At 71.0% G+C, this 56,155-nt stretch carries 52 protein-coding genes and 3 pseudogenes (2 of these 55 only partly in view); 27 read left to right on the forward strand and 28 right to left on the reverse strand.

Annotated elements, in window-relative coordinates; genetic code table 11:
- A protein-coding gene (locus OG975_RS05460) for a SpoIIE family protein phosphatase (RefSeq protein ID WP_406327830.1) crosses the window boundary here: on the reverse strand, nt 1–833 show its 5' end (the start). It extends 1,588 nt beyond the left edge of the window; the window shows 833 of its 2,421 coding nt (coding positions 1–833); the start codon lies at nt 831–833; the stop codon falls past the left edge of the window.
- 233 nt (nt 834–1,066) lie between these two features.
- Nucleotides 1,067–1,396, reverse strand: coding sequence for a helix-turn-helix domain-containing protein (locus tag OG975_RS05465; RefSeq protein WP_406327831.1), 330 nt, complete (start codon nt 1,394–1,396; stop codon nt 1,067–1,069).
- A gap of 311 nt (nt 1,397–1,707) precedes the next feature.
- On the opposite strand from OG975_RS05465, the pseudogene OG975_RS05470 reads away from it, so the two are divergent.
- Nucleotides 1,708–2,288 (forward strand): annotated as a pseudogene (locus tag OG975_RS05470) (SDR family NAD(P)-dependent oxidoreductase); the annotation flags it as partial.
- 128 nt (nt 2,289–2,416) lie between these two features.
- Here OG975_RS05470 and OG975_RS05475 read toward each other — a convergent pair.
- Genes OG975_RS05475 through OG975_RS05495 form a run of 5 tightly spaced genes read right to left on the reverse strand, consistent with a single transcriptional unit; the run spans nt 2,417 to nt 7,311 of the window.
- Nucleotides 2,417–3,694, reverse strand: a complete 1,278-nt coding sequence (locus OG975_RS05475; RefSeq protein ID WP_406327833.1) for an ABC transporter substrate-binding protein — start codon at nt 3,692–3,694, stop codon at nt 2,417–2,419.
- Between the two features lie 5 nt (nt 3,695–3,699).
- Nucleotides 3,700–4,866 (reverse strand): branched-chain amino acid ABC transporter permease, encoded by a 1,167-nt coding sequence (locus tag OG975_RS05480; RefSeq protein ID WP_406327834.1) that lies wholly within the window; start codon nt 4,864–4,866, stop codon nt 3,700–3,702.
- Nucleotides 4,863–5,744 (reverse strand): branched-chain amino acid ABC transporter permease, encoded by an 882-nt coding sequence (locus OG975_RS05485; RefSeq protein WP_406327836.1) that lies wholly within the window; start codon nt 5,742–5,744, stop codon nt 4,863–4,865. Before OG975_RS05485 ends, OG975_RS05480 begins: the two co-directional genes overlap by 4 nt.
- Nucleotides 5,745–5,749: 5 nt before the next feature.
- A complete protein-coding gene (locus OG975_RS05490; protein WP_406327838.1) occupies nt 5,750–6,556 on the reverse strand; it encodes an ABC transporter ATP-binding protein in 807 nt (268 codons plus the stop codon).
- On the reverse strand, nt 6,553–7,311 hold the full coding sequence (locus OG975_RS05495) for an ABC transporter ATP-binding protein (protein ID WP_406327839.1): 759 nt from the start codon (nt 7,309–7,311) through the stop codon (nt 6,553–6,555). Before OG975_RS05495 ends, OG975_RS05490 begins: the two co-directional genes overlap by 4 nt.
- A gap of 188 nt (nt 7,312–7,499) precedes the next feature.
- Between OG975_RS05495 and OG975_RS05500 the strand changes: the two genes are divergently transcribed.
- Together OG975_RS05500 and OG975_RS05505 are read left to right on the forward strand one after the other, a co-directional pair.
- Nucleotides 7,500–8,795: a PucR family transcriptional regulator gene (locus OG975_RS05500; protein ID WP_406327841.1), complete on the forward strand. Its 1,296-nt coding sequence runs from the start codon at nt 7,500–7,502 to the stop codon at nt 8,793–8,795.
- Nucleotides 8,792–9,457, forward strand: coding sequence for a TetR/AcrR family transcriptional regulator (locus OG975_RS05505; RefSeq protein ID WP_406327842.1), 666 nt, complete (start codon nt 8,792–8,794; stop codon nt 9,455–9,457). Before OG975_RS05500 ends, OG975_RS05505 begins: the two co-directional genes overlap by 4 nt.
- Before the next feature lie 223 nt (nt 9,458–9,680).
- Here OG975_RS05505 and OG975_RS05510 read toward each other — a convergent pair whose 3' ends face one another.
- Genes OG975_RS05510 through OG975_RS05520 form a run of 3 tightly spaced genes read right to left on the reverse strand, consistent with a single transcriptional unit; the run spans nt 9,681 to nt 12,409 of the window.
- Complete coding sequence (locus OG975_RS05510) at nt 9,681–10,373, reverse strand: TetR/AcrR family transcriptional regulator (protein ID WP_406327843.1); 693 nt, start codon at nt 10,371–10,373, stop codon at nt 9,681–9,683.
- Nucleotides 10,374–10,405: 32 nt separating this feature from the next.
- A complete protein-coding gene (locus OG975_RS05515; protein ID WP_406327845.1) occupies nt 10,406–11,158 on the reverse strand; it encodes an HAD family hydrolase in 753 nt (250 codons plus the stop codon).
- Between the two features lie 51 nt (nt 11,159–11,209).
- Complete coding sequence (locus OG975_RS05520; protein ID WP_406327847.1) at nt 11,210–12,409, reverse strand: acetyl-CoA C-acyltransferase; 1,200 nt, start codon at nt 12,407–12,409, stop codon at nt 11,210–11,212.
- 574 nt (nt 12,410–12,983) lie between these two features.
- Between OG975_RS05520 and OG975_RS05525 the strand changes: the two are divergent.
- The 3 genes and pseudogenes from OG975_RS05525 to OG975_RS05535 all read left to right on the forward strand — a co-directional run.
- Nucleotides 12,984–13,031 (forward strand): annotated as a pseudogene (locus tag OG975_RS05525) (hypothetical protein); the annotation flags it as partial.
- 247 nt (nt 13,032–13,278) lie between these two features.
- Nucleotides 13,279–14,664, forward strand: coding sequence for an MFS transporter (locus OG975_RS05530; protein WP_406327849.1), 1,386 nt, complete (start codon nt 13,279–13,281; stop codon nt 14,662–14,664).
- A 266-nt stretch (nt 14,665–14,930) separates the two neighbouring features.
- Nucleotides 14,931–16,562, forward strand: a pseudogene (locus OG975_RS05535) (IS200/IS605 family accessory protein TnpB-related protein).
- Nucleotides 16,563–16,568: 6 nt separating this feature from the next.
- On the opposite strand, the gene OG975_RS05540 reads toward OG975_RS05535, so the two are convergent.
- The 4 genes from OG975_RS05540 to lnt all read right to left on the reverse strand — a co-directional run bounded on the left by OG975_RS05540 (nt 16,569) and on the right by lnt (nt 21,577).
- Nucleotides 16,569–18,494 (reverse strand): helix-turn-helix domain-containing protein, encoded by a 1,926-nt coding sequence (locus OG975_RS05540; RefSeq protein WP_406327850.1) that lies wholly within the window; start codon nt 18,492–18,494, stop codon nt 16,569–16,571.
- A 79-nt stretch (nt 18,495–18,573) separates the two neighbouring features.
- On the reverse strand, nt 18,574–19,374 hold the full coding sequence (locus tag OG975_RS05545) for a 3-hydroxybutyrate dehydrogenase (protein WP_406327851.1): 801 nt from the start codon (nt 19,372–19,374) through the stop codon (nt 18,574–18,576).
- A 60-nt stretch (nt 19,375–19,434) separates the two neighbouring features.
- Nucleotides 19,435–19,908: an NUDIX domain-containing protein gene (locus OG975_RS05550; protein WP_381248818.1), complete on the reverse strand. Its 474-nt coding sequence runs from the start codon at nt 19,906–19,908 to the stop codon at nt 19,435–19,437.
- A 55-nt stretch (nt 19,909–19,963) separates the two neighbouring features.
- Complete coding sequence (gene lnt, locus OG975_RS05555; RefSeq protein ID WP_406327852.1) at nt 19,964–21,577, reverse strand: apolipoprotein N-acyltransferase; 1,614 nt, start codon at nt 21,575–21,577, stop codon at nt 19,964–19,966.
- 239 nt (nt 21,578–21,816) lie between these two features.
- On the opposite strand from lnt, the gene OG975_RS05560 reads away from it, so the two are divergent.
- On the forward strand, nt 21,817–22,875 hold the full coding sequence (locus OG975_RS05560) for an O-antigen ligase family protein (RefSeq protein ID WP_406336158.1): 1,059 nt from the start codon (nt 21,817–21,819) through the stop codon (nt 22,873–22,875).
- Between the two features lie 30 nt (nt 22,876–22,905).
- Here OG975_RS05560 and OG975_RS05565 read toward each other — a convergent pair whose 3' ends face one another.
- Together OG975_RS05565 and OG975_RS05570 are read right to left on the reverse strand one after the other, a co-directional pair.
- Complete coding sequence (locus tag OG975_RS05565; RefSeq protein ID WP_406327854.1) at nt 22,906–23,451, reverse strand: hypothetical protein; 546 nt, start codon at nt 23,449–23,451, stop codon at nt 22,906–22,908.
- Nucleotides 23,452–23,582: 131 nt separating this feature from the next.
- Nucleotides 23,583–24,368, reverse strand: coding sequence for a glutamate racemase (locus OG975_RS05570; protein ID WP_406327856.1), 786 nt, complete (start codon nt 24,366–24,368; stop codon nt 23,583–23,585).
- Between the two features lie 57 nt (nt 24,369–24,425).
- On the opposite strand from OG975_RS05570, the gene OG975_RS05575 reads away from it, so the two are divergent.
- Nucleotides 24,426–25,601, forward strand: a complete 1,176-nt coding sequence (locus OG975_RS05575) for a glycosyltransferase (RefSeq protein ID WP_406327858.1) — start codon at nt 24,426–24,428, stop codon at nt 25,599–25,601.
- A gap of 4 nt (nt 25,602–25,605) precedes the next feature.
- Here the strand turns inward: OG975_RS05575 and OG975_RS05580 are convergent, their stop codons facing one another.
- The gene (locus OG975_RS05580) at nt 25,606–26,949 is read right to left on the reverse strand and encodes a TerD family protein (protein ID WP_406336160.1); all 1,344 of its coding nucleotides are present in this window, start codon (nt 26,947–26,949) and stop codon (nt 25,606–25,608) included.
- Nucleotides 26,950–27,248: 299 nt separating this feature from the next.
- On the opposite strand from OG975_RS05580, the gene OG975_RS05585 reads away from it, so the two are divergent.
- From OG975_RS05585 to OG975_RS05600, 4 genes are all read left to right on the forward strand, one after another.
- Nucleotides 27,249–27,677, forward strand: a complete 429-nt coding sequence (locus OG975_RS05585; protein ID WP_406327859.1) for a DUF6643 family protein — start codon at nt 27,249–27,251, stop codon at nt 27,675–27,677.
- Between the two features lie 45 nt (nt 27,678–27,722).
- Nucleotides 27,723–28,547, forward strand: a complete 825-nt coding sequence (locus OG975_RS05590; protein ID WP_406327860.1) for an MOSC domain-containing protein — start codon at nt 27,723–27,725, stop codon at nt 28,545–28,547.
- 187 nt (nt 28,548–28,734) lie between these two features.
- Complete coding sequence (locus tag OG975_RS05595) at nt 28,735–29,340, forward strand: hypothetical protein (RefSeq protein WP_406327861.1); 606 nt, start codon at nt 28,735–28,737, stop codon at nt 29,338–29,340.
- Nucleotides 29,341–29,498: 158 nt separating this feature from the next.
- Complete coding sequence (locus tag OG975_RS05600; protein ID WP_406327863.1) at nt 29,499–31,931, forward strand: right-handed parallel beta-helix repeat-containing protein; 2,433 nt, start codon at nt 29,499–29,501, stop codon at nt 31,929–31,931.
- Here the strand turns inward: OG975_RS05600 and OG975_RS05605 are convergent.
- Nucleotides 31,901–34,258, reverse strand: a complete 2,358-nt coding sequence (locus OG975_RS05605; protein ID WP_406327865.1) for a hypothetical protein — start codon at nt 34,256–34,258, stop codon at nt 31,901–31,903. The two genes, OG975_RS05600 and OG975_RS05605, sit on opposite strands and share 31 nt — an antisense overlap.
- A 279-nt stretch (nt 34,259–34,537) precedes the next feature.
- Between OG975_RS05605 and OG975_RS05610 the strand changes: the two genes are divergently transcribed.
- On the forward strand, nt 34,538–35,368 hold the full coding sequence (locus tag OG975_RS05610; RefSeq protein WP_330302699.1) for a DeoR/GlpR family DNA-binding transcription regulator: 831 nt from the start codon (nt 34,538–34,540) through the stop codon (nt 35,366–35,368).
- A gap of 142 nt (nt 35,369–35,510) precedes the next feature.
- Nucleotides 35,511–35,990, forward strand: coding sequence for an SRPBCC family protein (locus OG975_RS05615; RefSeq protein ID WP_406327867.1), 480 nt, complete (start codon nt 35,511–35,513; stop codon nt 35,988–35,990).
- 122 nt (nt 35,991–36,112) lie between these two features.
- Here OG975_RS05615 and OG975_RS05620 read toward each other — a convergent pair whose 3' ends face one another.
- Nucleotides 36,113–37,237 (reverse strand): PLP-dependent cysteine synthase family protein, encoded by a 1,125-nt coding sequence (locus OG975_RS05620; RefSeq protein WP_369255809.1) that lies wholly within the window; start codon nt 37,235–37,237, stop codon nt 36,113–36,115.
- 359 nt (nt 37,238–37,596) lie between these two features.
- On the opposite strand from OG975_RS05620, the gene OG975_RS05625 reads away from it, so the two are divergent.
- Together OG975_RS05625 and OG975_RS05630 are read left to right on the forward strand one after the other, a co-directional pair.
- Nucleotides 37,597–37,920: a hypothetical protein gene (locus tag OG975_RS05625; protein ID WP_330302702.1), complete on the forward strand. Its 324-nt coding sequence runs from the start codon at nt 37,597–37,599 to the stop codon at nt 37,918–37,920.
- A gap of 273 nt (nt 37,921–38,193) precedes the next feature.
- Nucleotides 38,194–38,709: an ATP-binding protein gene (locus OG975_RS05630; protein ID WP_406327869.1), complete on the forward strand. Its 516-nt coding sequence runs from the start codon at nt 38,194–38,196 to the stop codon at nt 38,707–38,709.
- Between the two features lie 53 nt (nt 38,710–38,762).
- Here OG975_RS05630 and OG975_RS05635 read toward each other — a convergent pair whose 3' ends face one another.
- From OG975_RS05635 to OG975_RS05645, 3 genes are read right to left on the reverse strand one after another with little or no spacing between them, the layout of a single operon-like run.
- Nucleotides 38,763–41,324, reverse strand: a complete 2,562-nt coding sequence (locus OG975_RS05635; protein ID WP_406327870.1) for an ABC transporter permease — start codon at nt 41,322–41,324, stop codon at nt 38,763–38,765.
- Nucleotides 41,321–42,079 (reverse strand): ABC transporter ATP-binding protein, encoded by a 759-nt coding sequence (locus OG975_RS05640; RefSeq protein WP_406327871.1) that lies wholly within the window; start codon nt 42,077–42,079, stop codon nt 41,321–41,323. Before OG975_RS05640 ends, OG975_RS05635 begins: the two co-directional genes overlap by 4 nt.
- Nucleotides 42,076–42,384 (reverse strand): SHOCT domain-containing protein, encoded by a 309-nt coding sequence (locus tag OG975_RS05645; protein WP_406327872.1) that lies wholly within the window; start codon nt 42,382–42,384, stop codon nt 42,076–42,078. Before OG975_RS05645 ends, OG975_RS05640 begins: the two co-directional genes overlap by 4 nt.
- Before the next feature lie 162 nt (nt 42,385–42,546).
- Between OG975_RS05645 and OG975_RS05650 the strand changes: the two genes are divergently transcribed.
- From OG975_RS05650 to OG975_RS05665, 4 genes are read left to right on the forward strand one after another with little or no spacing between them, the layout of a single operon-like run.
- Nucleotides 42,547–43,122 carry a TetR/AcrR family transcriptional regulator gene (locus OG975_RS05650; RefSeq protein WP_406327874.1) on the forward strand — a complete coding sequence of 192 codons (576 nt, stop codon included), beginning with the start codon at nt 42,547–42,549 and terminating at the stop codon, nt 43,120–43,122.
- Nucleotides 43,123–43,136: 14 nt separating this feature from the next.
- Nucleotides 43,137–43,532, forward strand: coding sequence for a cupin domain-containing protein (locus OG975_RS05655; protein WP_369255819.1), 396 nt, complete (start codon nt 43,137–43,139; stop codon nt 43,530–43,532).
- An 11-nt stretch (nt 43,533–43,543) separates the two neighbouring features.
- Nucleotides 43,544–44,128 carry a DUF4865 family protein gene (locus OG975_RS05660; protein WP_406327875.1) on the forward strand — a complete coding sequence of 195 codons (585 nt, stop codon included), beginning with the start codon at nt 43,544–43,546 and terminating at the stop codon, nt 44,126–44,128.
- Entirely contained in the window at nt 44,125–45,057 is a 933-nt protein-coding gene (locus tag OG975_RS05665; protein ID WP_406327877.1) for a phosphotriesterase, read from the forward strand. Before OG975_RS05660 ends, OG975_RS05665 begins: the two co-directional genes overlap by 4 nt.
- 20 nt (nt 45,058–45,077) lie before the next feature.
- Here OG975_RS05665 and OG975_RS05670 read toward each other — a convergent pair whose 3' ends face one another.
- On the reverse strand, nt 45,078–46,319 hold the full coding sequence (locus tag OG975_RS05670) for an ROK family protein (protein WP_406327878.1): 1,242 nt from the start codon (nt 46,317–46,319) through the stop codon (nt 45,078–45,080).
- A gap of 72 nt (nt 46,320–46,391) precedes the next feature.
- Complete coding sequence (locus OG975_RS05675) at nt 46,392–47,045, reverse strand: alpha-ketoglutarate-dependent dioxygenase AlkB family protein (RefSeq protein WP_406336162.1); 654 nt, start codon at nt 47,043–47,045, stop codon at nt 46,392–46,394.
- Nucleotides 47,046–47,122: 77 nt separating this feature from the next.
- Between OG975_RS05675 and OG975_RS05680 the strand changes: the two genes are divergently transcribed.
- Entirely contained in the window at nt 47,123–48,265 is a 1,143-nt protein-coding gene (locus tag OG975_RS05680) for a methyltransferase (protein WP_406327880.1), read from the forward strand.
- On the opposite strand, the gene OG975_RS05685 is transcribed toward OG975_RS05680, so the two are convergent.
- Nucleotides 48,255–49,028 (reverse strand): helix-turn-helix domain-containing protein, encoded by a 774-nt coding sequence (locus tag OG975_RS05685; protein ID WP_406327881.1) that lies wholly within the window; start codon nt 49,026–49,028, stop codon nt 48,255–48,257. The genes OG975_RS05680 and OG975_RS05685 overlap by 11 nt on opposite strands.
- Before the next feature lie 71 nt (nt 49,029–49,099).
- Between OG975_RS05685 and OG975_RS05690 the strand changes: the two genes are divergently transcribed.
- The gene (locus tag OG975_RS05690; protein WP_406327883.1) at nt 49,100–49,933 is read left to right on the forward strand and encodes a phytanoyl-CoA dioxygenase family protein; all 834 of its coding nucleotides are present in this window, start codon (nt 49,100–49,102) and stop codon (nt 49,931–49,933) included.
- Nucleotides 49,934–49,935: 2 nt separating this feature from the next.
- A complete protein-coding gene (locus tag OG975_RS05695) occupies nt 49,936–50,211 on the forward strand; it encodes a hypothetical protein (RefSeq protein WP_406336163.1) in 276 nt (91 codons plus the stop codon).
- A 5-nt stretch (nt 50,212–50,216) separates the two neighbouring features.
- Here the strand turns inward: OG975_RS05695 and OG975_RS05700 are convergent, their stop codons facing one another.
- On the reverse strand, nt 50,217–51,074 hold the full coding sequence (locus OG975_RS05700; protein ID WP_406327884.1) for a ketose-bisphosphate aldolase: 858 nt from the start codon (nt 51,072–51,074) through the stop codon (nt 50,217–50,219).
- A 34-nt stretch (nt 51,075–51,108) separates the two neighbouring features.
- Entirely contained in the window at nt 51,109–51,999 is an 891-nt protein-coding gene (locus OG975_RS05705; protein ID WP_406327885.1) for an SIS domain-containing protein, read from the reverse strand.
- 122 nt (nt 52,000–52,121) lie between these two features.
- Here OG975_RS05705 and OG975_RS05710 point away from each other — a divergent pair, with 122 nt between their 5' ends.
- From OG975_RS05710 to OG975_RS05725, 4 genes are all read left to right on the forward strand, one after another.
- Nucleotides 52,122–52,901 carry a DeoR/GlpR family DNA-binding transcription regulator gene (locus OG975_RS05710; RefSeq protein ID WP_406327886.1) on the forward strand — a complete coding sequence of 260 codons (780 nt, stop codon included), beginning with the start codon at nt 52,122–52,124 and terminating at the stop codon, nt 52,899–52,901.
- A gap of 152 nt (nt 52,902–53,053) precedes the next feature.
- Nucleotides 53,054–54,283: a PP2C family protein-serine/threonine phosphatase gene (locus tag OG975_RS05715; RefSeq protein ID WP_406327887.1), complete on the forward strand. Its 1,230-nt coding sequence runs from the start codon at nt 53,054–53,056 to the stop codon at nt 54,281–54,283.
- A 135-nt stretch (nt 54,284–54,418) separates the two neighbouring features.
- A complete protein-coding gene (locus tag OG975_RS05720) occupies nt 54,419–55,300 on the forward strand; it encodes a hypothetical protein (RefSeq protein WP_406327888.1) in 882 nt (293 codons plus the stop codon).
- A gap of 50 nt (nt 55,301–55,350) precedes the next feature.
- Nucleotides 55,351–55,614, forward strand: a complete 264-nt coding sequence (locus tag OG975_RS05725) for a hypothetical protein (protein WP_406327889.1) — start codon at nt 55,351–55,353, stop codon at nt 55,612–55,614.
- Between the two features lie 131 nt (nt 55,615–55,745).
- Here the strand turns inward: OG975_RS05725 and OG975_RS05730 are convergent, their stop codons facing one another.
- Nucleotides 55,746–56,155 carry the 3' portion of an alpha/beta fold hydrolase gene (locus tag OG975_RS05730; RefSeq protein ID WP_406327890.1) on the reverse strand. Its footprint extends 409 nt past the window's final position, so only the last 410 of its 819 coding nucleotides appear in the window; its start codon lies beyond the right edge, outside the window — the gene reads right to left on this strand; it ends in the stop codon at nt 55,746–55,748.

The raw sequence follows: 56,155 nt of genomic DNA on the forward strand, positions 1-56,155 counted from the left end.
ATCACCTCGGCGAGTTCCCGAGCGGTCTCTCCCACATCGAGGGTGGTTCCGATACGGCTGCCGGCCTGGTCGAGAAGCGCGAGCCGATGCTGGGCCCGATGGCGTTCGGTGATGTCTTCGATCATCTCGGCCACACCCAGGATGCGGCCGGAGGGGTCCTCCATCCGGAAGGAGGAGACCATCGCGACCCGCTCTCGTGCCGGATCCCGCTCCAGGCGAACGAACTGCTCCGAGTAGACCAACGGTCTTCCGGTCTCCATCACCTGACGCACACGGTCCACGGCCTTGCGTGCGTCGTCGGCGACGAGGAAACAGCCCGTGGGCAGCCCCCGGAAGTCTGCTGCCGGGACGCCGGTGACGCGTTCGATGGCCCGGTTGACCCGGAGAAGGCTCAGGTCGGGACCGTGGACGACCAGGCCGACCGGGGACCGGCGGTACAACCCGTCGAGAACCGCCCGGTCCCTTTGCCACTCCAGGACGTCAACCGCGGGCGCCCCGGCAAGAAACCACTCACGGACCCCGGCATCGCGTGAGAGGTCGTGGGCCCTGAGCCCCATCTCCACGAGCCGCCCGTCGCGGTGCCGCAGTGTGAGCACGCCGAACCATCCGCCGGCTCTCCTGCAGTTCGCCGCGGCCTCAGTGACAGCCGGCAGGTCGCGAGGATCGACAAGGACCTCGAATGCCCGGCGACCGATCACGGCTGTGTCCGGATAGCCGAGCAGTTCCTGCGCCCGACGGTTCCATCCGACCACGACTCCCCGGTCGTCGAGCACCGCCAAGGCGGCGAGGTGCAGGGCAAACGGATCGTCATGGCCTTCGCTGAGCTCGGTCATCCGCTTCTCCACCGCTGGACACCGCCTTGCACTCGGTCACCGATGTTCTGCCGCGGGTCCTGACCGCGACCGGTGACCGGTGCGACGGCGTCCGGGGCGTGGCTCGGCGTTCCCGCATGCGTGCTGGCCCTGCTGATGCCATGTAAGCCTATGGACCCGTGAGGCCGCGGCCTCGCCCGCCGCATGGCTCGGCGTGGCGAACACGGGAAGATCACGGCGCGCACGATGGCCCCTCATGACAAGTCTCCTCCACGAACAGGTCCTGCCGGGCCTCGCGGCGGTGTCTCCAGCTCGCGTGCCGCCAAGGCCCAGTTGAGCTCCACCGCGGTGTCCGGTGGGCCGCGGCTGGTGCCGGTCAGCTCCTCGAAACGGCGCAATCGGTAGCGGACGGTGTTGACATGGACGTGTGCACTGCGGGCGACTTCGCGGATGTGCCGCCCCCTGTCCAGGTGGCCCCGCACCGACTCCTCAATGAGCGCACCGAACTCCCCCTTGGCCTCCAGTGGGCGCAGACAGCGGTCGAGCAGCAACTCGGCGAGTTCCGGTTCGGCGACGACCGCCACCCGGGGACAGGTCGCTCAGGTCGTACACACCGCGCAGACCGTACGCACGGGCGGCTTCCAGCAGCCTGCCGGCGGCACGCAAGGAGCCGTGCGCCGCGGCCAGGTCCGTCGGCGGGCCGAGCCCCGCCGTCACCTCCAGGTCACGCGGCGATGCCTGAGCCCCGGCACACCGCAACCCACCCGGCTGGCCTCCTGACCGGCCGGAGCGTACTGGTCATCGGCTCGCGGGCACCCGCCCCAGCGAGGAACCGAAGGCCCCGGTGGGCGACGGACAGGCGGTGGCCGTGCTCGCCGCCCGCGAAAGAGCCTCCGTGGCCTGCGCCGACGTCTCCCCCTCCGCCGCGGCGGCCACCGCCGCCCTGGTCGGTGAGGAGGGCGCCCGTGGCCTCCCCGTGGTGGGTGACGCCACGGATCCCGGCCAATCCTCAGCCATGGTTGCCGAAGCCCTACGCGAACTCGGCGCGCTCGACGCGATGGTGGTCAACGCCGGCATCGGCCTCGGCGCGGGCCTGGCGGACACCTCACCGCAGCAGTGGGAACGCGTGCTCTCGCTCAATCTGAGCACCCCCTTCCTCGCCGCCAGGTACGGGTTGCCCGCGATCGCCGAGAGAGGACCGATCGTCTTCGTCGGTTCCGTGGCCGGGCTGCGCACGGCCACGGACTCGCCCGCCTACGACAGTTCCAAGGCAGGCTTGTTCGGTCTCACCCGTATTGCGCCATGGAGGGTGCGCCGCGCGGGATCCGCGCCAACCTGGTCGTCCCGGGCCTGATCGACACCCGGATGGGCCGTGAAGCCTCGGCCCGGCGGAGGTCGCGTTCCACCTCGCTCACCCGCATACCGCTCGTACGCCAGGGCCCCGCTTGGGACGTGGCCGGAGCCGTCGCCTTCCTGCTCTCCGATCGCGCCTCCTGCATCACCGGGCAGAGCCTGGTGGTGGACAGCGGGTTGAGCGCCGTCTCAGCGGGCGGGCGGGGCGGTCCCCAGGGGCCAGGGCATCGACCGAGACCGCCCCAGCCGGCTCACTTCGCCAGCGGGCCGAACTCCTTGCGGGTGTCTACCGGCTTGCCGAACAGCTGCCACCGCTCGCCCTTGAACCGCATCAGCTGCATCGTCTCGAGCGGGAAGGCGTCGCCGTGGCCCGTGGACATGGTGACCCCGGGCAGCAGCAGGCCCACCTTCACGTTCTTCAGGTTGCGCACCGCGTCCCGCAGTCCTTCCCTGGTCGGGCACTTCATCGAGTCCAGGGCCTTGTGGAGGCTGGAGGCGACGGCCCAGCCGTAGGCGTTGAACTGATTGGCCGGGTCGGCGTCGGCGGCGTACTTGTGCAGCGCGTCCTTGTACGTCTTCATCTCGGCGTCGTCGGCCCACTGCGGGTCGGCGGGGTCCTTGAAGTAGGTCGCCGAGACCACGCCCTGCACGTTCTTGAAGCCGACGGGCTGGAGTACGGCGGCCGACGAGGCCACGTTGTTCACGATGTGCAGCGGGTTCCACCTGGTGTTCTTGGCATCGGCGGCAAGGGCCTGGCTGCCGAACTTCGGCGTGGTGACATCGAGCAGTACATCCGCCTTGGACCGGGCGAGAGTTGTCATCTGCGCCGACACGGAGGGGTCCGTGACCTCGTAGCTCTCCTCGGCGACCACCTTGATGCCGCTGCCGGCGACGGCCTTCTTGAACCCGCCGAGCAGGTCCTTGCCGAAGTCGTCGTTCTGGTAGAGGACCGCGACCTTGGCCTTCGGTTTCTCGTCCTTGAGGTACTTGGCGTACACGCGTGCCTCGGCCACGTAGTTGGGCTGCCAACCGATGGTCCAGGGGTGCTTGTCGCCCGTGCCCCAGGCGGAGGCGCCCGTGGCGACGAAGGGCTGCGGCACCTTCTGCTTGTTGAGGTAGTCCCACACGGCTGCCGTGGACGGGGTGCCCAAGGTCTGGAACACCGCGAAGACCTTCTCCTGCTCGACGAGTCTGCGGGCCTCCTCGACCGCCTTGGGCGGCTGGTAGCCGTCGTCGCGGACGACGAACTCGACCTTGCGGCCCTCTATGCCGCCCTTGTCGTTGACGTACTTGAAGTAGGCGGCCACGCCCTTGCTGATCGTGCCGTACGCGGAGGCAGGTCCCGAGAGCGGATAAATCCCGCCCAGCTTGATGGTCTTGTCGGTGATGCCGGTGGTCTGCTGGCCCTTGCACGCGCCACCGGCGGCGGCGTCCTGGGCGTCCTGTCCTCGCTGGCTGCTGCAGGCGGTCGCGGTGAGCAGAGCGGCGGTCGCGGCCGCGGCCGCCCGCAGAGCGGTTGTCTTGCGCATGTGATTCATTCCTTTTCCGTGCGGGGCGGTGCGCCCACGGGTTCGGCGTCGACAACTGCGGGGTCCGCAGGAGTGAGGGTCGCGGAGGGGCCGGATTCGGCCGGGGACTTGGGTTCCGTATCGCGCGCGGATGCGGCCTCGGGGGCGGATTCGGCCGCGGGCGTCCGGTCGAGGGGGGCGGTGGTGCGGGGCAGGCGACTGGTGACTGCGCCCAGGACACGGCCCGGCAGACCGGCCAGTCCCGTCGGGGCCACGAACATCACTGTGATGATCAGCAGGCCGAACACCACGCCCGGTGCCGCCTCGCTGAGGTCCTGGGACACGCTCGGCACGTACATCACGAACGCCGCGCCCAGCAGGGGCCCGTACAGCGAGGCGAGCCCCCCGACCACCAGGCCGGCCAGCAGGGTGATGGACAGCACGAAGCTGAAGGAGTCGGGCGAGACGAAGCCGATCACCCAGGTGTACAGACATCCGGCGACACCCGCGAACATCGCGCTCCACGCGAAGGCGAGGGTCTTGTGCAGCGACAGCCGCACGCCCATGACCTCGGCGGCGCTCTCGTTGTCCCGTACGGCCAGCAGTGCCCGGCCGACCCGGGACCGCAGCAGGTTGCGGGCGAGCAGCAGGGCCGACGCGGTGACGGCGAGGACGACGAAGTACGTCCACTGGTCCTCGGCCAGCCCGCTCCACGCGGGCGGCTGCAGTTTGTCCACGGTCAGGCCCATGGAGCCGCCCGTCACCGGTTCGAGCCGCTTGAGCAGGGGCGGCAGGAACACCGCGAACGAGAGGGTGACCAGGGCCAGGTACAGCCCGCGCAGCCGCAACGCGGGCACTCCGAACCCCAGGCCCAGCAGGAAGGATCCGGCGGCCGCGGCCGGCAGAGTGGCCAGGTGGCCGGTGTCGTACCGGTCGAGCATGACCGCCGCCGTGTAGGCCCCCGCCGCGAAGAACGCGCCGTGCCCGAGCGAGATCTGGCCGCCGAAGCCGACCAGCAGGTTCAGGCCGGCCAGCGCCACGGCATACAGGAGCACCATGGTCAGCTGGAAGACCTGGAAGGGGGCGAAGTAGAACGGTGCGCCGACGGCGACCGCCGCCGCGACGAGCACGGTGAGCGTGGCCCGCAGCCACCGGACCCGGTCGGTGCCGAGTGCCGTTGTGATGGTGCTCATGCGCGCTCCACCGCCGCCCGTCCGAACAGGCCTTGGGGCCGCACCAGCAACACCGCCAGAATGATCACCAGGGGGACTCCCACCTTCAGATCGGCACCGATCACGTCCACGTACGCCCCGGTCAGCGTCTCGGCGACGCCCACGAACAGGCCGCCGACAACCGCACCGACCGGGCTGTCGAAGCCCCCGAGGGTCGCCGCGGCGAACGCGTAGATCAGCACCCCGCCCATCATGTTGGGCTCCAGGAACAGCACCGGGGCGACGAGCACACCCGACACCGCGCCGACCGTCGCGGCCAGCCCCCAGCCGAACATCAGCACTCGGCCCACCCGGATGCCGGACAGCCGGGCGGAGGCCGGGTTGCAGGCGACCGCCCGCATGACCAGACCGACAGCGGTGTGCTGGAACAGCAGGTACAGCAGGCCCATCACGAGGGCCACCACCCCGATGATCCCGAGCGTCGACCAGTCCACGCGCACCCCGGCCAGGTCGAGCCCGCCGTCGGGGAAGGGTTGCGGAAAGTCCTTCACGGTGAACGACCAGACCAGGCCGGCCAGCGCGTTGACGAAGATGAACAGGCCGACCGTGACGATGACCACCGTCAGCTCGGGCGCGCCCTGCACGGGGCGGATGACGATCCGCTCGACCACCATGCCGCCGGCGAAGGACACCACGAGGGTGACCGGCAGAGCCAGCCAGAACGGCATCCCGGACGCCACCAGCTGCCAGGCGACGTACGTCGACAGCATGGCCAACTCGCCCTGCGCGAAGTTGACGATCCCCGTGAACCGGTGAATCAGCACGAGGGCCAGCGCCAGGCTGGCGTATACCGCGCCGGAGCCCAGTCCTTCCACCAGCTGCTGGAGAAGATCGGTCACGGCGCTCACCCGGCCTTCCGGGAGCCGACGGAGACACCGAGGTACACCTCGGCGACCTGCGCGTCCTCGCGGATCTGTGCGGCCGGTCCGGACAGCACCAGGCGGCCGACCTCCAGTACGTGGGCCCGGTGCGCGATGTCCAGCGCGAGCTGGGCGTTCTGCTCGACTACGACCACAGTGGTGCGTTGCTCCTCGTTGACGGCACGGACGATCTCGAACAGTTCGCGGGTCACCAGCGGCGCAAGGCCCAGGGACGGCTCGTCCAGGAGCAGCAGCGAGGGCCGCAGCATCAGTGCCCTGCCGATGGCGAGCATCTGCTGCTCGCCGCCGCTGAGGCTGCCGGCGGCCTGTCGCCGCCGCTGGCGCAGCTTGGGGAAGTAGCCGTAGATCCGTTCCAGGTCGGCCACCACGGCCGCTCGCTCGGCGCGGCCCCGCCGGCGGGGGCCGGTGCGCAGATGGGCGCCGATGCGCAGGTTCTCCTCGACGGTCAGGTCGTTGAAGGTGCCCCGGCCCTCGGGCACATGCGCCACGCCGAGCCTGGCGGCCTGCTCGGGCGAGCGGCCCAGCAGTTCCGTGCCGTTCAACGTGACCGAGCCGCGGCCGCGGACCATGCCGCACAACGCCCGCAGCGTCGTGGTCTTGCCCGCGCCGTTGGGTCCGAGGATCGCGCACACCTCACCGCGTGCGGCGGAGAAGTCGAGGCCCTGCAGCACGCGGGCCTGGCCGTATCCGGCGTGCAGGTCGGAGACCTTCAGGAAGTCCGGCTCCGTACTCGCCGCGGCCTCGGTACGGTCGGTGGTGGGCTCGCTCATGCGGCCACCCCCAGGTACGCCTCGACGACCGCCGGGTCGCGCTGGATCTCCTCTGGCGAGCCCTCGGCGATCTTTCGGCCGAAGTCGAGGCAGACCACCTTGTCGCACAGGCCCATCACGAACCCCATGTGGTGTTCGACCACCACGAGCGTGAGATCGAACTCCTGGCGCACCGACCGGACCAGATCCGCGAATTGGCCGACCTCGCCGTGGCTGAGCCCGTTGACGGGTTCGTCGAGCAACAGCAGCCGGGGCCGTACCGCGAGCGCCCGGGCGAGTTCGACGCGTTTGAGTGTGCCGAACGGCAACCCGGAGGCGGGGTGGTCGGCGGCATCCGCCAGCCCGAGCCGCCGTAGCAAGTCGTCCGCCTGGTCACGTAGTTCCCTCTCCTCCCGCCGGACGCGGGGCAGCCGGAGCGCCGCGGCGAGATGTCCGGTGCGCCCCCGGCTGTGGGCGCCGACCATGACGTTCTCCCGGACCGTGAGCCGCGGGAACAGGCCCAGGTTCTGGAAGGTGCGGGCGATGCCGCGCCCGGCCACGGCGTGCGGAGGAAGGGCCAGCAGGTCCTCGTCCTCGAACCGCACGTCTCCCTCGTCAGGAGTGCAGCGCCGGGTGAGGCAGTTGAACAAAGTGGTCTTGCCGGCTCCGTTCGGCCCGATGAGCCCTACGGCGGTGCCCGGCTCGACGGTGAAAGCGACACCGTCCAGTGCCGTGATCCCGCCGAAGCGCACGGTGATGCCTTCGACCGCGAGCATGAATGACGCCCTTTCCGACGTGCTGGGGGGTGGGCGAGCGTCACAGTAGGTGGGGGTGTTCCAGGCGCACATTGGGCGTGAGCACCCAACTTCCCGGTCACCGAACTGTGCGCCGCGCACAAGTGCCGGGAGATGTCTCACTCAGAGCCTGTTGACGGAGCACGAGTCGGACGGCGACGATCGGCCCCATGCCTCGCGGCCCTGCACTGGGCACTCCCCGACTCTCCGAACCGCTCCGCCAGGAGCGGCGGCGGATCCTGCACGCCGTCCACGACCGGGTCGAGGAGGTGGCGGAGACCGCCGTCGCTGTGATGCGCGCGGAGATCCCGTCGTACGCGTTGCAGGACCGACGGTTCTTCGACGACGTACGGGACCAGGTGCTCGAGCACTACCGGATGCAGTTGGCTGCGCTGGCCGGCGACCAGGACATCGCCCCCGAGGACCTGGTCTTCAGCCGCGCGGCAGCACTGCGCAGAGCACGCGCGGGGTTCGCGCTGGAGGACTGGATCAGTGCCTTCCGGGTCGGCCGGCAGGTGCTGTGGGACGCGCTGCTGGACTGCGCGGGCGCGTCCGCCGAGGCCCAGCAGGCCGCGCTGTCCCTCGTCACCCCGCTGATGCGGTACGTCGACTACGCCAGCACCCATGCCGCGCAGGCATACGTCGAGTACCAGCAGCACGTGGTGGCGGACGCGGACCGGGAGCGCCGGGATCTCCTGGACCAGCTCCTGGCCGGCGTGGCGCCGACGCGCGGTCCGCTGTTCGCCGCGGCGCAGGCGTACGGCATCGGACCGCGCTCGCCGATGATGGCGGTCGTGGCGGTGTGCGTCGACGACACCCGCGCCGGGGACCCCACCTCGGCCGCGAACGGGTATGCCGCCAGCGCGTCGATCAGCGTCGCCGGGCCCTGGGCCGGCAGAACCCTGGTCGTCGTGCGCCACGGCGAGGTGGTGGCCGTGCCCGTGGTCCGGGGCGGCATGAACGCAGAGGACATATGCGCCCACTTCGAGGCCGTGCAGCAGCGGCTCGCGCGGGCCGGAACCATCCTCTCCATGGGGATCAGTACGGTCGCACAGGGCGCGTCGGAACTGCCGCGCGCCTACCAGGAGGCGCGAGCCGCCCTCGACCTGGTGCCGAGCGAGGGCGGGGTGGCGGCGCTGCCGCGGCTGTCCCCGTTCGACTATCTGGCGCTGCGCGCCGACGACGTCGCCCGCCAGCTGGTCGATCCCCGGGTGCGTGCGCTGCTGGACGAGGACCGCAGACGTGGCGACACGCTGGCCACCACGATACGGGCCTTCGCGGAGGCGGACCTCAACCTGCGGCTGGCCGCCGACCGCTTGCGTGTGCACCACAACACGGCGCACTACAGGTTGCGCCGGATCGAGGAACGCACCGGCCGCAATCCGCGCCGGATCGCCGACCTCCTGGAACTACTGGTCGCCCTCGCCATCCGCGACGGGGCCGGGGAAGGTGGGGATTATCAGTGAGCGGCATCGTGGAGTCTTCCGGGACCGAGGCGGCACGTCAGCTGCCGGGCGGGCAGGAAGGCATGGGCCCGGCGGAGGGAAACGTCGACCAGAACCGAACGGTTCGGCCCACGCTGCTGGACGCCGCGCTGGAGGTGTTCACCGAGCGCGGATACACCGACGCCGGTCTCACCGAGATCGCGGCGCGCTCCGGCATCCCAGTGGGCAGCCTCTTCCAGCACTACGGCGGAAAGCGAGGGCTTTACCTCGCCCTTTGGGAGGAGTTCCGGGAGGAGCAGCAGCGCCGCACCGCGGCCACGCTGACCGCCGAGCGCAGCCGTGGTGTGGCGGACCCCATCGCCCTCTTCGTGGCGGGAGCCAGGGCATACCTGGAGGGCGCCTGGGACAACCGGCGGCTCGGCAGACTCCTCGTGGAGGACGACGCCCCGGCCGGCTTCGACGCGCTGCGCCGCCAGTGGGACCGCGCATGGGTACGGCGCAACGCCCGGCTCCTGGAGGTGGACGAGCGGCGACGCGCCGGCCGGGTCCGGGTCAGCGTACTGACCACTGTCATCGGAGGCGCGGCGCGCGAGCTGGGCGACTGCGGGGACGAGACGGAGGCCCGGGAGATAGTGGACGAGGTGTGCGGCATCCTGATCCACCTGTCGGCACCGCCCGGCTGAAACGCCGGCGCAGGGCGAGGCGACAGGACCCGGCCACAGCCCGACGCGCTCGAGCCATCGCGGAAAGTGTTGGGTAAACGACATCCCACGAGTCAGCTCCAGGAAACGGGCATGCGCCTGGCGTGGTCACGATATCCGCAGCCCGGACGCGCAGGAAAGATGCAGCGCCAGGGTTGTCGAGCGGTCGCCGCCGGCAGGCTTCGTCCCCGGCCAGGCTGCCGGATCAGCGGTGGCCGGGGAACCGCAGGGCGTTCGCCCAGAGCCGGGTGACCGTGGACACGAGGTCCTCGAAGCCCACCGGCGCACCCTTCTCTCGCCGTTCGCCCAGCACGAAGGCGTTGTAGGCCATGACGCTGACCATGCCCGACAGTGCACGGGAGGCCATCATCGGATCGACCTCACTGTCTGCGACACCCCGCGCCTGCAGGTCGGCGATGCCGCGGGCATTGCGACGGATGAACGCGTCAGCGCGCCGGCTTCGGAACTCACGGAACTCCGGCTCCACTTGGGCAACCTGCTCGAGCAGGGCCATCAGCTTCGCATTCCGTTTGTATGCCTCGAGATACGCGCGATTACTCGCCTCGAGTACCGCATAGGGATCGTCGGCACCCTGCACCCGGCCCATGCCGGGGTGCATCATGTCCTCCTGCGCCTCCAGGAGGACGGCGGCAAGTACCTCTTCCTTGTTGGCGAAGTAGGTGTAAAAGGATCCCGCCGCGCACTGAGCCTCTCTGGTGATGTCGGTCAGGCGGGTGTCGAGGTAGCCGTCTCGTTCGAACACCTTCCGTGCGGCCTTCACCAAAGCGGCCCGTGTCCGCGCTCCGCGCTTCGTCGCCGGCGGCTCGCGAAGGTGCGAGTGGGGCGCCATAGGCGGTGCCTGCTCGCTGTCGATCTCCTCCGGCACGGTGGTGTCCATCCCGGAAACTGTACTTGAATCCGACGCCATAGTCACAAAGCTGCAGGGCGCCGTGAGCGGGTCATGGCGCGGATCTCACCTCGCCGATCAGTTGATTCGACCCCACCTCGACAGGGTCCCAACGCTGCGGCCGATCGGTCAGGGGTGATCCCGAAGCGTTCGGCGAGTTGGCGGCGGGTGTCGGCGGCGCTGGTGTGCAGTACGCCCCCGATACCGATCCGTGCCGCTCCGTCGAGGTTCTGCTGCAGATCGTCGATCATGACTGCCCCCTCGGGGCCGACGCCGAGGCGTTCGCATGCGATCGCGTAAATCCGCCGGGAGGGCTTGCGGATCCCGACCACCGCGGAGATGACGACCACATCGGCGACAGCGGCGAGATCGACGCCGTCGTAGGTTCCGGTGCCGAACGAATTGGACACGAGCGCAACGGGATGACCGGCGGCTCGAAGCTCACGGAGCAGTGCGAGCATGTCCTGGTCGATCGACATTCCCGCTTGTATCCGGGCCGTGAGCCCCTCGGCCGATACGTCCGCGCCATGCACCCGGAGGCGTTCGGCGAATCCTCGCTCGAAGGCTTCGGTGTCGATACGGCCGCACTCGTGGTCGGCCAGGAGAGTGCGTGCGCACTGGTCCCGGCCGAGGAGGTCCAGCGGCAGGCGCGGGTCGCCGCCCAGCGAGGCGCCGAAATCGGTGAAAGCCTGCAGCACACTTGAGGTGATAACACCGCCGAAGTCCACCAGGACCGCGGTTTGGGTATTTTCCACCACGTTCGACATGGTATCCATGCCTCTCTCTCACGGTCGGCTTACTGCCCGTATCCAGCAGGGACGCCGAGCTCAGGCGACCTCGAACAGTCCGGCTGCGCCCATTCCGCCGCCGACGCACATCGATATCACCACATATCGAACACCCCGGCGCTTACCCTCGATGAGGGCATGGCCCACCAGCCGGGCACCGGTCATTCCGTACGGATGACCGACCGAGATCGCGCCGCCATCGACGTTGAACCGCTCGGGGTCGATGTGCAGTTCATCCCGGCAGTACAGCGCCTGGGAAGCGAACGCCTCGTTGAGTTCCCACAGGCCGATGTCGTCAATGGCGAGGTTGTGCTGCTTCAGCAGTTTCGGGATGGCGAACACCGGGCCGATGCCCATCTCGTCCGGCCCGCAACCGACAACGGTCATGCCCCGGTAGACGCCCAGCGGTTGCAGTCCGCGGCGCTCGGCCTCCTTCGACTCCATCAACACCGACACCGAAGCCCCGTCCGACAACTGGGAGGAGTTGCCCGCCGTGACGCTGGAATGCGCGCTCACCTGACCGTCGGGCAGCACCGGCGCCAACCCCGCCAGGCCTTCGAGCGTCGTCGACGCGCGGTTGCCCTCGTCCCGGGTCAAAATGACCTCCTCGTCCCGCACCTCCCCGGACTGCTTGTCGAGAACCTTCTTGACGCTGGGAAGCGCGACGATCTCCCGGTCGAACCGGCCGGCCTCCTGCGCCGCCGCGGTGCGCTGCTGTGAAACCAGCGCGAATTCGTCCTGGCGTTCCCGGCTCACGCCATAACGTTCGGCGACGATCTCCGCCGTGTGCAGCATCGGCATGTAGATACTCGGCTTGTGCTCGACCAGCCAGGGGTCCGCCATGCGGTGGGTGTTCATGTGGCCGTTCTGCACCAAGGAGATCGACTCGACACCGCCACCGACGGCGACCTGCATGCCGTCCGTGACAATCTGCTTGGCGGCCGTCGCAATGGCCATCAGGCCCGACGAACACTGCCGGTCGATTGTCATCCCCGACACGGTGTCTGGAAGTCCGGCACGAAGAATGGCCTGACGCGCGACATTGCCACCGGAGGACCCCTGCTGCACGGCGCAGCCGAAGATCACATCCTCGACCTCACCTGCCTCGACCCCGGCGCGCTGTACCGCGTGCGAAAGGGCATGGGCGGCAAGTTCCTGCGCCTGGATGTCGTTGAACGCGCCGCGGTAGGCCTTTCCGATCGGCGTCCGTGCCGTCGAAACGATGACTGCTTCCCTCATATCGCCTCACTGCTTCCTGTTGGCCCGGTTCGTCCGGGAGCTTCGAGGTCGGGTATCCGAGCTCCGTGAGCCGGGATCGATGCCCGTGGGCGGTGCCGCACGCCAACTGAGAAGTCGGCCTCCCGATCGGTTATAGTTGAATCCGGCGTCATGTTCAACCAAGCCCTTGGACGATCAGGGGAGCGGGGCTGGTGTGGCAACGGCAGATCGAGGCTTTGGCCGCACTCGGCTGCCGGGTGGCTGCACCCGACCAGGGCGGGTACTCTCCGGGCGCCCGCCCCCAGCGGCCCGAGGACTATCGCATCGGCCTTCTCGTCGACGACGTGGTCGCGATCAGCGAGGAACTGGACTGGGCGGCGTTCGACCGGTCGGCCATGACTGCCTGCGAACACGCGCAGGGCCGCCCGCTGTTCGCCGCGCTGCCGCACTGCCCTGGCCGGAGGAACCGGTGCCGCAGCTGTGACACGCCCAGACGCTGCTCCGGGAGTTCCCTGGAGACGGCCATGTCGCGTGCCTGCTGAGTCTCCTCGACGGCGGCTCCCTCAGCCCGGAAGGCGTACTCCTGCGCCGGCACATCGAGAACCGCATCGACCGCCTGGCCCTTCGCGCTTACGCCGCCCTGGGTGACGCCGACTGTGAGCGTCTCGCCGAACTCGTGAGCCCCTTCGGCCGGCGCCGTCGTCAAAGCCGGCCTTCTCAGTCTCGGCTGACCGGGCGTCCCATGGATCACGTTGCGCAGGGCAGTCATAGGCGTCGGCCGCACACTTCACGTCAGAAGTATGTAGTCCCACCACATGTGCGCCTGACCTTGGCCTTCCTACCGTGTGCCACACGTACCCGTCCCCACCGCACACGAGGAAGTGGCGCACATGGCCTCCGCAGCAACCGCTCCACCAACGCCCGCCAGTCTCCGGCGCATCGTCGCCGCCAGCCTCATCGGCACCACCATCGAGTGGTACGACTTCTTCCTCTACGGCTCGGCCGCCGCCCTCGTCTTCAACAAGCTGTTCTTCCCGGACTCCGACCCGCTCGTCGGCACGCTGCTGTCGTTCCTGACCTACGCGGTCGGGTTCGCTGCCCGGCCGCTCGGCGCGCTCGTGTTCGGGCACTACGGCGACCGGCTCGGCCGCAAGAAGCTGCTGGTGCTGAGCCTGCTGCTGATGGGCGGGGCGACGTTCGCCATCGGTCTGCTGCCCACGCACGCGACCGTCGGCGCCGCCGCCCCCGTGCTGCTCACCACGCTGCGTCTGGTGCAGGGTTTCGCCCTGGGCGGCGAGTGGGGCGGCGCCGTCCTGCTGGTGTCCGAGCACGGGGACGCCAAGCGGCGCGGGTTCTGGGCCTCGTGGCCGCAGACCGGGGCGCCCGCGGGGCAGCTCCTGGCCACCGGTGTGCTCTCACTGCTGACCGCAACGCTGTCGGACGACGCCTTCGGCTCCTGGGGCTGGCGCATCCCGTTCCTGCTCTCCGGCGTCCTGGTGGCCGTCGGTTTGTGGATACGTCTGTCTGTCGATGAATCGCCGGTCTTCAAGCAGGCGTTGGCGCAGGCCGAGGCCCGTAAGGGGGCGCGGGCCGAAGAGCCCGAGAAGCTGCCGCTGGTCTCCGTACTGCGCGACCACTGGCGCGACGTGCTGGTCGCGATGGGCGCCCGGATGGCGGAGAACATCAGCTACTACGTGATCACCGCCTTCATCCTCGTGTACGCCACCACGTCGGCCGGGGTCTCCAAGCAGACGGCGCTCAACGCGGTACTCATCGCGTCCGCCGTGCACTTCGCCGTCATTCCGGCGTGGGGCGCGCTCTCGGACCGGATCGGCCGCCGGCCCGTCTATCTGCTGGGCGCCGCCGGAGTCGGCCTGTGGATGTTCCCCTTCTTCTCCCTCATCGACACCGGGGGCTTCGGGAACCTGGTCCTCGCCGTCACCGTCGGCCTGGTGCTGCACGGCGCCATGTACGCGCCCCAGGCCGCCTTCTTCTCCGAGATGTTCGCGACCCGGATGCGTTATTCGGGTGCCTCGATCGGCGCCCAGTTCGCCTCGGTCGCGGCGGGCGCGCCCGCACCGCTCATCGCGACCGCCCTGCTGTCCGACTACGGCAGCTCCACACCGATCTCCCTGTATGTGATCGCGGCGGCCGTCGTCACGCTCATCGCGGTGGGAGCCGCCAAGGAGACACGGCACCGCGACCTGGCCGAGGTCGACGCCCCGACCGAAGATCGGCCCGCGGCGACCCCGACGGCGGACGCCCGCACCGCTTGAACCCCCGCCCCCACGTCCGCACCGCCCCCGTACGCGGCTGACGTGTACGGGGGTTGGAGCTCCTGCCACTGGAGTGCGTTCAAGAGTGGTCTGGTGAGCAGGAGTGAGTGCCGGTGGTCTCTGTCGTGTTGCGTCTTGCGTGGTGTGGCCGTGGCGTCTTTTTCTGGGGAACTGACGTTCTTGTGTCGAATGCGTGACCTTCTCGGGTGGTGCTCGTTGGATGCGGTGACGGGATCTTCGGGTGGCGTCGGGGCGGGGGTGACGGGGTGGGTGGGCTGAGGGTTGTGGCGGAGTCGTTCGTCGCGTCCGGTCCGGGTGGTGCGGCCATCCGTACCCGTCTCAAGCATCTGACGCCCGTGGACGAGAAGCTGCTGCGTCTGGTAGGCGCGCATCTGGGGGCGCTGGCTTCGAAGGATCTCAAGGCGCGGTGCCGGGAAGGTCTGGAGCACTCCAGTGGCGCGTGGGCGGTGCGCAAGCGGGAGCTGACGCCGCTGTCGTCGTCGCGGTGGGCCGGGGCGATCACGAAGGCGTCGCACGATCAGTGGGCACTGGCCCGGCGTAGCCAGTTGACGCACATCCAGTCCCTGGAAGCGGGCGTCCGCACCCTCACGCACCGGCTGTCCCTGCCGATCGGGCAGAAGGGAACCAAGCAGGCTCCGGGCGGTTACCGGTCGCGGCGGGAGTGGCATGCGAAGTCGCGGCGGCTGCGGGTGCTTGAGGACCGGCTGGCCGCCGCGCGGGCCGACCACGAGGCGGGGCTCGTGCACGTCGTGCGTGGCGGCAAGCGGCTGGCCCGTGCCCGCCACCACCTGGAATCCGCCGGGCTCACCGAGTCCGCATGGCGCGGGCACTGGGAGGCCGAGCGCTGGTTCTGCCAGGCGGACGGAGAGTCCGGCAAACGCTACGGCAACGAGACGATCCGCATCAGCCCCGACGGCGAGGTCAGCGTCAAACTCCCCGCACCCCTCACGCAGCTGGCCAACGCCCCGCGCGGACGATACGTCCTGGCCTGCCGGGTCACGTTCGCGCACCGGGGCACCGAGTGGGCTGACCGCGTCGCGGCCGACCGGGCCGTCGCCTACCGCATCCACCTGGATGCGGACCGCAACCGCTGGTATGTGACCGCCTCCTGGCAGATCCCGCCCACCCCCACCATCCCGCTCGAGGCCGCGCTCGCCCGAGGCGTGATCGGCGTCGACATGAACGCCGATCACCTTGCCGCCTGGCGTCTGGATGTCCACGGCAACCCGACCGGCAGCCCGCGCCGCTTCTTCTACGACCTGTCCGGAACCCGCGATCACCGCGACGCACAGATCCGCCACGCCCTCACCCGCCTCCTGCACTGGGCGAAGACCTGTGGCGTGGGAGCCATCGCCGTCGAGGACCTGGACTTCGGCGCGGACAAGACCCGCGAGAAACACGGCCGTCGGAAGCGGTTTCGGCAGCTGATCTCCGGCATGCCCACGGGCAAGCTCCGCGCCCGTCTCACCTCGATGGCCGACCAGACCGGTATCACGGTCATCGCCGTGGACCCGGCCTACACCAGTCGCTGGGGCGCCCAGCACTGGCAGAAACCCCTCACCAGCATCACCCGCAGGACCACCCGCCACGACGCAGCCGCCGTGGCGATCGGAAGGCGCGCCCAGGGACACCCGATCCGGCGACGGACGGCACCGCCCCCTGCTCACCGGAGCGATGAGCAGGGGCATCGGACCGTCCAGGCCCGACCGGGCATCCCCGGGCGTGAGGGAACCCGCCCCCGCATCCCCGGACCACGGACACGATCCGTGCACGCCGGACGCGGAGCGAACGCGGGCAACCAGAACACCCAACACCGTTCGGGGCGTTCGACTGAGCATGGGTCCTGGCAACAGGACTCACTCCCGCTCAGTCTTTAGGAACGGTCAGTGCGGAGCTGCCGACGACAACCGGTGCAGTCGCAGGGCGAGTTGGATCTCCAGCACGCGGGCCGGGCTCTGCCAGTCGTCCCCGAGCAGCCGCCCCACCCGCTCCAGCCGCTGGGCGACCGTGTTCACATGCACATGCAGGTCGTCCTTCGTGCGCGCCGGACTCATGCCGCACGCGAAGTACGCTTCGAGGGTGCGCAGCAGATCGGTGCCCCGTCGCTCGTCGTACGTCACCACCCGGCCGATGGTGCGGTCGACGAAGCCGGAGATGTCCCGGTCGCCGGCGAGCAGGAGCCCCAGAAACCCGAAGTCCTCGGCGGCGGCGCCGTCTCCGGCCCGGCCGAGCAGACGCAGGGCTTCCAGGCAGCGCTGCCCCTCCGCGTACGCCGCGACCACGGCGTCCGGGCGGGCGGCGAGCTGCTCGACGGGCGCGGAGGCGCCGACGGTTACCCCCTCACGCACGGCGGTGCCGAGGTCCCTGGCCGTACGGCGGGCCAGGGTCGTCGCGGTGTCGCCGGGGCCCAGGGGGAGCAGCAGGACGGTGCCGCCCTCGCGGGCCGCGGCCAGCCCGTGCCGGGTGGCGGCGAGATGGGAGGCGGCGGACCACAGACGTCTGCGGGCGGCGGCCTCCTGGTCGGCATCGGCGGCTGTGGCGTCGAGCCGGGCGGCCAGCACCACATGGGGGCCGTCGAGATCGGCGTGCAGGCGGGCGGCCCGCTCGCGCAGCAGACGCGGATCGCGGTCGCGGGCGTCCAGCAGGTCGTCCAACAGCTCGCCGCGGACGCGCTGTTCGGCCTCGGAGGCGGAGCGTCTGGCGAGCAGGAGCAGTGACGTGACCATCGCGGCGCGCTCCAGGGTGCGCTGGTCGACGGGGTCGAGGCCCGGATGCCCGCGCAGCATCAGTGTGCCGAGCAGTTCGCCGCCGGCCGCCACGGCGGCGACCCAGTCGTCCCCGTGCCGCACGGCGTGGCCCTCGGCGCGGGATGCCTCCAGAGCGGCGGTCGGTGCGTCGCCCGGCTCGGCGAACTCGACGGTGCCGTCGAGGACTTCGGACACGGCGGCGGCCACGTCGTGGACCCCGCCGCCGCGCAGCACGAGTTCGGCGAGCCGGTCGTGGACGTCCGACGCGCGCTCGATCACTGAGCTGCGGTCCCGGATGATCTCGTTGGCGCGGCCCAGACGGTCGAGGGCGGAACGGGTCTCCGTGAGCCAGTTCGCCGTGTCGATGGCCGCCGCTGCCAGGGCCGCGAACGAGCCGAGGAGGGCGATCTGCTCCCGCTCGAAGACCCGCGCGCGCCGGTCCGCCGCGAACAGCACCCCGATGACCTGCGGCCCGATCATCAACGGCACGCCGAGAATCGCGACGAGCCCTTCGTCCCGTACGCCCGCGTCGATGGCCCCGGTGTGCTGGAAACGCTCGTCCTTGAAGTAGTCGTCGGTGACATACGGTCGGGCGGTCTGCGCGACGAGTCCGCCCAGCCCCTCCCCCATGCCGAGCCGCAGCTGCTGGAAACGTGCGGCCACCGAACCCTCGGTGACCCTCATATAGGTGTCGCCCCTGGCCGCGTCGTTCAGGCTCAGATACGCGACGTCCGTGCCCAGCAGTGACCGGGCCCGCTGCACGATCGCCCGCAGTACGGCATCGAGGTCGCGCAGGCCCGCCAGGTCGTGCGCGGTCTCGAACAGCGCGGAGAGCTCGGCCTCACGGCGGCGCCGGCCCTCTATCTCCGAGCGCACCCGCAGGGCCAGCAGCTTGGCCTGTTCGAGCGCGGCGATGCGCTCGGGCGGACGGCCCTCGGCGCGGGCGAGCAGCACCGGCTGCTCGTACGCGTCGGCGGACGCGCCTCTGGCCAGGAGTTCCAGAAACGGCGCCTCGGCGCTGTCGACGGTGCGCTCGGCGGACTGCACGTGATCGCGGGACATGCTCACAGGATTACGCATCGGCGGCCCGGCACCAGAGCCCCTGTGGACAACTCATGTCGTGCTCCTGACCGGCTCCGGCTCAGTGCGCGGTCCAGCCGCCGTCCAGCGCCAGCGACGTACCGGTGATGAAGGCCGCCTGCGGACCGCACAGATAGGCCACCGCCTCCGCGACCTCCGCCGGCTCGATGAGCCGCTTGACCGCGCTGTCCTGCAGCAGCACCTCGGCCAGTACACGCTCCACCGGAATCCCGTGCGCCTGCGCCTGGTCGGCGAGCTGCTTCTCGACCAGTGGGGTGCGCACATAGGCGGGGTTCACACAGTTCGAGGTGACTCCATGGGGTGCGCCTTCCAGGGCGGCGGTTTTCGAGAGCCCCTCAAGACCATGTTTTGCGGCCACATACGCCGACTTGAACGCCGAGGCGCGCAGCCCATGGACCGACGACACATTGACGATACGGCCCCAGCCCTGCCCGTACATATGGGGCAGCGCTCCGCGGATGAGCCGGAACGGTGCCTCCAGCATCACGGTCAGCACGGTGTGGAAGACGTCGGGCGGGAACTCCTCGATGGGGCGCACCAGTTGCAGCCCGGCGTTGTTCACGAGGACATCGGTGCCCGCGGCGGCCTGTTCCGCCGCGTCGAGGTCGGTGAGGTCGAGGACATGCGGCTCGACGGTGCCCGCGAGGCCATGGGCCGGTTCGGCCAGCGCGTCCAGGCCTGCGGCGTCCCGGTCGACCGCTCTCACCTTGGCTCCGGCGGCGGCGAGCCGTAGCGCGCACGCGCGGCCGATGCCGCCCGCGGCGCCGGTGACGAGGGCGGTTCGGCCGCCGAGGTCGAGTGCGGAGGCGTGGGGGCCCGAGAGGGCGCTGGGCGCGGTCATGTCTCGACCCTAGGCAGCGCCCTCGCCCCGGCCGATATGGTCACCACACACACTTCAGCCTCAGGTCATAGGGTCGAACCATGTGGGTGCGTCGGTCAGTGCCTGCTTGATCCGGAAGAGTGCGTGCTCGTTGAGCTCCGGCAGGGCGTCCACGTCGAACCAGCCGACTTCCAGCGACTCGTCGTCGTTGACACGGGCTTCGCCGCCGACGGCCCGGCAACGGATCGTGATGTCCATGAACTGACAGATGTCGCCGTTCTCGTACGTGATCTGCTTCAGGGCCTGCACGAGGACGACGCGCTCGGGAACACACCGTACGGCCGTCTCCTCGTACACCTCGCGGACGGCGCAGGCCGCGGGCTGCTCTCCTGGGTCCGGCATTCCGGCGATGACCGCCCACTTGCCGGTGTCGGCCCTGCGCCCGAGGAGCACCCTGCCCTCGTCGTCGAAGACGAGGGCGGTGACGCCGGGCAGCCAGAGCAGCTGCTGCCCGGCGGTGGCACGGATCGTGCGGATGAAATCAGGAGTAGCCATGCACCGACCCTAATGGGCCGGTGCCATGAGCCAGTTGTGCTCCGGGACCCGGTCCTCAGACGCCGGTGCTCCGCCGTCCGCGGACCGCCGTCGCCACGCCCCAGCCGAGCCCGCCCGCCGCGACGAGCACCAGGAGCATCTCGGGGAGGATCCCGAGCTTCGTGGCCGGGGTCTCGGAGGAGCGCAGCGGCACCTTCTGGACCAGCGAGTCGGCCACGAACATCCCGGTCTTCTGGGTGATCTTCCCGTCCGGCATGATCACGGCGCTGACGCCGCTCGTCACCGGCACCGTGACGGTGCGGCTGTGTTCCACGGCGCGGACGCGGGACATGGCGAGCTGCTGGTAGGTCATCTCGCTGCGGTCGAAGGTCGCGTTGTTGCTGGGCACCGAGATCAGCTGGGCGCCGTCGGTGACCTCGGAGCGCACCGCCCAGTCGAAGGCGGCCTCGTAGCAGGTGACCAGGCCGACCTTGGTGCCGTCCATCGTGAACACGCCCGGCTTGGTGCCCCGGCTGAAGTCCTGACGGACCATGGTGGTCCAGTTCTTGTTGATCGCCCCGAGCAGCGACCGCATCGGGAGGTATTCGCCGAAGGGCTGAACCTGCCGCTTGTCGTACGTGTCGACGGCGCCCTTCTCCGGATCCCACAGGATCTGCTCGTTGTAGAGCTTGCCGTCCCGCTCCACGACGCCGCCCACCGAGATGGGGGCGCCGATCGCCTTGGCCGCCCGGTCGATCACGGCGCGCGCGTCGGAGTTGGCGAACGGGTCGATGTCGGAGGAGTTCTCCGGCCACAGCACGAAGTCGGGCTGTGCGACCTTGCCCGCCTTGACCTTGGCGGCCAGCCGCTCGGTCTCTCGCGCGTGGTAGTCGAGGACCGCGCGCCGCTGGGCGTTGAACTCGAGCCCCGCACGCGGCACGTTGCCCTGGATGACCGCGACGGTCGCCGTCCCGTTCTCGGCCTTGTCGCTCACCAGCGTCCGTGCGGCGAGCGCCCCGGCCACGGGGACGGCGACGCTGAGCAGCGCCACCGCGGCGGCGCCTCGCTGGACGGCACGGGTGCGGCGGCCTTCGACGGCCAGGCGCACGATCTCGTAGAGACCGAAGCCGCTGAGCGCGACCGCGAAGCCGAGCACCGGGGTGCCGCCCGCCGCGGCGAGCGGCAGGAACACTCCGTCGGCCTGCCCGAAGGCGATCTTTCCCCAGGGGAAGCCGCCGAACGGCGCACGCGCGCGTGCCGCCTCGCCCGCGATCCACACCGCGGCCGCCCACACCGGCCACGCGGGCAGCCGGGAGACGACCGTGATGCCCGCGCCGACGAGCGCGATGTACACCGCCTCCACCGCCGCAAGGGCCAGCCACGGACCGGGGCCGACCTCGACACCGGTCCACACGAGCAGCGGCAGCAGGAACCCGAGGCCGAACAGATAGCCGAGCCCGAGACCCGCCTTCCAGGTGCGGCCGCGCAGGGTCCAGGCGAAGACCGCGAAGGCCGGCAGGGCGAGCCACCACAGGGTCCGTGGAGGAAAACTGACGTACAGCAGCACTCCGGAGAGCGTCGCGGCGGCGGCCGGAACGAGACGCCGCACCAGTCCGGCACCGCGCGAGGCGGGTGCGGCCTGGGGTTCGAGCTGTTCCGGCTCGTCTACGGTGGTTGCGGTGGCGGTCACTCGGGGAGTGTACGGCGCGTGACCTGGGCGCCGACAGCACGGTCTCGTCGGCCCCGGTGGGAAAGCGGCTGTCCGGCAGGACGCTCCGCACGCGTCTGCAACAACGTTCCTGCGCAACTTGTCCACAAACCGGCGCATCACCCGTTACGGTGTGCCCGAGCCTCTGACCTGCGGCCGGATGCGGCCACGGCGGCCGGGGCTCAGCATAGTCGGGGGGCGACGGGGTGGGGTCCACGGGGATCACATCCGCGGCCGATTCAGCGGCCGCGGGAGAAAGACGCAATGCTTCGGACGCCACGGGCGTGATCGTGCTCGCGGCATGCGCCGTCTGGTCGCTGATCACAGCGGCCGCGCACGACGGCAGGCCCGAGGGCGTACTGCTGGCGGTGCTCGCGGTGGCCGCCGGTTACGCCTCGGGGCGGATCCTCGGGGCACTCCTGCCGGTCGCCGCCCCCTGCGCCGGGGCGCTCGCCGGACTCGGCCTCGCGATCGTCACTCCCGGCCCGCAGATCAGCTTGCCGCTCGGACACACGGGCGCCACGGCCGCGCTGCTGACGCTCTCCGCCGGAGCCGCGTGCTGCGCGGCCTGGGCGGCACGCCCGCCGGCGCTGCGGCTGGCCTTGAGGCTGCTGGCCGCCGGGATCGCGGTGACCGCGGCGCTGCTGGGGTCGACCACCGGGTTCGTCACCTGTACCGGGGTCCTGCTGTGTTCGCTCGCCGCCGCCCGTATGCGCCGCCGCGCCCTGGGGCTCGCGGGCCTCGCGCTCACCGCGGCGCTCGTGACGGGAGCGACCTGGGCGATCGCCGAGAACGCGCTGCCCGACGGCCTGACCGCCTCCCTGGAGGGGCAGCTCACCCAGCACCGGGTCCTGCTCTGGCACGACGCGCTCCGCCTGGCCCGCCAGGATCCGGCGCTGGGTGTGGGGCCCGGGCGCTATGGAGAACTCAGCCCGACGGTCACGCAGTCGCTGCTGCCCGACGGCAAACCCCACTCGGCGCCTCTGCAGCAGGCGGCCGAGCAGGGCGTGATCGGTGTGGCACTGCTCGCGGCGGTGTTCTGCTGGGTCCTGTACGCGCTGTGGCGCACCCCGCGCCCCACGCCGATCGCCCTGACGGCGGGCGCGGCCCTGACGGCACTGGCCGCCATCGCGTCGATCGGCAACGCTCTGAGCTTCACCACGGTGACGGCCGGCGCGGGCCTGCTCGCGGGGCTCGCCACGGCACGGCCGCTGGTCGACGAGGGGCAGCACCTGATGGAGGGCGCGGACCGTCCGCGGGGCGACCGTCTGGAGCCGTGAGCGTGTTACGCCACGGCAGCCCGGTCCGGGTCAGAGCACAGTGCCGGGGGTGGCCGGCCGCAGCCGGTCACGGATGATCCGTACCGCCGCCTCCGCGTTGTCCACCGTGATCGTGAACGTATGGCCGTCGCCGAGCCGCAGCACCACACCCTCGCCACGCCGGACGATGACGGCGGTCCCCAGCTCGGGCCGCCAGCGGTAGCCCCAGCCGCCCCACTGGCGCGGGGTGACCTGGGGCGCGAAGTCGGCGCCGACGACCTGTGAGAGAGGGATGCGGCGGCGCGGCAGACCGATGTGGCCGCAGCGCACTTCCACGCAGTCCTTGTCGACCTTCACGGCCACGTGCACGAACGCGAGCGTGCCGAAGAGGATGAGCAGTCCGGCCGCGATGCACCCGACCACGGACATGGCGAGCGGGGCCGTGCCCGATGTCCAAACGGAGTCGACGGCGAGCTCGATACCGAGCGCCAGGCAGGCCGCGCCGGCGAGCGCGGGCAGCCACTGGACGCGGTTGGTCGCACGACCGGTCCAGATCTCCGGGTTCGGGGTGTCTTCGCCGTGGGGGTGGTCCCTCATGTCAATGAGGGTACTCAGGTTCCGCACCGCGGGCACCGTGTTGCTGAGCGTTACTACTCCGGGTGGACGGTCGCCGTACGGAGGGCGTTCACGCGGTGGCCGACCATGGCCGTACGCAGAGTGACCGTCGGTCAGCGCGCCGGGCTGACCGCCGACAGGAGGCGACCTTCCGCGTACGCGAGCGCCGTCGCGGGCAGCACGCCCTCCTGGCCGCTGAGCATGACCGTGAGGCGGGACTCGGCGGCTGCCCCGGGGTCCGGGAGCTCGCCGATCCTGCGCAGCGCCTGGGCGGCGACCGCTCCGGCCGTGCCATGCAGGATGAGGGGCGCGTGTCCGGGCTTCTGCACGGCCGCGCGGATGCGCTCGCCGACCAGTTCGTAGTTGGTGCAGCCCAGTACGACCGTCGTCACGTCGTCGGGGGTGAGTGCGGCGGCCGCGGCGATCGCGGCGTCGGTGGCCGCCTCGTCGGCGTGGTGCACGGCGTCCGCGAGCCCCGGGCAGGGCACTTCGGTGACCGCCACGCCATCGGCGAACTCACGGATGAGACCGCGCTGGTAAGGGCTCCCGGTGGTGGCGGGTGTCGCCCAGATCGCGACGGGCCCGCCTCCCGCGGCGGCCGGTTTGATCGCCGGGACCGTGCCGATGATCGGCAGATCCGGTTCGAACCGTGCACGCAGCTCGGGCAGGGAATGGACGGAGGCCGTGTTGCAGGCGACGATCAGGACATCGGGACCGTGCGCGGCAGCGGCCTCGGCGACCGCCAGGGCTCGCCGTGTGATGTCCTGTGGCGTGCGCGGCCCCCAGGGCATCCCGTCCGGGTCCCAGGAGAGTACGAGATCCGCGTCGGGACGCAGACGGCGTACCGCGGCCGCGGCGGGAAGCAGGCCGATTCCGGAGTCCATGAGCGCGATCTTCACCCGGTCACGATAGACGATGCGCTCCGACGAGTCGGTCCGGTGGGGCAGACTGCGCCCGTGAGCGCCATCGTGTGGATCGCCGCCGGATCACTCGCCGCCTGGTTGTGGCTGCTGCTCTGCCAGGGCTTCTTCTGGCGCACGGACATCAGGCTGCCGGCCCGCACGGACCCGGACGACTGGCCCTCCGTCTGCGTCGTCGTCCCCGCGCGCGACGAGGCCGCCGTGCTGTCCGCGAGCCTGCCGTCGCTCCTCGCCCAGGACTATCCCGGGCGGGTGGAGGTCTTCCTCGTCGACGACGGCAGCTCGGACGGCACCGGGGAACTCGCCCGTGAGCTCGCCCGCACGCACGGGGGGCTGCCGCTCACCGTCGACTCACCGGGAGAGCCGCCGGAGGGCTGGACGGGCAAGCTCTGGGCCGTGCGCCACGGCATCGGCCTGGCACGCGCGCGTGCACCCGAATTCCTGCTGCTCACGGACGCGGACATCGCCCATGCCCCGGACAGCCTGCGCGAGTTGGTCGCGGCAGCGCGTACCGGTGGCTTCGACGTCGTCTCGCAGATGGCCCGGCTGCGCGTGGAGAGCGTGTGGGAGCGGCTCGTCGTGCCCGCCTTCGTCTACTTCTTCGCACAGCTCTACCCCTTCCGCCGGATCGCGGTGAAGGGCTCGCGGACGGCGGCCGCGGCGGGCGGATGTGTCCTGCTGCGCACGGATGCCGCCGAGCGGGCGCGGATTCCGGACGCGATCCGGCATGCCGTGATCGACGATGTGGCGCTCGCCCGGGCGGTCAAGGGATCCGGCGGCCATATCTGGCTGGGGCTCGCCGACCGGGTGGACAGCGTGCGGCCGTATCCGCGACTGCACGACCTGTGGCGGATGGTCTCGCGCAGCGCGTACGCCCAGCTGCGGCACAACCCGCTGCTGCTCGCCGGGACGGTCGCCGGTCTTGCCGTGGTCTACCTGGTGCCACCGGTGGCGCTCGCGGTGGGCCTCGCCGCGGGAAACGCGTGGGCGGCGACGGCCGGGGGGCTCGCGTGGCTGCTGATGACGGTCACCTATGTGCCGATGCTCCGCTACTACCGGCAGCCCCTGTGGCTCGCGCCGCTGCTGCCGGTCACCGCGTTCCTGTACCTCCTCATGACCGTCGATTCCGCGGTGCAGCACTACAGGGGGCGCGGCGCGGCCTGGAAGGGCCGCACCTACGCGCGCCCCGACACCGCGCTCGAAGAGAGCTGATCGCTCACTTCCTGCCGGGGGTCCAGTTCATGCCCCACCCGTAGGCGTAGTCCACGGTGCGCTGCGGGCTCACGCCGCGCTCGGGGACCAGGTAGCGGGCCTCGCGCTGGACGACCAGGTCGCCGCCGTTGTTGGTGATGAGGGCGAGGGCGCAGACGGTCGAGGGCACCGTGCACTCGTCGAGCGAGAAGTCGACCGGGGCGCCGCCCAGCGGTTGCAGGGTGACCGTGGCGTGCAGGTCGGCGAAGGAACGCGCTCCTTCGTAGATGGTCACGAAGATGAGGATGCGCCGGAAGCTCTGCCTGTGGTCGAGGTTGATGGACAGGTTCTCGCCACTGTCCACGGCGCCGGTGCGGTCGTCGCCGTCCAGAAAGATGTACGGCGGCTGGTGCAGCGCCCCGAAGGCGTTGCCGAGTGCCTGGACGACTCCCTTGCGGCCGTCCGAGAGCTCGTACAGGGCGCACAGGTCGAGGTCGAGGTCCGCGTGCATCGCGACGGCACGGCCCCGTTTGCTGCCCCATCCCGAGAACTGCTTGCGCACCTGCCAGTTGAGGTTCACGCGCATGGCACCGGACGTGCCGCCCTGCTTGGCGAGCGAGACCGAGGGGGCCTCCTTGGTGAGCGTGACCTTGGACAGGCGCACCGGAGCCGAAGGAGCCGTGGGCGGGGCGGTCGGCGGAGCCATCGGGGGCGGGGGCATCGTCACGGGCGGGGCGACCGGCGGAGGCGTCGTCCCCGGCGCGGGCATGGTCACCGGTGGAGCCACGGGCGGCGGACCCTGCACGCGGGTGCCGGGCGCGGGCGGCGCGGCGGCGGGTGCCACGTGCTGCGGCTCGTCCACGGTGATTCCGTAGTCCGTGGCCAGTCCTTCGAGTCCGCTGCTGTAGCCCTGTCCGACCGCGCGGAACTTCCAGGCGCCCTGGCGCCGGTAGAGCTCGCCGAGCACGAAGGCGGTCTCGATGGTCGCGTCGGCGCTGTCGAAACGTGCGACCTCCGTGCCCTGCTGCGCGTCGATCACCCGGATGTAGAGGCCCGGCACCCGTCCGAAGGTGCCGCCGTCGGCGGAGGCGGCCAGCACCACCGTCTCGATCGCGGGCTCGACGCGCGTGAGGTCGACGAGCAGGGCGTCGGTCACCTGGCCGCCGGTGTCCCGTTTGCCCTCGTGCCGCACGGCGCCGGAGGAGTGCGACGGCTGGTTGTAGAAGACGAAGTCGCCGTCCGAACGGACCTTTCCGGAGACCAGCAACAGCGCGGAGGCATCCGCGTCGGGTACTCCGGGTCCTGAACGCCATCCCAATTCCACGCGCAGCGCGGTCGTCGGGACAGGAACATTCGATCCCTTAGGCATTGACATGTACGCCCCCATCACGTGTCTCCGCGCCGGGCCACGCCTCGAGCAGTCCGCGGGCCCCCTCCGAGCCAAACCTAATCCCCCGACCCATCGAACTCCCATGACCCGCACAGGAAGATCCATGGTCAACCGCCGGTAACCCGCCAGGAACTCGGCCTTTACACGATCTGAACCCTCTTTGGCGTCCTTTTTTGCCGAGTTCGCTCGCATTGGGGATCCCGCGTCACTGCCGACACGGAAAACAACCCTCTTATCGGTCTCCCCAACCAGCACATCGTGGGCTTAACTTATGTGCCATGACCTCCCCCCGCTCCACCTATGGCGGCGGTTACTACTCCGCCTTCCAGGACACCCCGATCTACGACTCCCTCGTCGCCGAGCGGGGCACCCCTCAGATCGCTCCGATCCGGGTTCCCGCCGCCTACGACACGGGCAGCCATTTGCCCGCCCTTCCGTCGGCGCTTCCCGCTCTGCCGGCCGGCCCTTCCCATCAGGCCTCGTACGGCTACCCGCAGGCCCAGCAGCCCTCACCGCTCCAGCAGGCCCCCGCGCCGTACATCCCGCAGCAGGCGGGGGGACCGCGCGGTTACCCGGGCGCCCAGCCGCAGCAGCAGCGCCCGATGGCGGCCGGCACCGGCTACGAGGCGATGCGCCCCGCGGCTCCCCGCCCGGCTCCGGCTCCCTACCAGGATCCGTACAACAGCCAGCAGTATCGCGGCTACTGACTCATTCGCACCGGATTGTCGGTGCTTGCTGGCACCATGGGTGTCATGGGGAACGCGGAGCTGCACTCGATCCATGTCCATCCGGTCAAGGCGTTCCGGGGCCAGTCACTCCGGGAAGCCGTCGTGGAGCCCTGGGGGCTGGCCGGGGACCGACGCTGGACACTGATCGACGACGGGGGAAAGGTCGTCACGCAGCGCCAGCAGCCACGTCTGGCACTGGCCGCCGCCGAGCTGCTGCCCGGCGGCGGCATACGGCTGTCCGCGGAGGGCCGTGAGCCGGTGGACGTCCCCGTGCCCGAGCCGGTCGGCACGACGACGCTGGACATCTTCGGCGACAAGGTGGAGGCCGTCCTCGCCGACGCCACCGCGCATGCCTGGTGCAGCGACTATCTGGGCGCAGAGGTGCGCCTCGTCCACATGGACGATCCGGCCACGCGCCGGCCCGTCGACCCGGATTTCGCGCTCCCGGGCGAGACCGTCAGCTTCGCCGACGGCTATCCGCTGCTGGTCACCACACTCGCCTCGCTGAAGGCCCTCAACTCCTTGATCGCGCAAGGCGATCACGCCCATGAGGGCCCACTCCCGATGAACCGTTTCCGGCCGAGCGCGGTCGTGTCCGGCACCGCCGCCTGGGCCGAGGACGACTGGTCCCGGATCGCCATCGGCGAGGTCACCTTCCGGGTCGCCAGGATGTGCGGCCGATGCGTCGTGACCACCACCGACCAGGACTCCGCCGAGCGCGGCAAGGAACCCCTGCGCACCCTCGGACGCCACCGCCGCTTCGGCGGCCAGTTGGTCTTCGGACAGAACCTGGTCCCCGAGTCCCCCGGCACGGTGCGCGTCGGCGATCCGGTCACGGTCCTCGAATAGCCCGTGCGATCCAGTTCCGCGAATGGGCGTTCACGGAGGGAACCCGGGCCGCGGGCACGATCGTTGAGACTTCGTGAGGAGTTCATGAGAGGCCCATGGGGAGGGTGATTTCGCTCTCTCTTCCCTGGGCTCTCGCGTGAACGGCTCCGCTGCGGGTTATCACGGACGCGGAAGGGGGTGCGGGACGGTGCGAGCTATCAGCGGACTCTGGCGCTGGCGGCACAATCCGCTGCGCCGCACGACCGATCTGGCCGAGGCCTGGCTGGCCCTGGCGGCCGTCCTGTTCGTCCTCGTCGCCGCGCCCCTCCTCGGCGCCTTCGTCGGGGCCGCGGCCCAGGACGCCTTGCAGCGGTCCGTGCGGGAGCAGCGTCAGACCCGCCACGAGGTGGCGGCCACCGTTCTCAAGAAGCTGTCCCGCAGCCCTCTGGAGCCCGACCCCGAGACGTCGTCGGTACGGGACGCCCACAGCCGCGTAGTGGCCGACTGGACGGCACCGGACGGCACCGCGCGGCACGGCACGGTGACAGCCCCCCTGAAGTCCCCCCACCACGGGGACCACTTCACGATCTGGACCGACCTGCACGGCCGAATAGTGGGCCGCCCGCTGGACAGTGCCACCGCGACGACGCACGCCGTGCTGGCCGGGTTCGGCGCGGCCCTGATGTGCGCGGGACTCGTCGAGGGCGGCAGGCGGCTGATCCTCTGGCGCATGGTCCTTCGCCGGTATGCCCGTTGGGACCAGGCGTGGGACAGGGCCGGCCCCGACTGGGGCAGGACCGGCACCGGCAGCTGACAGCCTTTCCGCTCCGGTCAACCGGGCGTCCCCGCGCACGCTACGGTGGACCGGCCGAACTGTTCGGCACCGTCGTGAGAGGCTGTCCTTGATCCCGACGGGGTTTCAGTACGGCCTCGCAGGACCCGCGTACGACGAGGTGGGGGCACAACAGCGCCATGGCACAGGGCACGGTCCAGGTGACGCACACCGGCACCTCGCGGTGGCGGCGCCGCACGGGAGAGTACGCATCGCTGGCCGCCGCCCTGGAGGCCGCCGCAGACGGCGATGTGCTCACCGTCGCTCCCGGCACCTACCGGGAAAACCTGGTGGTGCAGCGCGCGGTGACGCTGCGCGGCCCCGAGGGCTTCCCCGGCTCCGTGCGCATCGCGCCGGTGGACGGGGTGCCGCTGACCGTGCGCGCCTCCGCCGTGGTCCAGGACCTGCATGTGGAGGGCCAGGACTCGGCCGCGCCCGCACTGCTCGTCGAGGAGGGCACGCCGGAGCTCCTGGACGTGCGGATCGTCACACGGTCCGCGGCCGGGATCGAGGTACGTGGAGGCGCCCGTCCGACCGTGCGGCGTTGCACGGTCGACAATCCGGCCGGTATCGGCATCGCCGTACTGGACGGCGGCGGTGGGGTGTTCGAGGAGTGCGAGGTCGTCGCGGCCGGTCAGTCGGGCGTCGCGGTCCGCGGGGGCGCCCATCCGCGCCTGGAGCGCTGCCGGGTGCACCACGCCTCCGGCGCGGGCCTGTCGGTGACCGGTGAGAACTCGTCGCTGGAGGCCGTCGGCTGCGAGGTGTATGAGGTCAAGGGTTCCGGGGTGCAGATCACCGGGCGGGCCACGGCTCATCTCACCGACTGCGATGTGCACCGTACGACCGCGGACGGCGTCACCCTCGACACGGACGCGGTGCTCACGCTCGCCGACTGCCGTATCCACGACATCCCGGAGAACGCGGTCGATCTGCGCTCGCGCTCGGTCCTCACCCTGACCCGCACCAGCGTGCGGCAGTTCGGGCGCAACGGCCTGTCGGTCTGGGACCCGGGCACACGCGTGGACGCCAACCAGTGCGAGATCTTCGACAGCACGGGCGACTACCCCGCGGTGTGGGTCAGCGACGGCGCGACCGCGGTGCTCGAGTCGTGCCGGGTGCACGACGTCCCGGACGCCCTGTTCGTGCTCGACCGGGGTTCGCGCGCGGACGTCGTCGACAGTGATCTCTCCCAAGTGCGCAACACCGCCGTCTCGGTGAGCGACGGCGCCACCGCACAGCTGGACGACTGCCGTATCCGGGACGCCGCGACGGGCGCCTGGTTCCGCGACCACGGCAGCGGCGGCACACTGTCCGGCTGCACCGTGGACGGCACACAGACCGGCGTGATCGTCACCAAGGGCGCCGATCCCACCATCGAGCGCTGCACGGTCACCTCACCGGCCGAGGCGGGCTTCTACGTATCGGCGGGCGGCCGGGGCAGCTTCCTCAACTGCCGGGTGACGGACAGCGGGGGCTACGGCTTCCATGTGATCGACGGCTGCCGCGCGACGCTGAAGAAGTGCCGTACGGAGCGTTGTGCGCGCGGGGGTTACGAGTTCGCGGACGGCGCCGCGCAGGGCGCCGGCGGGGGCCCGGTCGTCGAGGACTGCACGAGCGACGAGAGCGCCGGCCCGCGGCCCCCGGCGCACGAGACGGCCGTACAGACGTCGAGCCCGTCACCGAGCCTGCTGGGCGCGATCCCGGGCCAGCGCACCACCGAGCAGGAGCCGCTCGTGGCCGTCGCGGAGCCGGCGCAGCCGGCGCGCACGTCGAAGGCCGTTCTCGGTGAACTCGACACGCTGGTGGGCCTGGAGAGCGTCAAGCGTGAGGTGCGGGCTCTCACCGACATGATCGAGGTGGGCCGCCGCCGGCAGCATGCGGGCCTCAAGGCGGCCTCCGTACGGCGCCATCTGGTGTTCACGGGCTCCCCCGGCACCGGCAAGACGACGGTCGCCCGGCTGTACGGCGAGATCCTCGCCTCGCTCGGTGTGCTGGAGAAGGGGCATCTCGTCGAGGTGTCCCGGGTGGACCTGGTCGGCGAGCACATCGGCTCCACCGCGATCCGTACCCAGGAGGCGTTCGACCGGGCGCGCGGCGGCGTGCTGTTCGTCGACGAGGCGTACGCGCTGTCGCCGGAGGATTCGGGCCGTGACTTCGGGCGCGAGGCCATCGACACGCTGGTGAAGCTGATGGAGGACCACCGGGAGGCGGTGGTGGTGATCGTCGCGGGCTACACGGCCGAGATGGAGCGGTTTCTTTCGGTCAACCCCGGTGTGGCGTCGCGCTTCTCACGGACCATCACCTTCAGCGACTACATCCCCGAGGAGTTGCTGCGGATCGTGGAGCAGCAGGCCGAGGAGCACGAGTACCGGCTGGCCCCGGGCGCGGCCGAGGCACTGCTGAAGTACTTCACGGCGATCCCGAAGGGACCCGCGTTCGGCAACGGCCGCACCGCCCGGCAGACCTTCGAGGCGATGGTCGAGCGGCACGCCGGGCGGGTCGCCCAGCTGGACGAGCCGAGCACGGACGACCTCACCCTGCTCTATTCGGAGGATCTGCCGGAGCTGCCCTGAGCGTCACCTCCGGGCCGTGGCCCGGGCAGATCCGGCCGCAGCCGCGCCAGCAGCCGTTCACGCTCCTCGGCGAAGGCCGGGTCCGCCTGGTATTCGGAGTGGCCGAGGATCGGCGCGGGCAGCGGATGCCGCTCGGTGCGTCCGTAGGCGAGCGGGTCCTTGAGGGCCTCGCGGTCGACCTGGGGGCCGCAGTCGCCGGGCAGCCGGACGGGCCCGCCTATGGGGTCGGTCAGGCGGTACAGATTGCGCCAGCAGGCGACCTCGCGGTGCAGCGAGGTGAGAGCGGCCGGGCCGAAGTGGGCCGGGAACCAGCGCCCGTACAGGCGCTCCAGCGGGGAGCCGTAGGTGAGCAGGGCGACCCGTTTGCGTACGGACGGTTTCAGCTGCCAGGCCGCGGCGGCCGCCAGCACACTGCCCTGGGAGTGCCCGGAGAGCACGAGCCGTCCGCCGGTGGCGCGGATCCAGGTCACCATGCGCCAGGTCAGGTCGGGCACGGCGCGCTCGGCGTAGCACGGCGGTGCGAAGGGGTGGGCGGCGCGCGGCCAGAACGTGCCGACGTCCCAGAGGATGCCGATGGTGCGGCGGGCGGCGGGGTCCTTGTAGGCGCGGCGGCCCCAGGTGACGAACAGTATGAAGCCGAAGCCGATCAGCCAGGATCCGAGCGCCTGCGCGGTCTCGGCGGCGCCCTGGACGAAGGCGTACGCCCCCTGCGCGGCCGTGCCCGGAGGCTCCTCGGCCGTCAGGGCACCCGCCAGGGCTCCGGCGCCCAGGAGCAGCGTCACGAACGAGATGACGCCGACCATGCGGGGCGCCCGGTCGGTGAGGGCGGCCATCGCGCGCGTGCTCGCGATGCGTCGGGTGCGGGCGGTGTCCTTGGGCTCTCCCTTGTAGTCGAGCTCCACGGCGTCCACCTCCTGGCTCCGCAGTTGCCAGGTCCGCCGGGCCAGCCATCCGATGAGGGTCAGCAGTACGACGAGCAGCGGAGGGATCACGGACGCCTGCCAGGTCAGCAGGACGGGCGGACCCGGGATCGAGTCCCGGGTGCCGTCCAGCCAGTCGGCGACACGCTGGGAGACCCCGCCGGACATCACGCCGCCCAGCGCACAGGCGAGCATCGCGACGGCGGGACCGGCGAGGCCGCGCATCGCGGTGCGCGTGTCGGGACGGGTGCGGTACAGGATGCGGGCGACCACGCCGAGCGCGATGACAAGCAGGCACTGGAGGAGGGCGATGGCTCCGAACGTCATGTCGCCGGGCAGTCGCCGCGCCGAGTGCCAGTCCGGCCGTGACCACCCGGCGTACACCAGGGTCAGGGCGAGCAGGACGATCGAGCTCATGGGCAGCCAGCGCACCAGGGTCTGGTCCAGTTCCTGGTCGAGCCGGTTCTCGCTGCGGCCGCGACGGCAGACCACCCACAGCACAATGGCCGCGCCCACGACAAGAGTTGCGTCCAGGAGCCGGCCCAGCGTGTCGAGTACGGCGGGGCCGCCGGAGGCACGGTCGTAGCCGGCGGCGGAGGTCCCGACGGCCGCCGCGACCGTCAGGAAGCCCGCGGCGGTGTGCGCGGCGCGCAGCCGGGCCACCAGACGGCGCCCGTACCAGAAACCGGGCCGGCCGAGCCCGGTGCGTCCGGTCTCCTCGTCGGGCTCCGCCCTGCGGGACATCGGCTGCTGCGACTCGTACGCGCTCCAGGTGCGGTGGGACAGGTACCACAGGAGGCCGGTCAGGGCGGCGGGCACCAGGCAGGCCAGGGCGAGCCGGCGGCCCGGTTGACTCCACCAGCCGCCGGACCCGGCCGGTGAGAGGAATCCCAGCCAGGAGTGCTCCTGGGCGCACGCGCGCGTGCCCGCGCACTGCCAGGCGGTCAGGTCGAGGGCGACCTCGCAGGCGGCGGCGACCAGCAGCACCGTGAGGGTGAGTCCGGCGAGTCGCACAAGCAGGCCGTACAGGCGGATCGTCCGCTTACGGCCTCGAGTGGTGGGGCGCATCCAGTGCGCGAGGTTGACGACCATGAAGGGCAGCAGTAGCAGCCACAGGGCGCGGGCGCCGTTGCCCGAGGTGAGGTTGCACCACACATAGGCCTCGCGCACCGGCTCGCCGCGGTGGTCGTCGGGACGCTGTTCCGCGTCGGCGTCGTCGACGCGCCGGTAGACCGCCGCCGTCGCGTCGCCGGTGATCCGGACCGTCCGTGGATCGCCCAGCATCTCCTCGGGTGTGGTGCCGCCGACTCCGTGGACCAGGAGTTCAAGGGCGGTTTCGGCCCCTTCGGGCCGCTGCGCGGGGCTGTCGGGCTCCCCGGTCGATGCATGTTCCCGTGCACGTTCCACTGTTCTGCACTTCCCCCGTGCCGCGTGTTGCGTGTGTCATGTGCAGGCACAAGGATCTCCACTCCGGGGGTCGCGCACACCTGTAGTCACGGAATCTCCCCGATACGTGTGAACGTGATGGCACCGAAGGGGCCCGGTGTCCGTGCGGGCAGTGGCGCGACTGTCGGTGACCCGTGCGAGGATGGGTCGTCCTCAGGACCTCGGACAAGGAGAATGTCCACGTGGGAGTGGGTTCGGACGGAGTGACGGGCAGTGGGCGGCGAAGGGACCGGAGCGGGCGTGAGTGAGAATCAGAACCTCCTCGCGGAGCAGCGCCGTGCCCTGATCCTCGACGAGGTGCGACGCCGCGGTGGCGTCCGTGTGAACGAACTGACGCGGAAGCTCGGCGTCTCCGACATGACGGTCCGCCGCGACCTCGACGCGCTCGCCCGTCAGGGCGTCGTGGAGAAGGTGCACGGCGGCGCGGTGCCGGTGGTCGAGGCGAGCACGCACGAGCCGGGCTTCGAGGCCAAGTCCGGTCTGGAGCTGACCGCCAAGGAAGACATCGCGCGTGCCGCCGCCGAGCTGGTCGCGCCGGGCTCGGCGATCGCGCTCTCCGGTGGTACGACGACGTACGCGCTGGCCCATCAGCTCCTTGATGTGCCGGACCTGACCGTGGTCACCAACTCGGTACGCGTGGCGGACGTGTTCCACTCGGCGCAGCGTTCCTCCGGTCAGCGGCAGGGCGCCGCCACGGTCGTCCTGACCGGTGGGGTGCGTACGCCGTCCGACTCCCTCGTCGGGCCCGTCGCCGATCAGGCCATCGCGGCGCTGCACTTCGATGTGCTCTTCCTCGGTGTCCACGGGATATCGGTCGAGGCGGGCCTGTCGACGCCGAACCTGGCGGAGGCCGAGACCAACCGGCGGCTGGTGCAGTCCGCGCGGCGTGTCGTCGTGGTCGCCGACCACACCAAGTGGGGCACGGTGGGCCTGAGTTCGTTCGCCGCGCTCGAACAGGTCGACACGCTGGTCACCGACGCCGGGCTGCCGGCCGAGGCACGCGCGGAGATCGCGGAACACCTGAGGCGTCTGGTGGTGGCCGGTGAGCCCGGAGACGGTACAGACATCTGACGGTCCGCCAGCTATGGTGACGCTGCCCTCCAGGGCGTCCCCGCGCCGCCCGTGACGCTGCTCGCGCCACCCACGGCAGGGGCGCGCCCTGGTCACCACCCACTGCCGCCCGGGACTCCGTTCCCGCTAGGGGGTTCTGCCCATGGCACGCCGTCTGCGTCCGGTGGGACTCGACTTCGTCGAGACCGCTCCGCTGCGTCTGGTGTTCGCGCGGGAGGTGGCGGCTTCCCCGGAGGCGGTCTTCCAGGCGCTCGCCGAGGACGTGTCCGGCTGGAGCGAGTGGTTCTCGGCCGTGACGCTGGCCCGGCCGACCCAGGACGGCGCCGGGCGCGAGGTCCGGCTCAGGGGCGGCACGCGTTTCGAGGAGACGGTCCTCGCGGCCAGGGCGCCCGAGGTGTACGCGTACCGGGTGGACGTCACGAACGCGCCCGGGGCCCGCGCCCTGGTCGAGGAGTGGCGACTGACTCCGGCGGGGAAGGGCACGCGCGTCCAGTGGACGTTCGCCACCGACGGCGCAGTACCCTTCCGGCTGGCCCTGAAGCTCGGGCGGGCGGGCCTGGGCCGCGCCTTCCGCGACGCGGTGATGGCGCTGGACCGCCGGCTGGCCTCCACTCACGCCTGACGCGACAGCCGACGCGCGCTCGGATCACGTACGCCTGATGTCACAGGCCGCGCACGCCCGACGTCATGTACGCCTGACGCCACAGGCCGCGCACGCCCGACGTCATGAGCGCCCCGCCGAGGTCAGGCCGGCCAGACGCCCGTCTCCAGCAGGGAGGTGATCGCCGCCGTGTACGGCGCGATGTCCAGCCCTTGTTCGGCCAGCCACTCGTCCGAGTAGTACTTGTCGAGATAGCGGTCCCCGGGGTCGCACAGCAGCGTCACCACGCTCCCCGAGCGCCCCTCGGCCACCATCTCGGCGACGATCTTCAGCGCGCTCCACAGGCCGGTGCCGGTCGAGCCGCCCGCCTTGCGGCCGATGGCCTGTTCCAGGGCTCGTACGGCGGCGACGCTCGCCGCGTCCGGCACCTTCATCATCCGGTCGATGGCGCCCGGTACGAAGCTCGGCTCCATGCGCGGCCGTCCGATGCCCTCGATGCGCGAGCCGCAGTCACAGGTGACGTCCGGATCGCCGGTGGTCCAGCCCTCGAAGAAACAGGAGTTCTCCGGGTCGGCGACGCAGATGCGGGTGTCGTACTGCATGTAGTGGACGTAGCGCGCGAGGGTCGCCGAGGTGCCGCCGGTGCCGGCCGTGGCGACGATCCACGCGGGTTCCGGGAAACGCTCCAACTCCAGCTGGCGGAAAATGGATTCGGCGATGTTGTTGTTTCCGCGCCAGTCCGTGGCCCGTTCCGCGTAGGTGAACTGGTCCATGTAGTGGCCGCCCGTCTCGACCGCGAGCGCGGCGGACTCCTCGTACATCTTGCGCGAGTCGTCCACGAAGTGGCACTGCCCGCCGTGGAACTCGATCAGACGGCACTTCTCGGCGCTCGTCGTGCGCGGCATGACCGCGATGAAGGGCACGCCGATGAGCCCCGCGAAATAGGCCTCGGAGACCGCCGTCGAGCCGCTGGACGCCTCGATGACGGGACGGCCGGGCCGGATCCAGCCATTGCACAGCCCGTACAGGAAGAGGGAGCGGGCGAGGCGGTGCTTGAGGCTGCCGGTGGGGTGGGTCGACTCGTCCTTCAGGTACAGGTCGATGCCCCACTTCTCGGGCAGTGGGAAACGCAGCAGATGCGTGTCGGCCGAGCGGTTGGCGTCGGCCTGGACCTTGCGGACGGCTTCTTTGAGCCAGGCCCGGTACTCCGCGTCACTGTGGTCGACATCGAGGGTTTCGCCGGTCCGGGTCTGCTGGGGGCTGCTCACGGCGGGGCTCCTTACACATCGCGCCGACGCCGGTTCAGCTGGTCGGACGCCTCGATCATAAACACCTTCCGCACGCTTCTCACCTGCATAAACACACCTTTGAGCAGCCCAAAGGCACCCCTGGGGGACGGTTCGGTCCGGCGACGGGGGCGCATCCCGGCGTGTGCTTCCGCCGGGGCCGTCACCTCGTCATGCGCACTGGTGCTCGTCGCCGCCTGCGGGCAGACTGCACCGCACGGGGCGTGTCCGCGTACCGATCACCTCGCGCGAGGCGGTGGCCGGAGCGGTGCACACTGGGTCACGGCCCGACGCGGGACCACGACAGGGCACAGCCGAAGCGCACAAGGGGGCGGGGCATCATGGCGGAGCCGGAGTTCACGGCCACAGGCGTGCGGATCGGGAAGAGGCTGCGCTCGCTCACCCGGGCCGGACAGGTCCGGATCAGCGACGGCAGGCTGCAGTTGCTCACCAGTTACGGCAGCGAGATCGACAGCGCGCCGGTGCAGGCGGTGCGCGCGTCGAAGCCCTGGTTCGCCCACGAGGACCGGGCGTTGGCGGATGTCAACGGCACGCGCTACTCCCTCATCCTGGGTGAGCACGATCCCGCTCCCGGCAAGCCGGGGCCGCCCTCGGCGCGCCGGTTCATCGACGCGGTACGCAAGGCGGCCGGACGCAGCGGCTGAAGCAGTACGCGGGGCAGCAGGGCTCAGCTGCTTGAGCGATGACGCGTGGCAGCGGGGCGCGGCGGCCGGAACAGCGGCCGTGGTGGCGGAAAGTGCCGCGAGTTGCAGGACCGCACCCCCTGAGTCACGCTGGTCTCACATCACTCTGGGTTTACCGGCGATAACGCTGCGAACCAGCCCGCCGGCCACCACAGCAGGCGGCCGTTCCACTCAGCCACTCTGCTGGATCCGATCTCCGTCTTCTTCCGGACCTCAATTCGGGGAGTCGCAGCCGTGATCAGCCAGCCAAGCAGACATTGCACGGTGGAGCTCCAAGCCCTGCCGTCGCGGATCGGCCAGGTCCGCAGAATCGTCTCTGCGCAGTTGCGCTACTGGCATCTGGACCCCTTGATAGACCGGGCCGCGCTCGGCGTGACCGAGCTGCTGAGCAACGTCCACCGGCACGCCCAGCCCGACAAGCTGTGCACCGTGGAGATCGAGCTGCTGCTCGACCGGCTCACGGTCTCGGTGCACGACCACGACCCCCGCCTTCCCGAGGTGCGGGACGCGGACCCGGGCGCCACCTGCGGACGCGGCCTCGCCATGGTCGCCGCGGTGAGCGAGAGCTGGGGTGTGCGTCCCGACGGTGAGTCGGGCAAGGTCGTGTGGTTCACGCTTCCGGCGCCGACGCCCGTAGTGACGGTGCCCCTCCTTCCGCCGCACGACACGGCCCGCGAGACCACGCGCAGGCACGCCGTCGACGGGCGCAGGCCGGAACACGCTCCCGCCCGGTCCGCCGTTGCCGGCTGACCGGGCGGTGACCCCCACCTGGCACATCGCAGGGTCGTACGTTCCTCGGTGGCTCACTCGGTGGCGATGGCGCGCAGCACGTCCAGGCGTGCCGCCCGCCGCGCCGGGCGCAGGCCCGCGAGGGCTCCGGCCGCGAGGCCCACCAGCGCCACCACGGCGAGCCGCGCCGGCGGCAGCGCGAAGGCGAAGGCGCTGTCCGAGGCGCCGTCGGAGGCCTTGACCAGCACCCAGCCGAGGAAGGCACCGAGGGCGAGCCCGCCCGCCGTTCCGAACGCGGCCACCAGGACCGACTCCCAGCGGACCATGGCGCGCAGCTGCGCCCGGGTCTGTCCGACGGCGCGCAGCAGTCCGAGTTCACGGGTGCGCTCGTGGATCGCGAGGGTCAGCGTGTTGGCGATGCCGAGCAGTGCGATGAGCACCGCGAGGGCGAGCAGCGCGTAGACCAGGGTGAGCATCATGTCGATGCCACCGGCCGAGGACTGCGCGTACTCGTCGCGGGTCTGCACCTCGGGGTTGCCGTACTGTTCCGCGACCTTCCGCACCGCCGCCTTGCCGTCGGCCGTGCTCACGCCGTTCCTGAAGGAGACGGCGACGAGCGTGTCGGAGTCCTGGGTGCGGTGCGGTGCCCAGGCGGCGCGGGTGATGACGTAGTCGCCCGCGAGTTCCGACCGGCCATAGACCGCACGGACGGTGAAGTTCACCTTCTTGCCGTCAGTGAAGGCGAGCTGGGCCGTGTCACCGGTCGTGAGGTGCTGCTTGTCGGCCTCCTTCCTGGTGAGGGCGAGGCCGTCGGCGCCCAGGTCGTTCAGCGATCCCCGTACGTCGCCCAGGTCGAAGACCTTGCCGAGCGTGACCGGGTCGGTGACCGTCAACGCGCGCCCCTTGCCATTGACTTCGGCGACACCGCGGCCGAGGCCGACGGCGTTCTCGACGGCAGGCTGCCGCGCGATCGCGGGCGCCAGCTTCGGGCTCAGTCCGCTGCCGCCGGCGCCGAACGAGGGGGTGCTGACGGCGACATCGCCGGCGAAGGATCGGGCGACCGTCTGGTCCATGGTGGCCTTGAGCGACGCGCCGAAGACCGTGAACAGCGAGACGACGGCCACGCCGATCATCAGGGCACTCGCGGTGGCGGCGGTCCGCTTCGGGCTGCGCAGCGCGTTGCGCCGGGCGAGTCCGCCGGTGACGCCGCGCAGCTTGTCCAGGGGGCTGCCGAGAACCCGTACGGCTGTCGAGGACGCGACGGGGCCGAGGACGACGAAGGCGGCGAGCGCCAGGACGGCGCCGAGGCCGGCGAGCCACAACGACGTATTGGCCAGTACGCCGGCGAGGGTGAGGGCGATCGCCAGGGCCGCCAGACCACCGCCGGCGATCGCCCGCCCGCGCGAGGCCCCGGACTGGTCGACGGCCGTCTCGCGCAGTGCGGCCAGCGGAGCGGTGCGTCCGGCGCGTGCGGCGGGCAGCAGCGCGGAGCCGAGGCAGACCACGATGCCGACCGCCAACGGGAGCAGCATGGACAGGCCGCTGATCACCAAGTTGCCTTCGGGGAAGGGGAATCCGATGGCCGGGAACAGTGCCTGCAGCCCGGCCGCGACACCGATGCCGCCCGCGAGGCCCACGGCCGACGCGGTCACGGCGACCACGCTCGCCTCGACAAGGGTCGAGACGGTGATCTGGCGGCGGGAGGCGCCGAGGGCGCGCAACAGGGCGTTCTCGCGGGTGCGTTGGGCGACGACGATCGCGAAGGTGTTGTGAATGGAGAAGGTCGCGACCAGCAGCGCGATGCCGGAGAAGACGAGCAGAAAGGTCGTGAAGACGGTCAGGAACTGGCTGGAGATCATGTCGGTGTTCTCCTGCGCCGACTCCTGGCCCGTGATGGCCTCAACTCCCTTGGGCAGTACGGGAGTCAGGTCGGACACGAGCTTCAGCTGACTGACGCCGGGGCCGGCCCGCACACGGATGCTCGCGGCCTCGCCGGGCTTCGCGGTGAGGTACTTCTCCGCGTCGGCCTGCGTCATTCCGGTGAACGTCACCTGCGCCATGCCGTCCTCGCCGCCGAAGGTGGCGAGGCCCACGATCGTCACCTTGACGGGGTCGGGCGTGCGCAGGGTCGTCGTGTTGCCGATCTTCAGGTGGCCCTTCTTGGCGGCGCCCCGGTTGACGACGACCTCGCCGGACTTCGACGGGGCGCGGCCCTCGGCGAGTCGGTACGCGTTGAGCTTGGGGTCCTCGATCCAGTTGCCCGCGAGAGTGGGCGGGCCCTGGCCGCCGATGGGCTTGCCGTCGGAGCCGACGAGCTGGCCCGCGCCCTGGATGTCGGGCACGGCGGCCGCGACACCCGGAGTCTTCTCGATCGTCTTCACGAGGCCGGTGTCGACGGGCCGGCGTACGCCCTGACTCTCGCCGGGCGTGGTGATGGTGTCGGCACCGCGGACGACGGCGTCCGTGCCCTTCGTCGCGTTGCCGAACATCGTGTCGAAGCCGGCTCGAAGTGTGTCGCCCATGACGAGTGTTCCGGCCAGGAAGGCGACACCGAGGAGCACCGCCAGGAACGTACCGGCGAAGCGTCGTTTGTGGGCGCGCAGGGACGCGACGCTGATGCGCAGCGAGGCGTTCATGACCGGGCCCCTGTGCTGTCGAAGGCCTTCATCCGGTCGAGGACCTTCTCGGCTGTCGGGGACTCCATCCGGTCGACGAGGCGTCCGTCGGCGAGGAAGACGACTTCGTCGGCGTGCGCGGCGGCGACCGGGTCGTGGGTGACCATGACGACCGTACGGCCCATCTGGCGCACCGCACGGCCGAGGAGGTTCAGGACCTCCTCGCCGGAGCGGGAGTCGAGGTTGCCGGTGGGTTCGTCGGCGAAGACGACGTCGGGCTGTCCGGCGAACGCCCTTGCCACGGCGACGCGTTGCTGCTGTCCGCCGGAGAGTTCACTGGGGCGGTGGTGGAGCCGGTCGCGCAGGCCGACGACGTCGATGAGCGCGTCGGTCCACTCACGGGAGCCCTTGGATCCGGCGAGGTCCATCGGCAGCGTGATGTTCTCCGCGACGGTCAGCGTCGGGACCAGGTTGAACGCCTGGAAGACGAAGCCGATGCGGTCGCGGCGCAGGAGTGTCAGGCGCCGGTCGTCGAGCGTGCCCAGTTCGGTGCCGCCGATGAACGCGGCTCCGGAGGTGAGCGTGTCCAGGCCCGCCGCGCAGTGCATCAGGGTGGACTTGCCGGAGCCCGAGGGCCCCATGATCGCGGTGAAGCGCCCGGCCGGAAAGCCGACGCTCACCCCGTCCAGGGCCCTCACGGCGGTGTCTCCGCCGCCGTACACCTTGACGGCGTCGGTGACAGCCGCAGCATGACGCGTCGTGGTCGCGCTGGTCACGCCGCTCCCCCCTTGCCCGTACGCCCGAACTGCTCGTCCAGGACGGAGAGCCGGCGCCAGTACTCGTCCTCGTCGATCTCGCCGGAGGCGAAGCGGCGGCCGAGCACGGCGATCGGCGCGTCACCCGTCGGGCGGGAGCCGCCGTCAGGGCCGAAGCCGCCCATCGCGCGCCACGGGCCGCGGCGACCGCGCCCGACGGTGCGGCGCAGGACGGTCACGACGCCGATCACGGCGGTTGCCCAGATCAGCGGGAAGAAGAGGATCCACGGGCCGGGTCCGCCGTCCCAGTTCGCCAGGGTCTGCATCTGAGGTCATCTCCTCGGTGGGATCTGTTGCGATGCCTCGAGACTCGCTCCGGGAGGGGGTCCGCGTCGTCGTACGGCCAGCGGCCGTGCGTGTACCTCCCCGGGAGTACGCGGGGAGTCGCCGACTGCTTCCTTCAATCCTCGACGTCTGTACCTACTAGTATGTACAGTGACTTCATGAGCACTCCGGAGCGACTGATCGAGTCAACGCGCGAACTCCTGTGGGAGCGCGGCTACGTGGGTACGAGCCCCAAGGCCATCCAGGAGCACGCGGGCGCGGGGCAGGGCAGCATGTACCACCACTTCAAGGGCAAGCCCGATCTCGCCCTGGCCGCGATCCGCCGCACCGCCGAGGAGATGCGGGCCACCGCCGAGGGCGTACTGAGCTCGCCCGGGTCGCCGTACGAGCGCATCGAGGCGTATCTGCGCCGTGAGCGCGACGTCCTGCGCGGCTGCCCGGTCGGGCGGTTGACGATGGACCCGGACGTGATCGCGAACGACGAGTTGCGCGCCCCGGTCGACGAAACGATCGACTGGCTGCGCGAGCGACTGGCCGGAATCGTCGAAGAGGGCAAGGAGCAGGGCCAGTTCGCGCCCACGCTCGACGCGGAGGAGATCGCCGCGACGATCCTCGCGACCGTCCAGGGCGGCTATGTACTGGCCCGCGCGTCCGGCTCCCCCGCCGCCTTCGACACGGGAGTCCGGGGACTGCTCGCCCTGCTCTCGCCTCTCCGATAAGGAAGTTCACTTACGTGCACATCACCAGGAAGCGCCCCGACACCCGGCAGGGACCGGCCGACAACTTCACGGGGACGGTGTGGCTCGACGAGGTCGCCGTACCCGAATCCCCCTCCCGGCTGCGGATGTTCAACGTCCACTTCGCGCCCGGCGCGCACACCGCCTGGCACCGCCACCCGCACGGTCAGGTCCTGCACGTCCTGGAGGGCGAGGGCCTGGTGCGGCGCAAGGGGGGTGACGTCGAGGCGATCCGCGCCGGCGACACCGTGTGGATCGAGCCCGGCGAGTGGCACTGGCACGGAGCCGCGCCCCGGACCTTCATGACACATCTCGCGGTCGTCGAGGCCTCCGAGGACGGCACGACCACGGAGTGGGACACGCACGTCGGATCGGATGAGTACCCCGCCTGAGGAGGCACCCGATGCACGCCATGCAGTACGAACTCACCTTCCCCGCCGACTACGACATGGACATCATCCGCGGGCGTGTCTCCCGGATCGGGCACCTGCTCGACGACTGGGACGGGCTCGGATTCAAGACGTATCTGATGCGTGAGCGCGGGGTGGACGGTTCGCCGGTCAACCAGTACGCACCGTTCTACCTGTGGAACACCACCGAGGGCATGAACTCCTTCCTCTGGGGCGGCGCGTTCCAGGGGCTCGTCAACGATTTCGGGCGGCCGGTGGTGCAGCACTGGACGGGTCTCGCGTACGAGGAGGGCGGCGCCGCCGGGTCGCCCGCCAAGGTCGCGGTGCGACGGCGCCGGCCCGTGCCCGAGGGAGTGGACCTGTCCGAGGTGACGGAGGAGGCCGTGCGCGAGGCGGGGCGACTGGCCGCGCTGGACGGCGCGGTCTGCGTGGCGGCGGCCGTCGATCCGCACCACTGGGAGCTGGTGCACTTCTCGCTGTGGGACCACGACTCCCCCAAGGCGTCGGGGGAGATCTTCCAGGTGCTGCACCTGTCGGCACCGGAACGCGACCGGCTGCCGCGGGGTCGGCAGTGGTGAGCACTGCCCCTCACGCCCTCACGGAGACAGTCCGTACGGTCCTCGGGGACGTGCGCCCCGAGGATCTGGGCGTGTGCGACGCGCACGACCACCTCTTCTTCGGCAGCCCCCAACTCCCCGGCCAGGAACTGCGCGACGCGTCCGCCGCGCGGGCCGAGCTGGCCGCGTTCCGCGCGCAGGGCGGCACAAGCGTGGTGCAGTGGACGCCGTACGGCCTGGGGCGGCGCGCCGCGGACCTGCCGTTGCTGGCCCGCGACACCGGTGTTCAGGTGGTCGCCGCGACCGGGCTTCACCAGGCGGCGCACTACACGCCCGAGTCGCTCTCGGCGTTGCGCAACAAGCTGCCGGCTCTCTTCGTCTCCGAACTCACGACAGGCATCGGCACCTCCGGGGTCCGGGCCGGACTCATCAAGGTCGCGGGCGGCTTCCACGCCCTCGACGCTCACGCCCGCTGGACGATGACCGCCGCGGCCGAGGCCCACCACGCCACGGGAGCGCCGATCGCCGTCCACCTGGAGCTGGGCACGGGCGCCCTCGACGTACTCGACCTGCTGTGCGGCGAGTTGGGCGTGCCCCCGCACCGGGTGATCCTGGGCCACCTCAACCGCTCGCCGGACTTCGTGGTGCAGCGCGAGGCCGCCGAGGCGGGCGCGTACCTCGCCTTCGACGGTCCTTCACGCGCCCACCACGCCACCGACTGGCGTATGCCGAACGCCGTACGCGCCCTCGCCGACGCCGGTTTCGGCCACCGCCTACTCCTGGGCGGCGACACGACGACCGCCGCCGCCCGATCGGTCAACGGCGGCCCCGGGATGCCGTATCTGCTGCGACGGGTGCGCCCAAGGCTCGAACTCGCCCTGGGCAAGGACCTGGTGGACCGCATGCTCACCGAGAATCCCGGGCGCGCCTTCGCGGTCGCGTGGCCCTGAGCCGACCGCTTCCTGACGTCTCAGACCCCGGCCAGCGCCGCCGGCGGATCGTCGAGCACCGGCTGCCACGCCAACTCGGCAGCCCCCACAAGGCTGTTGTGGTCCAGCGTGCACGCGAGGATGGGTACGCCGCCGCTCTGCCCCCACAGGCTGCGGTCGGCGACGACGGCGCGCAGCCGGTCCGGGTCGGCGTCGAGCAGGGTGCGGTGCAGTCCGCCGAGGATGATGCGGTCCGGGTTGAGGATGTTGACCAGGCCCGCGAGGCCGAGGCCGAGGCGGTCGATCAGTGCTTCGACGGCCGTGCGGACGCCCGGGTCGTCGTACTGCCCGCGGATCAGGTCGTTGGCCTGCTGGAGCAGCGACACCTCGGGGCCGGGGTCGCGGCCCGCCGCGGTGAGGAAGGCCAGCGGGTCCGCCTCGACGTCGAGACAGCCACGGCTGCCGCAGTAGCAGGGGCGGCCCTCGGGGTTGACGGTGAGGTGACCGACTTCGAGGGCGAGCCCCGAACTGCCCGTGTGCAGCCGCCCGTCGAGCACGAGCGCGCCGCCTACGCCCCGGTGGCCGGTGGCCACGCACAGCAGGTCGCGGGCGCCGCGGCCCGCACCGTGGCGATGCTCGGCGAGGGCGGCGAGGTTGACGTCATTGGCGGCGAACGCGGGTCCCTGGATGCCGGCCGCACGCACCCGCTCGGCGAAGATCTGGCGCACCGGAGAGCCCGCGGGCCAGGCCAGGTGCAGCGGGTTGAGGGCGAGTCCCTCGGGTTCGGCGACGGCGGACGGCACGGCGAGTCCGGCGCCCACACAGCGTCGCCCGGTGTCGCGCAGCAGTTCGGCGCCGGCCTCGACGACGGAGCCGAGCACCTTCGCCGGATCGGCGTCGACGGTCTCGCAGCCGGGCGCGGTGGCGACGATCCGGCCGCCGAGCCCGACCAGCGCGGCGCGGAAGCCGTCGGCGTGCACCTGCGCGGCCAGCACCACGGGCCCGTCCTCGGCGACCTCCAGCCGGTGCGAGGGCCTCCCCTGCGAACCGGCGGCCGCCCCGGGCCGCGCGTCGACCCGGATCAGCCCGAGCGCCTCCAGCTCCGCGGCCACCGCGCCCGCGGTCGCCCGGGTGACGCCCAGTTCGGCGGTGAGCACAGCGCGCGTCGGCGCACGCCCGGTGTGCACGAGCTCCAGCGCCGGCCCGAGCGCCCCGCGCCCCCGGTCCAGCCGCGTCCGCGTGTTCCCTTCCCCCGCCGTCCGGGGGCCCGCCTTGCCGTTCATGAGGGCGAGTCTCCCATGATCCGCTGATGACGGGGCCCGTCCGGTCGCCGAGCGGCCTCGGAGACGTACGGCCTACAAGCCGCTGACCCGGAGCGTGACGTTCAGCCGGCCGGTCAGCCCCAACTCGGGCGGCGCCGTGCCCGCGTACACCCGCGGCACCCCGTGATACGCGAGCCGCGACGCCCCGCCGAACACGAAGAGATCGCCGCTGCGCAGCTCGACATCCGTGTACGGCCGCGCGCGGGACTCCGTGTTCCCGAACCGGAAAACGCAGGTGTTGCCGAGGCTCAGCGACACCACCGGCGCTTCCGACTGCTCGTCGCTGTCGCGGTGCATGCCCATGCGGGCGTCGGTGTCGTAGAAGTTGATCAGTGCGATGTCGTACGGGGCTGTCGCGGCGACGGCCTCCGGGCCGAGGGCGTCGCGCGCCGCGTCGCGGGCGAGGTCGGCCAGCCAGGCAGGGAAGGGCTTGACCAGGGAGCCGTCGCCGTCGACCACGGTGCGCGCGTACCCGTACGGATACCAGTGCCAGCCGAGGCAGACCTGCCGGGAGGTCATCGTCCCGCCACCGGGCGTGCGGACCGTGCGCAGGCCGGCCGGCGGGAGGGCCCATGCGCGGCAGGCCTCCAGGAGCTGCCGCTGGTGGTCGGCGTCCAGCCAGTCCGGGAGGTGTACCGCGTCGGGCGCGATCTCCGTCCGGCTCCGGGGGAACAGTTCGGCGTCCATGGACATGACCCCATCCTCGCGCACCGGGCCGGACCGGGGCTGAGCTGCGGCCCGACACCGCTTAGCCTTGACCCACGATGAACGACCGGATGAGCACACCCTGGGGCGAGTACGAGCTGGCCCGTTTTCCCGAGGACCCCCGCGAGCAGCTGCGGGCCTGGGACGCCGCCGACACCTATCTGCTGCGGCACCTCGCGGAGAGCGGGACCCCGCTGACCGGATCGGTCGTGGTGGTCGGCGACCGGTGGGGTGCGCTCGCCACGGCGCTGTCGGCGCACCGGCCGACGCAGATCACCGACTCGTTCCTCGCGCAGGAGGCGACGCGGGCGAATCTGGCGCGGGCCGGTGCCGAGGAGGACGCGGTACGGCTCCTCACCACGCAGGACGCCCCGCCCGGGCGCATCGACGTGCTGCTCGTCCGGGTGCCGAAGAGCCTGGCTCTCCTGGAGGACCAGCTCCACCGGCTGGCGCCCGGTGTGCACGAGGGGACGGTCGTCGTCGGCACCGGGATGGTCAAGGAGATCCACACCTCGACGCTGCACCTCTTCGAGCGGATCCTGGGCCCGACCCGCACCTCGCTGGCCGAGAAGAAGGCCCGGCTCATCTTCTGCACCCCGCTTGCGGGGATCGCGCGGGACGCCAACCCGTGGCCGTACAGCTACGAGCTTCCCGACGGCATCGGTCAGGTCTCCGGCCGCACCGTCGTCAACCACGCGGGCGTCTTCTGCGCCGACCGCCTCGACATCGGCACCCGGTTCTTCCTCCAGCATCTGCCGCGCAGCCGCGGTGCCGAGCGTGTCGTGGACCTGGGCTGCGGAAACGGGGTCCTGGGGACGGCGGTCGCGCTGGCCAACCCCGACGCCGAGGTGCTGTTCGTCGACGAGTCGTACCAGGCCGTGGCCTCGGCCGAGGCGACCTACCGGGCGAACGCCGAGGGGGACGCGGAGTTCCGTGTCGGTGACGGGCTGACGGACGTTCCCGCCGGAAGCGTCGACCTCGTGCTCAACAATCCGCCGTTCCACTCGCACCAGGCGACGACGGACACCACGGCCTGGCGGATGTTCGCGGAGGCGCGGCGCGCGCTGCGGCCGGGCGGCGAGCTGTGGGTGATCGGCAATCGTCACCTCGGCTACCACCTGAAGCTGCGCCGCCTCTTCGGCAACAGTGAACTCGTCGCCGGCGACGCCAAGTTCGTGATTCTCCGGGCGGTCAAGAAGTAGCTCCGCGCAGCACACGGGGCGAGGCGCCGAGTTCGCGGCGGCACGCCTTGTTGAAGGCCTGGAGGTCGGGGATGCCCACGGAGGCGGCCACGGCCGGGATGGACAGGGTCGAGGCGCGCAGCAGGTGGAGGGCGCGCTCCAGTCTGCGGCGCCGGATGTAGGCCACGACCGTGGTGCCCGTCTCGGTGCGGAAGAGCCGAGTGAGGTGGTTGTGGGAGACCCCGGCGGCGCGGGCGATCTCGGGGATGGCGAGCGGGGTGGCGAGGTGCGCCTCGATGTGCGCGATCGCCGTGCCGACCGCCGGGTGGGGGCCCGGGCTCGTCACGGCGGGCGGCGTCAGATCGGCGATGCGCCACAGCGCGGTCCAGATCTCGGCCCGGGAGCGCTCCGGCGCGCCGGGCGCCGCCGCGATCGCGTGCAGCAACAGGCCGGAGAGCGTGGGGAGTTCGGGCCCGGCGTCCTGCATGACGGGGATGGTGCGCGACGGTCCCGTGGAGGTGATCCGCAGGTGGGCGTAGAGGTGTTCGGAGCGGCCCTGGTAGTGGTAGCGGACGGTGGTGCCGGGCGGGACGAGGCTCACGCGGCCTGGGCGGATGGCGTGCGCCGTGCCGTCGACGGTCAGCTCGGCGTCGTACTGGTAGAGGTGCAGTTGCCACAGTTCCGGCAGCCGGAAGACGTCCGTGGGGCTCGCGACGCCGTGCACGCCGACGCCGATGTTGACGACGGCGGGCGGTTCGCCGAGGTGAAGCTCCGTCTCCCGCATGGTGAAAAACTACCAGCAGTGGTGAGTGGGGCCAACGCGCGGACGAGGGGGCCGGTCCTACGTTGGCCCGCATGACCAACACGTTGGAGCAGACGAACGGCACGCGGCTGCTGAGCTCGGTGCGGATGGCGCGTTTCGTGGCCCACGGCTCACTGCGCCTCGACGCCGTGGTGCCGCCGGAGATGAATGCCGAGGGGATGGAGGTGCTGAGCGAGGGCCTGCCCGGCGTGCCGTACGGCAGCCCGGTGCCGGACGCCTATCCGGAGGGGTCCTTCGTCCGCCGCCTCCTCGAACTCCCCGCCGTGTCCGGTGCGTTGCACAGTCTTGTCGGCCCCCGACCGGCCGTCGACCATCACGCCGTCCACATCCGCGAGCCCCGCGAGGGACAGGCGCAGCCGCTGCACGGGGACGCGATCATCGACGTACGCACCGACGCCTTCGACGTCCAGTTGATGTACTACCCGCAGGACGTCACCCTCGACATGGGCGGCACCCTCAGCGTGCCGGGCAGTCATCTGCGGCGCACGAACGAGTCGGACACCGGGCGCTACCAGAACCTGCGCGGGCAGAGCCGTCTCGTCTGTCCGGCCGGCACCGTGGTGTTTCTGCACCATGGGCTGTGGCACGGCGGGCGGCGCAACGACAGTGACACGGTCCGCTACATGTTCAAGATCCGCTTCAATCCGGCGGTGCGGCAGCGGCGGCTGTGGGACACCTCGGATCTCGGGGACCCGCGCGTCGCCGAGGAACTCGGCACGACGTTCCCGTGGTACGAGCACGCCACCGGCCGTCTTGAGGTCTACAACCGTGTCCTGCTGTGGCGCTCGCTCACCGGGGACGACTCCTTCGACCTGGACCACTGGGTGACCCGGGTTTCCAACCGCCCTCAGGAGGACGCCGTATGAGCATCCGTCAGCAGGTTCTCGTGCTCTATCTGACCACCTCCGCGCTCGACTCGGACGTGGTGGGCTGGTCGATCTACGACGGCACCGGCCGTACGTCTCCCACGACCGGGGACAGTGACGAACCCCCGTACAAGTGCGGTGTGCACGCCCTGGAGGACGGCTGGCGGCTGTTCCAGGCGGCGCAGCTGATTCCTCCGTATCCAGGGCGTGAGTACGACACGTCGTTCCTCAAGCACGAGTTCTTCTTCGAGAAGCTCGTGGAGACCGACGCCGCGTGATTCGCTCAGGGACGCAGTAGGCCGATGAGCCGCGCCACCGTCTGCGCCATCGCCTCCCGTCCCACGCTGAGGTATTTGCGTGAGTCCACCGCTTCGGGGTGGGCGGCGAGGAACTCCCGGATGGCGCCGGTCATCGCGATGTTCAGCGCCGTGCCGACATTGACCTTGGCGATTCCGCCCGCGACGGCCGCCGCCAGCTGGTCGTCCGGCACTCCGGAGGAACCGTGCAGGACGAGTGGCACGTCGAGCGCGGCGGTCAGCCGCTTGAGGAGGTCATGGTCGAGGGTGGCGGTGCGGGTGGTCATCGCGTGCGAGCTGCCGATGGCGACGGCCAGGGCGTCCACGCCGGAGTCGGCCACGAAGGCGCGGGCCTCCGCGGGGTCGGTACGGGCGCCGGGCGCGTGTGCGTCGAGCGGCGGCTCGGCCGACCCCGTCTTGCCGCCGATCTCCCCCAACTCGGCCTCGATCCACAGCCCTTGGGCGTGTGCCCAGTCGGCGGCGGCCCGGGTGGCGGCGAGGTTCTCCTCGTAGGGCAGCCGTGCCGCGTCGTACATCACGGAGCTGAACCCGGCGCCGGGCGCCTGCCGCAGCAGGTCGTCGCTCTGGACGTGGTCGAGGTGCAACGCCACGGGCACCGAGGCGTTTTCGGCCGCCGCGGTCACGGCACGGGCCAGCGGGAGCAGCCGTCCGTAGCGGAACTTCACCGCGTTCTCGCTGACTTGGAGGACGACCGGCGCGGCGACGGACTCGGCGCCCGCGATGACAGCCTCGACGTGTTCCAGGGTGATGATGTTGAAGGCGGCGACGGCGGTCCGTGCCTCGGCGGCCGCGACGACCAGCTCACCGGTTGCTGCGAGGGGCACAAGTCCTCCTTCTGAGTGGGTGGTTGAGCCCGGTTCAGTGGGCCGTCCGGCTGAGGATCACCGAGCGTGTCAGGTGGCGCGGCTGGTCGGGGTTCAGCCCGCGGGCCGCGGCGACGGCGACCGCCAGGCGCTGAGCCCGGACGAGTTCGGCGAGCGGGTCGAGAGCGCCGGCCACCCACAATCCGCCGGTCTCACGCACCTGTTGGGCCAGCCCTTCGGGTGCCTCGCCGAGCATCCAGGTGGCGGTGCCGCGGGTGGTGATGCTGATCGGGCCGTGCCGGTACTCCATCGCCGGGTAGGCCTCGGTCCAGGCGAGCGAGGCCTCACGCATCTTGAGCCCGGCCTCGTTGGCGAGCCCGACGGTCCAGCCGCGGCCGAGGAAGGTGAACTGCGTGCACTCGACGAGCCCTTCGGGCAGGGGCGCCTCCAGTGCGGTGCGGGCGTCGGCGACGACGGCGTCGGAGTGCAGCCCGAGATGGGCCCGGAGCAGTGTGAGCGCGGTGGTCGCGAACCGCGTCTGCACCACGGACCGCTCGTCGGCGTAGTCGAGCACGACGATGTCGTCCGCGGACTCCATCACGGGGGTCTCGGGGTCGGCGGTGAGGGCCGTCGTACGCGTACGTCCCCGAAGGTGCCCAAGAAGTTCCAGCACCTCGGTGGTGGTGCCGGAGCGGGTGAGGGCGACGACACGGTCGTAGGAGCGCCCGTGCGGGAACTCCGACGCGGCGAAGGCGTCCGTCTCGCCCTGCCCGGACTGTTCGCGCAGCGCGGCCACGGCCTGTGCCATGAAGAACGAGGTGCCGCACCCCACGATCGCGACCCGCTCCCCCGCCGCGGGCAGCGCGGCCCCGTGCGCGGCGGCCTGCCCGGCGGCGCGGATCCAGCACTCGGGCTGACTGCTCAGCTCGTTCTCGACATGGGTCATGCCGTACCCCTCCCACAGATGCTTGTTCCTGCAAGATATAGCGAGGTTTCGAGCACAATCAAGCATTCGAGGCCGTGCAGGGTGCGCTAGGGTCGCGGAAGATCGAGGAATAGAGGGTGTGAATGTCGCGCGATGCCCGCTGGAAGGCGCTGCTGGAACTGCTCGTGGAGCGGGGCCGATTGGATGTCGAGGACGCCGCGGCCCAGCTGGAGGTGTCGGCCGCCACGATCCGGCGCGACTTCGACCAGCTCGCCGAGCAGCAGATGCTCGTCCGCACCCGGGGCGGCGCGGTCGTCCACGGCGTCTCGTACGAACTGCCCCTGCGCTACAAGACCGCACGCCACGCCTCGGAGAAGCAGCGCATCGCGAAGGCGGTGGCCGACCTCATCGCCCCCGGCGAGGCGGTGGGCCTGACCGGCGGCACCACGACCACCGAGGTGGCCCGCGCCCTGGCGGTCCGCCCCGATCTCGCCTCCGGCTCCCCCGCGTTGACCGTCGTCACGAACGCGCTGAACATCGCCAACGAGCTCGCCGTCCGCCCCCAGTTCAAGATCGTGGTCACCGGCGGGGTCGCGCGCCCGCAGTCCTACGAGCTCATCGGACCGCTCGCGGACGGCGTGCTCGGCCAGATCACCATCGACGTCGCCGTGCTCGGCGTGGTCGCCTTCGACCCCACACACGGCGCGGCCGCCCACGACGAGGCGGAGGCCGCGATCAACCGCCTGCTGTGCGAGCGCGCCGAGCGCGTCGTCGTCGCCGCCGACTCCAGCAAGCTGGGACAGCGCGCGTTCGCCCGGATCTGCGCGGCCGAGTCGGTGGACACGCTGGTCACGGACGTGGCGGTGGGGGCGGAGACGGTGCGGCGGTTCGAGGAGGCGGGGGTGAGGGTTGTCGCCGTGTGACGGCTGACAACTCGGTTCACAAGCGGGGCCATCGGTCACTCACCGACAAATCACCCTCCATTGCCGATACCCTCCCGGGGTACGGATACCGCCAGGTCCAGCCGATCGAATCGTGCGAAAATGTGCGATATCGGCAGCGAGGTGGCGGCACTATGGCGGATGCGCGGATCGACTACGCGGCGATGTTCCGGGCCCTTCCCGGCATGGTGGCGCTGCTCACGCCCCAGCTCGTGTACGCGGACGCCAACGACGAGTTCCTCCGCGTGACCGGGCGCACCCGGGAGCAGCTGATCGGCCGCTACCTCTTCGATGTCTTCCCGGACAACCCGAACGACTCCACAGCGACGGGCATGCGCAACCTGGAGGCCTCACTGCTCCGGGTACTGAGCACCGGCGAGCGCGACGCCATGGCCCTGCAGCGGTACGACCTCGAATCCCCCGACCAGCCCGGAGAGTGGGAGGAGCGCTACTGGAGCCCGGTCAACGCGCCGGTGCACGGCCCCGACGGGAAGGTGGTGCTACTGGTCCACCGGGTCGAGGAGGTCACCGAACTGATCCGGGCCCGCGGCGGCCCGGGCGGGAACCGGGCCCGGGTGCTCGAAGCCGAGCTGTACACACGCGCCCGCGAGCTGCAGGAAGTCAATGAACGTCTGCGTCAGGCCCACGCCCGCGAGCGGGAGGTGGCGCTGGCCTTGCAGAAATCCATGCTGCCCGCCCCCCAGCAGACGGGACACCGCCGGACCGCCGTGCGCTACCGGCCCGCGGTGGGCGCGCTGAACGTGTGCGGGGACTGGTACGACCTGGTCGAGCTCGTGGGCGGCAACCGCATCGGCGTGGCCGTGGGCGACGTGGTCGGCCATGGTCTGGAGGCCGCCGGCGTGATGGGCCAGCTGCGCAGCGCGCTCACCGCCGCCTCCCGCGTCGCGGAGGGCCCCGCCCAGGCGCTGAACGTCCTGGGACGGTACGCCCATGTGGTCGACGGCGCCGAATCGGCCACCGCGGTCACGACGTTCATCGACTTCGACCACCACACCATCACTTACAGCAGCGCCGGGCACCCCCCGCCCGCGCTGGTGCACGCCGACGGTCGGGTGGAGTTCCTCGACCAGGCCACCGACCCGCCTCTCGACGCCCGGCCCGACCCGGTCCCCAGACCCCAGGCCACCACGACGTTCGCCGACGGCGCCACCGTCGTGCTGTACACCGACGGACTGATCGAACGCCGGGGCGAGGACATCGACACCGGCCTCGACCGCCTCGCCGCCGCCCTGCTCCGCCACCGGGACGCCGACCCGGAGACCCTCGCCGACGCCGTCCTCCTCGAACTGCTCCCGCCGGGGGGCGCCACGGACGACACCGCGCTGATCATCGTCCGGTTGTGACGGCGTAGTCGGCGTCGAATGGATGGATGCCGAGTTCCTACTCCATGCGGGCGATCGGCCGCGACATGCAGTAACCGACTGGTGACGTTACGGCATCCTGCCTGTTGAAAGGTCCCCGTCGAACAGGAGCCCGGCATGCTTGTCACCCACCTTGCCCTGGTGTCCGAGAGCGACCAGATCACCCCGTCCCAGCTCAACCGGGTCGCCGCCGCGCTACAGAAACAGGCCATCCGGGACTTCGACCCGATCTGGAAGATCCCGGCCAGCGTCGACGCCTTCGACAGGCTCGACGACGTTCCGGTCGGCTACTGGCCCATGATCGTCCGTGATGACATTCAGCAGGCCGGAGCGGCCGGTGTCCACCTCGACAACAACGGCCAGCCCTTCTCGCTGATCGAGTACAGCGACAGCTGGTCGATGACCGCCAGCCACGAGATGCTGGAGATGCTCGGCGACCCCGGCGGCAACCGGCTGGTCGCCGGCCAGTCCCCCAAGCCCGGCCAGGGCGTGGTGGAGTTCCTCGTGGAGGTCGCGGATCCGTCGGAGGCGCCGGAGAACGGCTACACCATCAACGGCATGCTGATGTCGGACTTCTTCACCCCGAACTTCTACGACCCGGTCGCCGCCCCCGGGGTGCGCTACAGCTTCACCGGCAAGCTGGACGGCCCGCGCAAGATCCTGCCCGGCGGCTACATCAGCTGGCACGACCCGGTCAGCGACCACTGGTGGCAGCAGATCTGGTTCGACAGCGACCAGCCCCGCTTCCGCGACCTGGGCCGTCTGACCGCCCGCGCCGGCAGCCTGCGCTCGGCCATCGACTCCCGTACGGGGACCATCGCACGCATCGCCGCCAGTGGCCCTCGGTCCGATCGCTTCGCCGCCGCCCGCACCCTGACCGCCGCGGTGAAGGAGTCCACCCAGTCCCGCGCCAACGGGTGGCGCAGCCGCGTCGACGAGCTGCAGGCCGGGCCCGTCGTCGAAGGCACCTGGGAAGAGGGCGATCAGGACAACGGGTAGGACAATGGGGTGGACGACCGCACTCGGACCGCCCGGAACGGAGGTGCGCCGTGGCAGACGAGAACGTGGCAGACGAGAAGAACGACAGCAAACAACGCGCCGACCACCTGCATGAGGTGATCGATCAGCTCGGGTCCGGACCGCCGGAGCTTCCGGCCGGAGCACCCGCGGATCCCCCCGCCACCGCTCCCACGCGACCTGGCGGTGAGAGCCTGCGCGAGGCCATCCATCGCCGTATGCACGAACTCGACACCTCCGAGGACGACCCGACGGGCAAGGAGCAGCCGGCGAAGCCGGACGACGAGACGTCCTGAGCCCTCACACGCCGATGTCGGCGGGGGCCGCGGGTCCAAGGCGCAACACCACAACGGCGCGCAGGTCCGAGGCCTCCGCTGCCGCGTGCTCCAGCAACGCGGTCCTGCCCCTCACTCCGCCTCCGTACGACTCACTCCGCTTCGTACGACCGCTCCGCGGCGAAGGCGGCGATGTCGGCGACTACGCGTTCGGGCTCTTCCCAGTGCACGACATGGCCTACGCCTTCGTACATGAGAAGGCGCGCGCCGTGGATGGCGTCCAGGATGGTCTGCTGGTCGCCGCGCGGCAGGAAGTCGTCCTGGTCGCCCCAGATGACGAGCGTGGGCACCAGGATGCCTGCGAGGGTCGCGGGGAGATCGGCTTCGAGCAGGCCGCTCAGGGTCTCTTTCCAGACGTGGGCGGGGACCTTGAGGCTTTCCTCGATCATGGTCTCCATGAGGCCTCTGGCGACCGGCCTGGCCACCATGCCGGCCAGGAACTCCTCGACGAACTCGCGGGGGACGGGATCGGAGAGGCCCTGCACCGTCTCCCGCATCGCGG

The organism is Streptomyces sp. NBC_00203 (assembly GCF_045206325.1).
In the GTDB taxonomy this organism is placed as follows: domain Bacteria; phylum Actinomycetota; class Actinomycetes; order Streptomycetales; family Streptomycetaceae; genus Streptomyces; species Streptomyces lutosisoli.

What these genes read in the sequence shown, in the direction of transcription:
- OG975_RS05475 (WP_406327833.1), bottom strand. Translation starts at nt 3,694, where the DNA reads ATGCGCAAGACAACCGCTCTGCGGGCGGCCGCGGCCGCGACCGCCGCT.
- OG975_RS05480 (WP_406327834.1), bottom strand. Translation starts at nt 4,866, where the DNA reads ATGAGCACCATCACAACGGCACTCGGCACCGACCGGGTCCGGTGGCTG.
- OG975_RS05490 (WP_406327838.1), bottom strand. Translation starts at nt 6,556, where the DNA reads ATGAGCGAGCCCACCACCGACCGTACCGAGGCCGCGGCGAGTACGGAG.
- OG975_RS05495 (WP_406327839.1), bottom strand. Translation starts at nt 7,311, where the DNA reads ATGCTCGCGGTCGAAGGCATCACCGTGCGCTTCGGCGGGATCACGGCA.
- OG975_RS05500 (WP_406327841.1), top strand. Translation starts at nt 7,500, where the DNA reads ATGCCTCGCGGCCCTGCACTGGGCACTCCCCGACTCTCCGAACCGCTC.
- OG975_RS05510 (WP_406327843.1), bottom strand. Translation starts at nt 10,373, where the DNA reads ATGGACACCACCGTGCCGGAGGAGATCGACAGCGAGCAGGCACCGCCT.
- OG975_RS05515 (WP_406327845.1), bottom strand. Translation starts at nt 11,158, where the DNA reads ATGGATACCATGTCGAACGTGGTGGAAAATACCCAAACCGCGGTCCTG.
- OG975_RS05520 (WP_406327847.1), bottom strand. Translation starts at nt 12,409, where the DNA reads ATGAGGGAAGCAGTCATCGTTTCGACGGCACGGACGCCGATCGGAAAG.
- OG975_RS05530 (WP_406327849.1), top strand. Translation starts at nt 13,279, where the DNA reads ATGGCCTCCGCAGCAACCGCTCCACCAACGCCCGCCAGTCTCCGGCGC.
- OG975_RS05540 (WP_406327850.1), bottom strand. Translation starts at nt 18,494, where the DNA reads ATGTCCCGCGATCACGTGCAGTCCGCCGAGCGCACCGTCGACAGCGCC.
- OG975_RS05545 (WP_406327851.1), bottom strand. Translation starts at nt 19,374, where the DNA reads ATGACCGCGCCCAGCGCCCTCTCGGGCCCCCACGCCTCCGCACTCGAC.
- OG975_RS05550 (WP_381248818.1), bottom strand. Translation starts at nt 19,908, where the DNA reads ATGGCTACTCCTGATTTCATCCGCACGATCCGTGCCACCGCCGGGCAG.
- OG975_RS05565 (WP_406327854.1), bottom strand. Translation starts at nt 23,451, where the DNA reads ATGAGGGACCACCCCCACGGCGAAGACACCCCGAACCCGGAGATCTGG.
- OG975_RS05580 (WP_406336160.1), bottom strand. Translation starts at nt 26,949, where the DNA reads ATGCCTAAGGGATCGAATGTTCCTGTCCCGACGACCGCGCTGCGCGTG.
- OG975_RS05585 (WP_406327859.1), top strand. Translation starts at nt 27,249, where the DNA reads ATGACCTCCCCCCGCTCCACCTATGGCGGCGGTTACTACTCCGCCTTC.
- OG975_RS05590 (WP_406327860.1), top strand. Translation starts at nt 27,723, where the DNA reads ATGGGGAACGCGGAGCTGCACTCGATCCATGTCCATCCGGTCAAGGCG.
- OG975_RS05600 (WP_406327863.1), top strand. Translation starts at nt 29,499, where the DNA reads ATGGCACAGGGCACGGTCCAGGTGACGCACACCGGCACCTCGCGGTGG.
- OG975_RS05615 (WP_406327867.1), top strand. Translation starts at nt 35,511, where the DNA reads ATGGCACGCCGTCTGCGTCCGGTGGGACTCGACTTCGTCGAGACCGCT.
- OG975_RS05625 (WP_330302702.1), top strand. Translation starts at nt 37,597, where the DNA reads ATGGCGGAGCCGGAGTTCACGGCCACAGGCGTGCGGATCGGGAAGAGG.
- OG975_RS05635 (WP_406327870.1), bottom strand. Translation starts at nt 41,324, where the DNA reads ATGAACGCCTCGCTGCGCATCAGCGTCGCGTCCCTGCGCGCCCACAAA.
- OG975_RS05645 (WP_406327872.1), bottom strand. Translation starts at nt 42,384, where the DNA reads ATGCAGACCCTGGCGAACTGGGACGGCGGACCCGGCCCGTGGATCCTC.
- OG975_RS05650 (WP_406327874.1), top strand. Translation starts at nt 42,547, where the DNA reads ATGTACAGTGACTTCATGAGCACTCCGGAGCGACTGATCGAGTCAACG.
- OG975_RS05660 (WP_406327875.1), top strand. Translation starts at nt 43,544, where the DNA reads ATGCACGCCATGCAGTACGAACTCACCTTCCCCGCCGACTACGACATG.
- OG975_RS05670 (WP_406327878.1), bottom strand. Translation starts at nt 46,319, where the DNA reads ATGAACGGCAAGGCGGGCCCCCGGACGGCGGGGGAAGGGAACACGCGG.
- OG975_RS05675 (WP_406336162.1), bottom strand. Translation starts at nt 47,045, where the DNA reads ATGGACGCCGAACTGTTCCCCCGGAGCCGGACGGAGATCGCGCCCGAC.
- OG975_RS05680 (WP_406327880.1), top strand. Translation starts at nt 47,123, where the DNA reads ATGAACGACCGGATGAGCACACCCTGGGGCGAGTACGAGCTGGCCCGT.
- OG975_RS05685 (WP_406327881.1), bottom strand. Translation starts at nt 49,028, where the DNA reads ATGCGGGAGACGGAGCTTCACCTCGGCGAACCGCCCGCCGTCGTCAAC.
- OG975_RS05690 (WP_406327883.1), top strand. Translation starts at nt 49,100, where the DNA reads ATGACCAACACGTTGGAGCAGACGAACGGCACGCGGCTGCTGAGCTCG.
- OG975_RS05705 (WP_406327885.1), bottom strand. Translation starts at nt 51,999, where the DNA reads ATGACCCATGTCGAGAACGAGCTGAGCAGTCAGCCCGAGTGCTGGATC.
- OG975_RS05710 (WP_406327886.1), top strand. Translation starts at nt 52,122, where the DNA reads ATGTCGCGCGATGCCCGCTGGAAGGCGCTGCTGGAACTGCTCGTGGAG.
- OG975_RS05715 (WP_406327887.1), top strand. Translation starts at nt 53,054, where the DNA reads ATGGCGGATGCGCGGATCGACTACGCGGCGATGTTCCGGGCCCTTCCC.
- OG975_RS05720 (WP_406327888.1), top strand. Translation starts at nt 54,419, where the DNA reads ATGCTTGTCACCCACCTTGCCCTGGTGTCCGAGAGCGACCAGATCACC.